51 protein-coding genes (1 of these 51 cut by a window edge) are annotated in these 56,806 nt (G+C 73.2%); 37 read left to right on the top strand and 14 right to left on the bottom strand.

All coding sequences use genetic code 11. The features are described from left to right. Both IE182_RS23465 and IE182_RS23460 read left to right on the top strand, forming a co-directional pair. Positions 1-868, top strand: partial view of a sensor histidine kinase gene (locus IE182_RS23465; RefSeq protein ID WP_190111892.1) — the 3' portion only. It extends 371 nt beyond the left edge of the window; 868 of the gene's 1,239 nt are visible here — the last part of the coding sequence; its start codon lies off the left edge, out of view; it ends in the stop codon at positions 866-868. A gap of 37 nt (positions 869-905) precedes the next feature. After that, a complete protein-coding gene (locus tag IE182_RS23460) occupies positions 906-1,421 on the top strand; it encodes a DUF1269 domain-containing protein (RefSeq protein ID WP_190111891.1) in 516 nt (171 codons plus the stop codon). A 16-nt stretch (positions 1,422-1,437) separates the two neighbouring features. Here IE182_RS23460 and IE182_RS23455 read toward each other — a convergent pair whose 3' ends face one another. After that, positions 1,438-1,911 (bottom strand): GNAT family N-acetyltransferase, encoded by a 474-nt coding sequence (locus IE182_RS23455; protein WP_190111890.1) that lies wholly within the window; start codon positions 1,909-1,911, stop codon positions 1,438-1,440. Between the two features lie 67 nt (positions 1,912-1,978). Here IE182_RS23455 and IE182_RS23450 point away from each other — a divergent pair, with 67 nt between their 5' ends. Then, on the top strand, positions 1,979-2,770 hold the full coding sequence (locus IE182_RS23450) for an exodeoxyribonuclease III (RefSeq protein WP_190111889.1): 792 nt from the start codon (positions 1,979-1,981) through the stop codon (positions 2,768-2,770). Positions 2,771-2,833: 63 nt separating this feature from the next. Here IE182_RS23450 and IE182_RS23445 read toward each other — a convergent pair whose 3' ends face one another. After that, the gene (locus tag IE182_RS23445; protein ID WP_190111944.1) at positions 2,834-3,541 is read right to left on the bottom strand and encodes a MerR family transcriptional regulator; all 708 of its coding nucleotides are present in this window, start codon (positions 3,539-3,541) and stop codon (positions 2,834-2,836) included. A 203-nt stretch (positions 3,542-3,744) separates the two neighbouring features. Here IE182_RS23445 and IE182_RS23440 point away from each other — a divergent pair, with 203 nt between their 5' ends. The 3 genes from IE182_RS23440 (at position 3,745) to IE182_RS23430 (ending at position 6,456) form a co-directional block, all read left to right on the top strand. Then, positions 3,745-5,262, top strand: a complete 1,518-nt coding sequence (locus IE182_RS23440; protein ID WP_190111888.1) for a flavin-containing monooxygenase — start codon at positions 3,745-3,747, stop codon at positions 5,260-5,262. Next, on the top strand, positions 5,259-6,161 hold the full coding sequence (locus IE182_RS23435; RefSeq protein ID WP_190111887.1) for an SDR family oxidoreductase: 903 nt from the start codon (positions 5,259-5,261) through the stop codon (positions 6,159-6,161). Before IE182_RS23440 ends, IE182_RS23435 begins: the two co-directional genes overlap by 4 nt. Before the next feature lie 76 nt (positions 6,162-6,237). Then, entirely contained in the window at positions 6,238-6,456 is a 219-nt protein-coding gene (locus tag IE182_RS23430; RefSeq protein WP_190111886.1) for a hypothetical protein, read from the top strand. A 60-nt stretch (positions 6,457-6,516) separates the two neighbouring features. On the opposite strand, the gene IE182_RS23425 is transcribed toward IE182_RS23430, so the two are convergent. Further along, complete coding sequence (locus tag IE182_RS23425) at positions 6,517-9,783, bottom strand: S41 family peptidase (protein ID WP_444544992.1); 3,267 nt, start codon at positions 9,781-9,783, stop codon at positions 6,517-6,519. 163 nt (positions 9,784-9,946) lie between these two features. Here IE182_RS23425 and IE182_RS23420 point away from each other — a divergent pair, with 163 nt between their 5' ends. From IE182_RS23420 to IE182_RS23410, 3 genes are all read left to right on the top strand, one after another. After that, positions 9,947-10,546 (top strand): TetR/AcrR family transcriptional regulator, encoded by a 600-nt coding sequence (locus IE182_RS23420; RefSeq protein ID WP_190111884.1) that lies wholly within the window; start codon positions 9,947-9,949, stop codon positions 10,544-10,546. A 116-nt stretch (positions 10,547-10,662) separates the two neighbouring features. Beyond that, complete coding sequence (locus IE182_RS23415) at positions 10,663-12,879, top strand: MMPL family transporter (protein ID WP_190111883.1); 2,217 nt, start codon at positions 10,663-10,665, stop codon at positions 12,877-12,879. Positions 12,880-13,033: 154 nt separating this feature from the next. Further along, positions 13,034-14,230 carry a MarP family serine protease gene (locus IE182_RS23410; RefSeq protein WP_190111882.1) on the top strand — a complete coding sequence of 399 codons (1,197 nt, stop codon included), beginning with the start codon at positions 13,034-13,036 and terminating at the stop codon, positions 14,228-14,230. Between the two features lie 28 nt (positions 14,231-14,258). Here the strand turns inward: IE182_RS23410 and IE182_RS23405 are convergent, their stop codons facing one another. Together IE182_RS23405 and IE182_RS23400 are read right to left on the bottom strand one after the other, a co-directional pair. Then, positions 14,259-15,803 carry a GmrSD restriction endonuclease domain-containing protein gene (locus IE182_RS23405; protein WP_190111881.1) on the bottom strand — a complete coding sequence of 515 codons (1,545 nt, stop codon included), beginning with the start codon at positions 15,801-15,803 and terminating at the stop codon, positions 14,259-14,261. A 120-nt stretch (positions 15,804-15,923) separates the two neighbouring features. After that, complete coding sequence (locus tag IE182_RS23400; RefSeq protein ID WP_190111880.1) at positions 15,924-17,960, bottom strand: MDR family MFS transporter; 2,037 nt, start codon at positions 17,958-17,960, stop codon at positions 15,924-15,926. 201 nt (positions 17,961-18,161) lie between these two features. Between IE182_RS23400 and IE182_RS23395 the strand changes: the two genes are divergently transcribed. The 6 genes from IE182_RS23395 (at position 18,162) to IE182_RS32525 (ending at position 23,190) form a co-directional block, all read left to right on the top strand. Then, on the top strand, positions 18,162-19,235 hold the full coding sequence (locus IE182_RS23395) for an energy-coupling factor ABC transporter permease (RefSeq protein ID WP_190111879.1): 1,074 nt from the start codon (positions 18,162-18,164) through the stop codon (positions 19,233-19,235). 1 nt (position 19,236) lies between these two features. Then, on the top strand, positions 19,237-20,001 hold the full coding sequence (gene cbiQ, locus IE182_RS23390) for a cobalt ECF transporter T component CbiQ (RefSeq protein WP_190111878.1): 765 nt from the start codon (positions 19,237-19,239) through the stop codon (positions 19,999-20,001). Further along, positions 19,998-20,774 (top strand): energy-coupling factor ABC transporter ATP-binding protein, encoded by a 777-nt coding sequence (locus IE182_RS23385; protein ID WP_190111877.1) that lies wholly within the window; start codon positions 19,998-20,000, stop codon positions 20,772-20,774. Before cbiQ ends, IE182_RS23385 begins: the two co-directional genes overlap by 4 nt. Before the next feature lie 83 nt (positions 20,775-20,857). After that, positions 20,858-22,033 carry a serine hydrolase domain-containing protein gene (locus tag IE182_RS23380; RefSeq protein WP_190111876.1) on the top strand — a complete coding sequence of 392 codons (1,176 nt, stop codon included), beginning with the start codon at positions 20,858-20,860 and terminating at the stop codon, positions 22,031-22,033. Between the two features lie 10 nt (positions 22,034-22,043). After that, positions 22,044-22,826, top strand: a complete 783-nt coding sequence (locus tag IE182_RS23375) for an SDR family NAD(P)-dependent oxidoreductase (RefSeq protein WP_190111875.1) — start codon at positions 22,044-22,046, stop codon at positions 22,824-22,826. 229 nt (positions 22,827-23,055) lie between these two features. Continuing rightward, positions 23,056-23,190, top strand: coding sequence for a hypothetical protein (locus IE182_RS32525; RefSeq protein WP_268249634.1), 135 nt, complete (start codon positions 23,056-23,058; stop codon positions 23,188-23,190). A 161-nt stretch (positions 23,191-23,351) separates the two neighbouring features. On the opposite strand, the gene IE182_RS23370 is transcribed toward IE182_RS32525, so the two are convergent. After that, positions 23,352-24,248, bottom strand: a complete 897-nt coding sequence (locus tag IE182_RS23370; RefSeq protein ID WP_190111874.1) for a hypothetical protein — start codon at positions 24,246-24,248, stop codon at positions 23,352-23,354. A gap of 191 nt (positions 24,249-24,439) precedes the next feature. Here IE182_RS23370 and IE182_RS23365 point away from each other — a divergent pair, with 191 nt between their 5' ends. Then, positions 24,440-24,691 carry a hypothetical protein gene (locus tag IE182_RS23365; RefSeq protein WP_190111873.1) on the top strand — a complete coding sequence of 84 codons (252 nt, stop codon included), beginning with the start codon at positions 24,440-24,442 and terminating at the stop codon, positions 24,689-24,691. Here the strand turns inward: IE182_RS23365 and IE182_RS23360 are convergent. The 3 genes from IE182_RS23360 to IE182_RS23350 are packed head-to-tail and all read right to left on the bottom strand — an operon-like array spanning position 24,651 to position 26,278. Further along, complete coding sequence (locus IE182_RS23360; protein ID WP_190111872.1) at positions 24,651-25,514, bottom strand: helix-turn-helix domain-containing protein; 864 nt, start codon at positions 25,512-25,514, stop codon at positions 24,651-24,653. The genes IE182_RS23365 and IE182_RS23360 overlap by 41 nt on opposite strands. Positions 25,515-25,539: 25 nt before the next feature. After that, complete coding sequence (locus tag IE182_RS23355; RefSeq protein WP_190111871.1) at positions 25,540-26,064, bottom strand: DUF6879 family protein; 525 nt, start codon at positions 26,062-26,064, stop codon at positions 25,540-25,542. After that, positions 26,039-26,278 (bottom strand): hypothetical protein, encoded by a 240-nt coding sequence (locus tag IE182_RS23350; protein WP_190111870.1) that lies wholly within the window; start codon positions 26,276-26,278, stop codon positions 26,039-26,041. The genes IE182_RS23355 and IE182_RS23350 overlap by 26 nt, the downstream gene beginning before the upstream one ends. A 152-nt stretch (positions 26,279-26,430) precedes the next feature. On the opposite strand from IE182_RS23350, the gene IE182_RS23345 reads away from it, so the two are divergent. From IE182_RS23345 to IE182_RS23335, 3 genes are all read left to right on the top strand, one after another. Beyond that, on the top strand, positions 26,431-26,967 hold the full coding sequence (locus tag IE182_RS23345) for a DUF6415 family natural product biosynthesis protein (protein ID WP_190111869.1): 537 nt from the start codon (positions 26,431-26,433) through the stop codon (positions 26,965-26,967). A gap of 57 nt (positions 26,968-27,024) precedes the next feature. After that, a complete protein-coding gene (locus IE182_RS23340) occupies positions 27,025-28,794 on the top strand; it encodes a dolichyl-phosphate-mannose--protein mannosyltransferase (RefSeq protein WP_190111868.1) in 1,770 nt (589 codons plus the stop codon). A gap of 181 nt (positions 28,795-28,975) precedes the next feature. Continuing rightward, positions 28,976-30,598 carry a penicillin-binding transpeptidase domain-containing protein gene (locus IE182_RS23335; RefSeq protein ID WP_190111867.1) on the top strand — a complete coding sequence of 541 codons (1,623 nt, stop codon included), beginning with the start codon at positions 28,976-28,978 and terminating at the stop codon, positions 30,596-30,598. Positions 30,599-30,873: 275 nt separating this feature from the next. On the opposite strand, the gene IE182_RS32520 is transcribed toward IE182_RS23335, so the two are convergent. Continuing rightward, positions 30,874-31,008: a hypothetical protein gene (locus IE182_RS32520; protein ID WP_268249633.1), complete on the bottom strand. Its 135-nt coding sequence runs from the start codon at positions 31,006-31,008 to the stop codon at positions 30,874-30,876. A 362-nt stretch (positions 31,009-31,370) separates the two neighbouring features. Here IE182_RS32520 and IE182_RS23330 point away from each other — a divergent pair, with 362 nt between their 5' ends. The 8 genes from IE182_RS23330 to IE182_RS23295 all read left to right on the top strand — a co-directional run bounded on the left by IE182_RS23330 (position 31,371) and on the right by IE182_RS23295 (position 39,135). After that, positions 31,371-32,222, top strand: coding sequence for a DMT family transporter (locus tag IE182_RS23330; protein ID WP_190111866.1), 852 nt, complete (start codon positions 31,371-31,373; stop codon positions 32,220-32,222). A 427-nt stretch (positions 32,223-32,649) separates the two neighbouring features. Then, on the top strand, positions 32,650-33,123 hold the full coding sequence (locus IE182_RS23325; protein ID WP_190111865.1) for a DUF6299 family protein: 474 nt from the start codon (positions 32,650-32,652) through the stop codon (positions 33,121-33,123). A 59-nt stretch (positions 33,124-33,182) separates the two neighbouring features. Continuing rightward, positions 33,183-34,037, top strand: a complete 855-nt coding sequence (gene rsmI / locus IE182_RS23320; protein WP_190111864.1) for a 16S rRNA (cytidine(1402)-2'-O)-methyltransferase — start codon at positions 33,183-33,185, stop codon at positions 34,035-34,037. A gap of 186 nt (positions 34,038-34,223) precedes the next feature. Continuing rightward, the gene (locus IE182_RS23315; protein WP_373303602.1) at positions 34,224-34,742 is read left to right on the top strand and encodes a hypothetical protein; all 519 of its coding nucleotides are present in this window, start codon (positions 34,224-34,226) and stop codon (positions 34,740-34,742) included. Between the two features lie 33 nt (positions 34,743-34,775). After that, positions 34,776-35,744 (top strand): TatD family hydrolase, encoded by a 969-nt coding sequence (locus tag IE182_RS23310; RefSeq protein WP_190111863.1) that lies wholly within the window; start codon positions 34,776-34,778, stop codon positions 35,742-35,744. 135 nt (positions 35,745-35,879) lie between these two features. Continuing rightward, positions 35,880-37,334: a resuscitation-promoting factor gene (locus IE182_RS23305; RefSeq protein WP_308432152.1), complete on the top strand. Its 1,455-nt coding sequence runs from the start codon at positions 35,880-35,882 to the stop codon at positions 37,332-37,334. Continuing rightward, positions 37,331-38,212: a 16S rRNA (adenine(1518)-N(6)/adenine(1519)-N(6))-dimethyltransferase RsmA gene (gene rsmA, locus IE182_RS23300; RefSeq protein WP_190111861.1), complete on the top strand. Its 882-nt coding sequence runs from the start codon at positions 37,331-37,333 to the stop codon at positions 38,210-38,212. The genes IE182_RS23305 and rsmA overlap by 4 nt, the downstream gene beginning before the upstream one ends. After that, positions 38,209-39,135, top strand: coding sequence for a 4-(cytidine 5'-diphospho)-2-C-methyl-D-erythritol kinase (locus IE182_RS23295; protein WP_190111860.1), 927 nt, complete (start codon positions 38,209-38,211; stop codon positions 39,133-39,135). Before rsmA ends, IE182_RS23295 begins: the two co-directional genes overlap by 4 nt. A 105-nt stretch (positions 39,136-39,240) precedes the next feature. Here IE182_RS23295 and IE182_RS23290 read toward each other — a convergent pair whose 3' ends face one another. Further along, positions 39,241-40,827 (bottom strand): FG-GAP-like repeat-containing protein, encoded by a 1,587-nt coding sequence (locus IE182_RS23290; RefSeq protein ID WP_190111859.1) that lies wholly within the window; start codon positions 40,825-40,827, stop codon positions 39,241-39,243. 331 nt (positions 40,828-41,158) lie between these two features. Here IE182_RS23290 and IE182_RS23285 point away from each other — a divergent pair, with 331 nt between their 5' ends. The 8 genes from IE182_RS23285 to IE182_RS23250 all read left to right on the top strand — a co-directional run bounded on the left by IE182_RS23285 (position 41,159) and on the right by IE182_RS23250 (position 52,457). After that, positions 41,159-42,775: an FG-GAP-like repeat-containing protein gene (locus tag IE182_RS23285; RefSeq protein ID WP_229845043.1), complete on the top strand. Its 1,617-nt coding sequence runs from the start codon at positions 41,159-41,161 to the stop codon at positions 42,773-42,775. Between the two features lie 127 nt (positions 42,776-42,902). Further along, complete coding sequence (locus tag IE182_RS23280) at positions 42,903-44,708, top strand: ABC-F family ATP-binding cassette domain-containing protein (protein ID WP_190111857.1); 1,806 nt, start codon at positions 42,903-42,905, stop codon at positions 44,706-44,708. A 194-nt stretch (positions 44,709-44,902) separates the two neighbouring features. Continuing rightward, entirely contained in the window at positions 44,903-46,816 is a 1,914-nt protein-coding gene (locus IE182_RS23275) for an outer membrane protein assembly factor BamB family protein (RefSeq protein ID WP_190111856.1), read from the top strand. Between the two features lie 237 nt (positions 46,817-47,053). Continuing rightward, positions 47,054-47,758, top strand: a complete 705-nt coding sequence (locus IE182_RS23270) for a response regulator transcription factor (protein ID WP_190111855.1) — start codon at positions 47,054-47,056, stop codon at positions 47,756-47,758. A gap of 324 nt (positions 47,759-48,082) precedes the next feature. Further along, positions 48,083-49,129 (top strand): galactose-1-phosphate uridylyltransferase, encoded by a 1,047-nt coding sequence (galT, locus tag IE182_RS23265; RefSeq protein ID WP_190111854.1) that lies wholly within the window; start codon positions 48,083-48,085, stop codon positions 49,127-49,129. Then, positions 49,126-50,103, top strand: a complete 978-nt coding sequence (gene galE / locus IE182_RS23260; RefSeq protein WP_190111853.1) for a UDP-glucose 4-epimerase GalE — start codon at positions 49,126-49,128, stop codon at positions 50,101-50,103. Before galT ends, galE begins: the two co-directional genes overlap by 4 nt. Continuing rightward, complete coding sequence (gene galK / locus IE182_RS23255) at positions 50,100-51,263, top strand: galactokinase (protein ID WP_190111852.1); 1,164 nt, start codon at positions 50,100-50,102, stop codon at positions 51,261-51,263. Before galE ends, galK begins: the two co-directional genes overlap by 4 nt. A 405-nt stretch (positions 51,264-51,668) precedes the next feature. Next, on the top strand, positions 51,669-52,457 hold the full coding sequence (locus IE182_RS23250) for a response regulator transcription factor (RefSeq protein ID WP_190111851.1): 789 nt from the start codon (positions 51,669-51,671) through the stop codon (positions 52,455-52,457). On the opposite strand, the gene IE182_RS23245 is transcribed toward IE182_RS23250, so the two are convergent. Next, entirely contained in the window at positions 52,416-52,913 is a 498-nt protein-coding gene (locus IE182_RS23245) for a MarR family winged helix-turn-helix transcriptional regulator (RefSeq protein WP_190111850.1), read from the bottom strand. The genes IE182_RS23250 and IE182_RS23245 overlap by 42 nt on opposite strands. Before the next feature lie 100 nt (positions 52,914-53,013). Here IE182_RS23245 and IE182_RS23240 point away from each other — a divergent pair, with 100 nt between their 5' ends. Further along, complete coding sequence (locus tag IE182_RS23240; RefSeq protein WP_190111849.1) at positions 53,014-53,880, top strand: trans-aconitate 2-methyltransferase; 867 nt, start codon at positions 53,014-53,016, stop codon at positions 53,878-53,880. A 42-nt stretch (positions 53,881-53,922) separates the two neighbouring features. On the opposite strand, the gene IE182_RS23235 is transcribed toward IE182_RS23240, so the two are convergent. Together IE182_RS23235 and IE182_RS23230 are read right to left on the bottom strand one after the other, a co-directional pair. Beyond that, complete coding sequence (locus IE182_RS23235) at positions 53,923-54,609, bottom strand: TetR/AcrR family transcriptional regulator (RefSeq protein ID WP_190111848.1); 687 nt, start codon at positions 54,607-54,609, stop codon at positions 53,923-53,925. A 62-nt stretch (positions 54,610-54,671) separates the two neighbouring features. Continuing rightward, a complete protein-coding gene (locus IE182_RS23230; RefSeq protein WP_190111847.1) occupies positions 54,672-55,640 on the bottom strand; it encodes an acyl-CoA desaturase in 969 nt (322 codons plus the stop codon). Between the two features lie 193 nt (positions 55,641-55,833). Here IE182_RS23230 and IE182_RS23225 point away from each other — a divergent pair. After that, on the top strand, positions 55,834-56,806 hold a 973-nt coding region (locus IE182_RS23225; protein ID WP_190111846.1), incomplete at its 3' end, for a phosphoenolpyruvate carboxylase.

Here is a 56,806-nt window from a genome sequence, read left to right as displayed (position 1 = left end):
GGACCTGTGGCTGGCCGGAGGGGCGGGCACGGTCCTGGCCGGCATCGTCGGGGTGGGCCTGGCGACCGTCGTCGGCCGCCGTCTGAACGCCTCCGCGCGGACCGCCGAGCGCATCGCGGACGGCGACGCCGGGGCCCGGCTGCGGCCGCGGGGCGGCAAGGACGAGATCGCCCGGCTGATCCACGCCGTCAACACCATGGCCGACGCGCTGGCCGCGCGGCTGCAGGCCGAGCGCGAGGTCACCGCCAACATCGCCCACGAACTGCGCACCCCCGTCGCGGGCCTGGTGGCCGCCGCCGAGCTGCTGCCGCCGGGCCGGCCCGCGGAGATGGTCCGCGAGCGGGCGCAGCGGGTGCGCTCGCTGATGGAGGACGTCCTGGAGGTGGCCCGGCTCGACGGCGACGCCGAGCGCGCCGACACGGACGTACGGGCGCTGGGCGAGCTGACCCGGCGGGCGGTGCGGGGGGCGGCGGGGCCCGGGCAGGAGGCGGCGGAGGTGCGGATCGTGCACGACTGCCTGGTCGAGACGGACGCCCGCCGGGTGGAGCGGATACTCACCAACCTCGTCACCAACGCCTTCCGGCACGGGAACGCTCCGGTGGTCGCGGAGGTCGACGGCGGGCTCGTACGCGTGCGGGACGGCGGGCCCGGCTTTCCGGCGCAGCTGCTGGCCAGCGGGCCGCAGCGGTTCCGCACGGGCTCGGGCGCGGGGCTCGGCCTGGGGCTGACGATCGCGGTGGGCCAGGCGAAGGTGCTGGGGGCGGGGCTGGCCTTCGCCAACCCGGCGGGCGGCGGGGCCGAGGCGACGCTGGACCTGACGGATGCGGTGCGGGCGGCGGAGGAGGCGGGCCCGGAGGGCGGCGACTGAGGTGCGGGGGAGGGGAACAGGCCCAACAGTGGAAGCTGTGAACGACAACGTCCTGTTCCTCAACGCCGACAGCCCGCGCAAGGGCCACCGGGCGCTGGACGCCCTGCGCCAGGCGCACGCCGAAGGCGACATCACGCTGCGCGAGGGTGCGGTGATCGCACGGGACGCGGAGGGTGCCCTGGACTTCCCCGACGCGGCCGACAACACCGGTACGGCCCCCGCGTTCGCCCTGGGCGGTCTGCTCGGCGGCCTGCTGGGCATCCTCGGCGGGCCGCTCGGCGTCCTCGTCGGCTTCGGGGCGGGCGGCCTGATCGGCGGCGTCCACGACGCCCGTGCGGCCACCGCCTCCTCCGCGGCGCTGGAGATGCTGGCGGCGGAGGTGCCGCCGGGCAGCACGGTCCTGATGGCCGAGGTCCGCGAGGAGAGTCCGGAGACGACCGACCGGGTGCTCGCGCCGTTCGGCGAGGTCCGGCGGTACCCGGCGGAGCGGGTGCGGGCGGAGGTGGAGGCGGCGATCGCGGCGGGCCACGACGGAGGCGGGCGGCCGGCCTAGGGCGGCCCCCGGCCGGTCAGAGCGGTTTGCTGAAGCAGCGGCTGCTGTCGTAGGAGCGGTAGAGGCCGAACTTCGGCACGGCGGGGACGTACCCGCTGGAGGTGTAGAGGGCTATGGCCTCCGGCTGCCGGTTGCCCGTCTCCAGCACCATGCGCAGCCGTCCCGCCTGCCGTGCGCTGTCCTCCAGGACGGCCAGGATGCGGCGTGCCAGGCCCCGGCCGCGGGCCCCGGGCACCACGTACATGCGCTTGAGCTCGGCGTCGCCGTCCGCGTAGCCCTCGGCGTTGCGCTCCATGGCGCGCCAGCCGCCGGTGGCGAGGGGGGTGCCGTCGTCGTAGGCGATGAGATACAGGCCACGTGGCGGGGCGAACTGTGCGGGGTCCAGGGGGGTGAGATCGCCGTCGCCGTACCGCTCGGCGTACTCCAATTGCACCTGGTCATTGAGCTTCAGGGCGTCGGGGTGGTCGTAGGCGACGGGCATGATCTCCATGCCGGCGATGGTACGGGCGGACGGCCGCCGGTCGGCAGGGGTTTCCGGGAGTCGGTATCGTGCCCGGATGCTCACCGTTACCACCGCAAATGTGAACGGACTGCGCGCCGCCGCGAAGAAGGGCTTCGTCGAGTGGCTGGCGCAGACCGAGGCCGACGTGGTCTGCCTCCAGGAAGTGCGCGCCGAGGCCCACCAGCTCCCGGACGAGGTGCGCGACCCCGACGGCTGGCACGTCGTGCACGCCCCGGCGGCGGCCAAGGGCCGGGCGGGCGTCTCGCTCTACTCCCGGCGTGAGCCGGACGCGGTGCGGATCGGCTTCGGCTCGGCGGAGTTCGACGGCAGCGGCCGCTACGCCGAGATCGACCTGCCGGGCGTGACGGTGGCCAGCCTCTACCTGCCCTCGGGCGAGGTGGGCACGGAGCGGCAGGACGAGAAGGAACGCTTCATGGCGGAGTTCCTGCCGTACCTGGTGGCCCTGAAGGCCCGGGCGGCGGCGGACGGCCGCGAGGTCGTGGTCTGCGGCGACTGGAACATCGCCCACACGGAGGCCGACCTCAAGAACTGGAAGGCCAACCGCAAGAGCGCAGGCTTCCTCCCCGAGGAGCGGGAGTGGCTGACCAAGGTCTTCGCGGAGTACGTGGACGTCGTCCGCGCCCTCCACCCGGGCGTCGAGGGTCCCTACTCGTGGTGGTCCTACCGCGGCCGCGCCTTCGACAACGACTCGGGCTGGCGCATCGACTACCAGGTCGCCACCCCCGGTCTCGCGGACCGCGCCCTGAAGGCCCGCGTGGAGCGCGCCGCCAGCCATGCCGAGCGGTGGAGCGACCACGCGCCGGTGACCGTCGCGTACGGAGCCTGAGCAAGCCCGGGCGACCTGAGCAAGCCCGGGGTACCTGAGCAAGCCCGGGAGAAGCGGTAGGACCTAAGGGAAGCGGTGGGCCCCGCCCGGGGGCTGCCGCTTCTCCGCGTTCGGCGTCAGCTCCCTGCGGAGGCGGCGGTCCATGGCTAGGGAGAGCTCGGCGTCGACGACCGTGCGGGCGATGGGGCGCAGGCGCTCCAGGGATGCGGGGACGTCCGGGGACTGCGCCAGGACGTGGGTGCGGACGAGCGCGGTGAACGTCTCGGCCAGGGCGTCCGCGTGGGCGCGCACCTCGTGGGCGGCGGTGAGGACGGCGGAGAGCGGGACGCCCTGGCGGACGAGGTCGGTCGAGGCGTCGAGGAGGCGGCGGCTGATGTGGACGATCTCGTCGCCGTCCGCCGCGAGGTAGCCGAGCTCCAGTGCGGCGGTGAGGTTCTCCGGGGTGATCTGGCCCGCGAAGCGGTCGGCGAGCTCCTCGGGGGTGAGGCGGATCGCCGCCTCCTCCGACCAGGGGGTGGTGATGGCCGCCTCCGCCAGGCCCAGGAGTTCGCCCACGTCGCGTCCGCACTCGAAGGCCGTCAGCAGTTCGGCGATGCCGCCGAGGGTGTGGCCGCGTTCCAGCAGGGCGGCGATGGTGCGCAGCCGGGCGAGGTGGTGTTCGCCGTACCAGGCGATGCGGCCCTCGCGGCGCGGCGGCGGGATGAGCTTGCGCTCGCGGTAGAAGCGCAGCGTGCGGACGGTGATGCCGGCCTTGTCCGCCAGCTCCGCCATGCGGTATTCGCGCTCGCCACCGCCACCGCCACCGCCGCTGCCGCCCAAGGCCCTCTCGTCGTTCGCCACGCCGGAAGCCTACGTGCGAACGGCCGGGAGCCCGCCGCCTCGTGCCTCTATCGCCCCGGCCGACACCTGCCTTACGCTCCCACTGCGCCAGTGATTACTGGCGCAGTCGGGCAGGCAGGCTCTCGGGAGGCGGCATGGTCGAGCACGTACGGCGGCACGTACGGGTGGCGGTGATCGGTTCGGGGTTCGGCGGGCTGGGCGCGGCGGTACGGCTGCGTCGCGAGGGCATCACCGACTTCGTCGTCCTGGAGCGCGCCGACGCCGTCGGCGGCACCTGGCGGGACAACACCTACCCCGGCTGCGCCTGCGACGTCCCCTCCCACCTGTACTCCTTCTCCTTCGCCCCGAACCCCGCCTGGCCGCGCAACTTCTCCGGCCAGCCGCACATCCGCGCCTACCTGGAGCGGGTCACCGACACCTTCGGCCTCCGCCCGCACCTGCGGCTCAACGCCGAGGTGCACAGCATCCGTTGGGACGCCGACGGGCTGCGGTGGGAGCTCGGGACGGCGGACGGCCCCTACAGCGCCGACGTCGTCGTCTCCGCCACCGGGCCGCTGTCCGATCCCAAGGTGCCCGGCGTGACGGGGCTGGACTCCTTCCCCGGCGCCGTCTTCCACTCCGCCCGCTGGGACCACGGCTTCGAGCTGCGCGGCAAGCGCGTCGCGATGATCGGCACCGGGGCCTCCGCCATCCAGATCGTCCCCAGCATCCAGCCGGACGTCGAGCGCCTGACCCTCTTCCAGCGCACCCCGGCCTGGGTCCTGCCGCGCGCCGACCGCCGGATCACCGGTGCCGAGCGGTGGCTGCACGAACGGGTCCCGGCCACCCGGGCGCTGCGCCGCGGACTGCTGTGGAGCGCACGGGAGTTGCAGGTGGGCCTGTTCACCAAGCATCCCGACCGGCTCGGGTTCATAGAGCGACTGGCCGTCTCCCACCTGCGCAAGGGCGTCAAGGACCCGGCGCTGCGCGCCAAGCTCCTGCCGGACTACCGCATCGGCTGCAAGCGCATCCTGCTGTCCAACGACTACTACCCCGCCCTCGCCCGCCCCAACGTCGACGTCGTCGCCTCCGGCCTCGCCGAGGTGCGCGGCTCCACGCTCGTCGCCGCCGACGGCACCGAGGCCGAGGCCGACGCGATCGTCTTCGGCACCGGCTTCCGCATCACCGACATGCCGATCGCCCAGCGGGTCACCGGCGCGGGCGGCACCACCCTCGCCGAGGAGTGGAAGGACGGCATGGCGGCCCTGCGCGGCACCAGCGCCGCCGGCTTCCCCAACTTCCTCACCATCATCGGCCCCAACACCGGCCTCGGGAACAGCTCGATGATCCTCATGATCGAGGCCCAGCTGAACTACATGGCCGACTACCTGCGCCAGCTCGACGCCCTCGGCGGCCGGGCCGCCCTCGACGCCCGCCCCTCCGCCGTCCGCGCCTGGAACCACATGCTCCAGCAGCGCATGACGCGCACCGTCTGGAACACCGGCTGCGACAGCTGGTATCTGGACGCGGGCGGCCGCAACACCACGGTCTGGCCCGGCACCACCGCCGAGTTCCGCAGGGTCACCCGGCGCATCGACTTCAGCGAGTACCACGTCCTGCGCGCCCCCGGCCACGCCCGCCGCGCGCCCGCCCGGACGGAGGCCGCGCGATGAGGGCCGGTACGCACCTCGACGGCCGGGTCGCCGTCGTCACCGGTGCCGCCCGCGGGGTGGGGGAGTCGCTGGCCCGCAAGCTCGCCGGGCGCGGGGCGCGCGTGGCCCTCGTCGGGCTGGAGCCCGACGGGCTGCGCCGCCTCGCCGAGTCGCTGCCGGCCGGCGCCGCCGCCCACTGGCACGCCGACGTCACCGACCAGGCGGCGATGACCCGGGTGGCGGCCGAGGTGAAGGACCGTTTTGGCAGGGTGGACGTCGTCGTCGCCAACGCCGGGGTGGCCACGGGCGGGCCCCTGGCCGGCTCGGACCCCGCCGCCTGGCGCCGCGTCGTCGAGGTGAACCTCGTCGGCAGCGCGGTCACGGGCCGCGCCTTCCTGCCGCACCTCACCGAGAGCCGCGGCTACCTCCTGCAGATCGCCTCCCTCGCCGCGATCGTCCCGGCACCGCTGATGAGCGCCTACTGCGCGTCCAAGGCGGGCGTGGAGGCGTACGCGCACTGCCTGCGCGCCGAAGTGGGCCACACCGGCGTCCGCGTCGGCGTCGCCTACCTGAGCTGGACCGACACCGACATGGTGCGCGGCGCCGACGAGAACGAGGCGATGCGCGCCCTGCGCGCCCGGCTGCCCTGGCCCGCGAACCGCACCTACCCCCTCGGCCCGGCCGTCGACCGGCTGGTGGACGGCATCGAGCGCCGCTCGGCGCACGTCTACGCACAGCCGTGGCTGCGCGCCGTGCAGCCGCTGCGGGGCGTGCTGCCGGGCCTGCTCGCCCTGGGCGGCGCCCGGGAGATGCGGCGCGCCGGGCCACGCCTGGCCGGCGTGCGGATGGGCCTGGTGGGTGCGGGTGGCGCGGCGGACGCCGAGGAGACCGCCCGGCGCCCGGGCACACAGCGTCACTGATCGAAATGCGGCGTATGTCCGGGCGTGTGAGGCTGGTCTCGCCCACTTCCCCGACCTCCCCTAGGAGTGAACACGCATGGGCATCAAGGACGAGATGCAGAACAAGGCGCAACAGGCCAAGCAGAAGGCCCAGGGCGGCAAGCAGCAGGCGCAGCAGAAGGGTCAGCAGGCGCAGCAGAAGGGCCAGCAGGCGCAGGACAAGGTGCGCGAGCGCAAGCAGGGACAGCAGTCGCAGCAGGAGGGTCGTCAGCAGTCCTTCGACGACATCCGGGATGATCTGGACGACCGCCTGTAGGTCCTGACCGCGGATCAGGGGCGCACCCGGGACGCCGGGTGCGCCCCTGACGCGTGCCCTTCACTCACCCGCGCGGGGCGGCAGCTTCGGCCGGCGCAGGTCCGGCACGCCGGAGTAGTCGGGGGGCTCGGCGGCGCCGTGCTGCTCCAGCAGGTCGAGCGCGAGCCGCACCGCGTCGTCCAGCTGCTTGTGGCGGCCCTCGGCCCAGTCGAGGGGGGTGCGGTCGATCTCGATGTCCGGCTCCACGCCGTGGTTCTCCACGCCCCAGCCGTAGGCGTCGAACCACGCGGCGTTCATCGGCACGGTGATCGACGTGCCGTCGACGAGGCGGTGCCGGCCGGTCATGCCGACGACGCCGCCCCAGGTGCGCAGGCCGACCACCGGGCCGATGCCCTGCAGCTTGAACGCCGCGGTGATCATGTCGCCGTCGGAGGACGTCATCTCGTCGGCGATGGCGACGACCGGGCCGCGCGGGGCGTTGCTCGCGTACGACACCGGCTGGGCGTCGCGCGTGAGGTCCCAGCCGATGATGGTGCGGGTGAGCTTCTCGACGACGAGCTCGCTGATGTTGCCGCCGGCGTTGCCGCGGACGTCGACGATCAGGGCCGGGCGGGACATCTCCATCCGCAGGTCGCGGTTGAACTGCGCCCAGCCGGAGCCGCCCATGTCGGGGATGTGCAGGTAGCCGCACTTGCCGTCGCTCAGCTCGTGGACGACCGCGCGGCGCTTGGTCACCCAGTCCTGGTAGCGCAGCGGCCGCTCGTCGACCAGCGGCACGACGGCCACCCGGCGCGCGTGCTCCTCGCCCTCGGGCGGCCGGAAGGTGAGCTCCACGGTCGTCCCGCCCGCCGCCGACAGCAGCGGGTAGGGGCCGGTGACGGGGTCCACCGGGCGCCCGTCGACGTGGGTGAGCGCCCAGCCCTCGCGGATGCCGGAACCGGCCAGCGGCGAACGGGCCTTGGAGTCGGAGGACTCGCCGGGCAGGACGCGCCGGACGGTCCAGGAGCCGTCCTTCTGGTGGGTCAGGTTGGCCCCGAGCAGGCCGATCGCGCGCTGGTAGTGCGGCGGGCCCTCGTTGCGGCGGGCGGGCGTGACGTAGGCGTGCGAGGTGCCGAGCTCGCCGAGGACCTCGCGCAGCAGGTCGGCGAACTCGTCGGGCGAGGCGACCCGTTCGACCAGCGGACGGTACTGCTCCAGCACCCCGTCCCAGTCGACGCCGCACATGCCCGGCTCCCAGAAGTACGCCCGGACGATGCGGCCGGCCTCGGCGTACGCCTGGCGCCACTCGGCGGCGGGGTCGACCTCGTGGAGGATGCGCCGCATGTCGACGTAGACGGTCGAGTCGGAGTCCCCGGGGTCGGTGGCCGGCACGACGCGCAGGTCGCCCTCGTCGTTGACGACGAGCCGGGTGCCGTCGCCGCTGACCGAGAACCAGTCCAGGGAGGCGGTGAGTTCGGTGCGCTTGGCCTTCGTCAGGTCGAAGTGCTCCAGCGTGGGGCGCCCGGTGGTGTCGGCCGGGTTGGCGAAGGTCTCGCCGAGCGCGCCCGAGATCGGCCAGCGCAGCCACACCAGCCCGCCGCCGCTGACCGGGTGGAGGGCGGAGTACTTCGAGGCCGCGACCGGGAACGGCGTCACCCGGCTCTCCAGGCCCTCCGCCTCCACCAGGACCGAGCCCTCGTTGTCCCCCGCGTCGTCCAGGTCGAGCCCGCCGCCCGCCGGGCGGCCCTCCGCGGTCAGGGCGAACGGTGACGGCGTGGCGGACGACAGCGGGACGAGGTAGGGGCGGCAGCCCAGCGGGAAGGACAGGTCGCCGGTGTGCACGTCGTAGACCGGGTCGAAGCCGCGCCAGGAGAGGAAGGCCAGGTAGCGGCCGTCGCGGGTGAAGACCGGCTGCTCGTCCTCGAAGCGGCCGTTGGTGACGTCCACGACCGTCCGGTCGGCCAGTTTGGCGATCTTGATCTGGCGCAGCGAGCGCCCGACGCCGGGGTGCGACCACGTCAGCCAGGCCGAGTCGGGGGAGAAGGCCAGGTCCCGTACGGGCCCGTTGGCGGAGCGGACCAGCTCGGTGACGTCGCCGTCGCCGTCGGCCGAGGCGTCCACCAGCAGCAGCCGCCCGTCGTGCGCGGCCACGGCCAGCCGTCCGCCGTCCGGCGAGGCGAGCAGCTCCTGCACCCGGCCGATGGCGCCCGCCGCCAGCCGCCGCGGCACGGAGGGGCCCGCGGCCCGCGGCAGCTGGGCGATCTCGATGGCGTCCTCGCCCTCCGCGTCCGTGACGTAGGCGACCCGGCCGGTCGGACCCAGCATCTCCGGGTACCGCACCCGCACCCCCCGGGTGTCGACGAGGGCGCGGGCCGGGCCGTCGCGGTGGGTCAGCCAGTACAGGCTGCCGCGCACCTGCACCGCGCTGGCCCGGCCCGTTCGGTCCACGCTCAGCGACTCCACGTTCCGGGCGGCCTGCACCTGGTACGTGCGCCGGCCTGCGCGCGGCCCGCCGAGCCGCAGGTCCAGCCGGCGCGGCCGGCCGCCGGGGCCGAAGTCCTCGGCCAGCCAGACGGCGCCCCCGCACTGGTAGACCACGCGCGTGCCGTCGGTGGCGGCGTGCCGGGCGTAGAAGTCCTCGTGGTCGGTGTGGCGGCGCAGGTCCGAGCCGTCGGGGCGGCAGGAGTAGAGGTTGCCGACGCCCTCGTGGTCGGAGAGGAAGGCGATGCGGTCGCCGACGAACATCACCGAGTCCAGGTGGCCGCCGAGCTCCGGCAGCAGCCGGGTGCACTGCAGCCACAGCCGGCCCGTGGCGCCGCCCCGGTAGCGCTTCCAGGAGGCCGGCTCGTGCGGCGGCTTGCCGGTGAGGATGAGCGTTCTGTGCTCGCCGCCGGCGTCCGCGACCGCGATGTCGGAGACCGGGCCCCAGGGCAGCTGCCCGCCGGGGCCGCCGTCGGTGGGCACCTTGTAGGCCCAGGAGAAGTACGAGAAGGGCTGGCCGTGCGAGCTGACCGCCAGGATGTGGGAGACGCCGTCCTCCGGCGGCGTCCAGCCGCAGACCCGGGTGTCGGTGCTGCCCCAGAAGGTGAGCCGGCGGGCGGGGCCGCCGTCGACGGGGGCCAGGTGGATCTCGGGGTCGAGACTGCGCCAGCTGGTGAACGCGATGTGCCGCCCGTCGGGCGAGAAGCGCGGGTGCCCGACCCGGGTGCGGTCGACGGTCAGCCGCCACGCCCGTCCCGCCCCCGCGCCCGGACCCGGCAGCGGGGCCAGCCAGAGGTCGTCCTCCGCCGCGAAGCAGACCAGATCGCCGTGGAGATGGGGGAAGCGGATGTAGGCGTCGTCGCTCACGCAGTCCATGGTTTCGGGCCCGCTGGCCCCCGGCAACTCGGTCCGTGACGCAGAACACCATCGAAACGAAGTCGTTTCGCTCCCGGTGGCGAAGACTCCGCCTTACCCTCGTGGTGTACGAAACCGTTTCGTACGGACCTCGTGTGAAGGGGAGGTGCGCGGCATGCCTGCGGAAACACCCAAGCCGACCGGACGCCGCACCCGGCTGACCCCCGAGCGCGAGGCCGAGCTCTACGAGGCGGTGCTCGCACTCCTGCGCGAGGTCGGCTACGACGCCCTGACGATGGACGCCGTGGCCGCGCGGACGCACTCCAGCAAGGCGACCCTCTACCGCCAGTGGAAGGGCAAGCCGGAGCTGGTGGCGAAGGCCCTGCGGCACAACAAGCCGGTCTCCCTGGCGGACATCGACACCGGCACGCTGCGCGGTGACCTCCAGGCCATGGTCTGCCGGGCCGACACGGAGCAGATGGCGAAGGACACCGCCCTCATGCGAGGGCTCGGGCACGCGGTGCACAGCAACCCGGAACTCCACCGGGCGCTGCGCGACGTGCTGGTCGAGCCCGAGATGGCGGCGCTGGACGCGATGCTCCGGCGCGCGGTCGAGCGCGGCGAGCTGGCGGCGGACAACCCCGCCGTCCCGTTCGTCGCCCACATGATGATCGGCGGCTTCTGCGCCCGCCCGCTCATCGAGGACCGGGCGCCCGACGCCGACTACCTCTCGCACTACATCGACGCCGTGATCCTCCCCGCCCTCGGCGTATGACCGGCAGCACTCCCCACTTACACCCCCACCGAGGCTCCACCTGACGCACCGCTCTCGTCGGGCTGGTTCCCCATATCCAGTTCCTCACGATTCCGACCGACGGGAGCACCACGCACGTGGCCACGTTCCTCTACAGACTCGGCAGGCTGTCCTACCGCCGCCGCTGGTACTTCGCCCTCATATGGGTGGTGCTGCTGGTCCTGGCCGGCACGGGCGCCGCCACCGCGTCCAAGTCCACCAACAACGACTTCTCGATACCCGGCACGGAGGCGCAGCAGGCGTTCGACCTGCTGGAGAAGCGTTTCCCCGGTAACAACGAGCAGAACGCGAGCGCCCGCGTCGTCTTCAAGGCGCCCGACGGCCAGAAGCTCACCGACGCCAAGAACAAGGCGGCCGTCGAGAAGGTCATCGGCGAGCTCCGCAAGAGCTCCCAGGTGGCCGTGGCGGCCGACCCGTTCGAGGGCAAGTCCGTCAACCAGGACGAGACCATCGGCTACGCCTCCGCCGCGTACAAGGTCAAGTCCACCGACCTCACCGAGTCCTCGCGCGACGAGCTCAAGGACGCCGCCCAGCACGGGCGCGACGCCGGCCTGACCGTCGAGGTCGGCGGCAGCGTCCTGCAGGAGATGCCCGAGGGCGGCTCGGAGATCATCGGCATCGCGGTGTCGGCGGTCGTCCTGCTGATCACCTTCGGCTCGCTGGTCGCCGCCGGCCTGCCGCTGCTGACCGCCATCATCGGCGTGGGCATCGGCGTCTCCTCGATCGCCGCGCTGGCGCCCGTCCTGGACCTGTCCACCAACACCTCGACGCTGGCCATGATGATCGGCCTCGCGGTCGGCATCGACTACGCCCTCTTCATCGTCTCCCGCTACCGCGCCGAGCTCGCCGAGGGCCGCGAGCGCGAGGAGGCCGCGGGCCGGGCCGTCGGCACGGCCGGCTCCGCGGTGGTCTTCGCGGGCCTCACGGTCGTCATCGCGCTGGCCGGCCTCGCGGTCGTCAACATCCCCATGCTGACGAAGATGGGCATGGCCGCGGCCGGCACGGTCACCATCGCCGTGCTCATCGCGCTCTCCCTGATCCCCGCGCTGCTGGGCTTCGCGGGCAAGCAGGTGCTGGCCCGCAAGGTCCGCAAGGCCGCCCCCGGCGAGAGTCCCGCGGAGAAGCCCAACATGGGCACCCGCTGGGCCCGGATGGTGCTGCGCCGGCCGGTGCTGGTGCTGGCGGCCGGTGTGCTGGGCCTCGGCGCGATCGCCGTGCCCGCCGCCTCCCTGGAGCTCGGCCTGCCCGACGACGGCGCGGCCTCCAAGAACACCACCCAGCGCAAGGCGTACGACCTGCTCTCCGAGGGCTTCGGCCCGGGCTTCAACGGCCCGCTGATGACGGTCGCCGACCTGTCCTCGGCCAAGGACCCCAAGGGCGCGGCCCAGAAGGTCCAGGACACCCTGACCAAGCTGGACAACGTCGCCACGGTGACGCCGGCGCAGTTCAACGAGGCCGGTGACGCGGCCACCCTGCTGGTCGTGCCGAAGTCCAAGCCGACCAGCACGGAGACCGAGGACCTCGTCCACGCCATCCGCGGCAAGAGCTCCTCGCTGAAGGCCGACACGGGCGCCAAGGTGCTGGTCACCGGCGCGACGGCGATGAACATCGACGTCTCGCAGAAGCTGAACGACGCGCTGCTGCCCTACCTGGCGCTCGTCGTGGGCCTCGCCTTCCTGCTGCTGATGGTCGTCTTCCGGTCGGTCCTGGTGCCGCTGAAGGCCGCGCTCGGCTTCCTGCTGTCGGTGGTCGCCGCCCTCGGCGCCGTCGTCGCGGTCTTCCAGTGGGGCTGGCTCGGCGGGCTCTTCGGCGTCGAGGAGACCGGGCCGATCATGAGCATGATGCCGATCTTCATGGTGGGCGTCGTCTTCGGCCTCGCGATGGACTACGAGGTCTTCCTCGTCACCCGCATGCGCGAGGCGTACGTCCACGGGGAGCGCCCGGGCGAGGCCATCGTGACCGGCTTCCGGCACGGTGCGCGCGTCGTCACGGCCGCCGCCGTCATCATGATCAGCGTCTTCGCGGGCTTCATCGGCTCCTCCGAGCAGATGATCAAGATGATCGGCTTCGGCCTCGCCATCGCCGTCTTCTTCGACGCGTTCGTCGTCCGCATGGCCATCGTGCCGGCCGTCCTCGCGCTGCTCGGCAAGAGCGCCTGGTGGCTGCCGGGCTGGCTGGCGAAGGTGCTGCCCAACGTCGACGTCGAGGGCGAGGGCCTGCAGAAGACCCTGAAGGCCCCGGCCGCCGACGCCGGGGCCGACGGGGCCGGGGAGCGCGAGCCCGCCCGCGTCTGACGCGCCCGCGCACGGGCCGGGGCGGAACCCCGGTTAGGTGGCGTACGCCATGAATTCGGCATGAATGGGAACCGCCGGCCTTCGGGCCGGCGTTTTTCCTATCCCACACCTGTGGGCGCGGTCGGGGGGCGCGTGCGAAGGAAAGGGCTCCGCGTTGAACCTGCTCGATCTGCTCCTGATGCTGGTCGTCCTCGGCTACGCCGTGAACGGCTACCGCCGCGGCCTGGTGGCCAGTGCCGTGCTGCTCGCCGGCTTCCTCGGCGGGGCCGTGCTGGGCGTGTGGGCGCTGCCGTACGCCCTGGAGCCCTTCGAGGCCGGCACGGCCACGGCCGCGGTCGTCGCGGTGCTCGTCGTCCTCATACCCGCCGCCGTCGGGCACGCCCTGGCGGGGCGGCTCGCCTGGCGGCTGCGGTCCCGGCTGACGTGGGCACCCGTGCGCGGCCTGGACGGCGCCGGCGGCGCCGCGGTCAACGCGCTGGCCGTGCTGCTGGTGGGCTGGGTGGCCGCCAGCGTGCTGGTCTCGGCGAACTCCACCCTCCTCACCCGTCAGATCAAGGAGTCGGGCCTGCTGGGCGCGGTGCAGCGGGCCATGCCGGAACAGGCGCCCACCTGGTTCAGCCGCACCACGGACGCACTGTCGGGCGCCGGCTTCCCGCAGGTCTTCAACCCCTTCGAGAGCGAACCCGCCACCGGCGTCGCCAAGCCGTCCGGCGACGCCGTCACCCCCGCCGCCACGCGGGCCGCCCGCGCGAGCGTCGTCAAGGTCGAGGGCGTGGCGGACGTCGGCGGCGGCCGCCGCGGCCAGGAGGGCAGCGGCTTCGTCTACGCCCACGAGCACGTGATGACCAACGCCCACGTGGTGGCCGGCGTCGGCGAGCCGACCGTCAAGGTCGGCGGCGTCGGCCGGGCCCACCGGGCGAAGGTCGTCCTCTTCGACCCGAGGGCCGACATCGCCGTGCTGGACGTGCCGGGCCTGGCCGCGCCCGTGCTGCCCTTCGACAAGAGCGCCAAGCGGGGCGACGCGGCGGTCGTCGCGGGCTACCCCGAGAACGGCGGTCTCGACCTGCGGGCCGCCACGGTCGCCAACGAGCTGCGGGCGAAGGGCCAGGACATCTACGGCGACGGCATCACCACCCGCGAGGTCTACTCGGTGCGCTCCACGGTCCGCCCCGGCAACTCCGGCGGCCCCCTGCTGACGCCCACCGGGAAGGTCTACGGCGTCGTCTTCGCCCGGTCGACGGCCGACGCCGAGACCGGCTACGTGCTGACCGCCGACCAGGTCGCGGACGCCGCGCAGCGCGCCGCCGGGGCGACGACGCCGGTGGGCACGGGAAGCCGGGCGGCGCTGTAGCGCCCGCTGTGGCGCCGCCCGGCCCGGGTCAGTTCCGGCAGCCGGCGAGGACCTGCTCCAGCTTGGCCTTCTCCGCCAGCGTGACGCTCAGGCCGTAGTAGTCCTTCACCGCGATCCACGCCCGGCTGTAGGTGCACTCACCGCCCTGCGGCAGCCACTTGTCCGGTCCCTTGTCGCCCTTGCGGCGGTTGCTCCAGGTGGACACCGCGATCAGCTGCGGCGTGGCCGTCATGTCGTTGGCGAACTCCTGGCGCTTCCGCGGCGTCCACGAGCTCGCCCCGGAACCCCATGCGTTCCGCAGCGGCACGATGTGGTCCACGTCGATGTGCGTCGGATCGGCCATGTCCCTGTTGTCGTACTCGCTGCGCCACTTGCCGCCGACGACCCGGCAGAGTCCGTCGAGCGTCGCGGGGACGACGGACTGGAGCTTGAGGACGAGCTCACGGGTGGTGCACCGGTTGATGCCGTGCCGGACCCAGCAGGCGCCGCCGAAGTGCCGGCGGTCGTAGCCCTTGCTGCTGAACGGCTGCACGTCCAGCTCGTCCAGCATGCGCGCGGCATCGTCGCGGTCCGGAATGTTCCGGGGCCAGTTCATCGGGAGGGCGCGGTGGGTCGCCGGGGCCTCCTTGGCCGGTGCGTCCTTCGGGGCCGCGGAGGGTGCCGCTTCGGGGGCCTTGGGGTGGGTGCCTTCCGCTGTCTTGGGCTGGGTCCCTTCGGCCGTCCTGGCGTGCTCGCCGTCCGGGGCCTTGGGGGGCATCCCCTCGGGGGCCTTGGCGTGCGTGCCTTCGGCCGTCTTGGGGTGCTGCCCCTCCTGGGCCTTGGCCGGCATGTCCTTCGGGGCCGTGGAGGGTGCCGCTTCGGGGGCCTTGGGGTGGGTGCCCTCGGCCGTCTTGGGGTGGGTGCCCTCGGCCGTCTTGGCCGGTGCGTCCTTCGGGGCCGTGGAGGGTGCGCCCTCAGGGGCCTTGGGGTGCGTCCCCTCCTGGGGCTTGGCGTGCGTGCCCTCCGGGGTCTTGCTGTGCGTGCCCTCGGCCGTCTTGGGGTGCGCGCCTTCCGCTGTCTTGGCCGGTGCGTCCTTCGGGGCTGTGGAGGGTGCTGCCTCGGGGGCCTTGGCGTGCGTGCCTTCGGTCGTCTTGGGGTGTGTCCCCTCCTGGGCCTTGGCCGGTGCGTCCTTCGGGGCCGTGGAGGGTGCGCCCTCAGGGGCCTTGGGGTGGGTCCCCTCCTGGGGCTTGGTGTGCGTGCCCTCCTGGGTCTTCGCGTGCGTCCCCTCCGAGGGCTTCGGGTGCGTGCCCTCGGGGCCCTTCGGGTGGGTTCCTTCGGGGGGCTTGGTGGTCGAGGTCCTGGGGGGTTGGGAGTAGACGTCCCCCTCGTCCGCCGACGGGCCCTCGCAGCTGGCCTCCTCGTAGTCCATCGGGCTTGCTCCGCCCCGTTGATAGGCCGGGGCCTGCCCGGTCCGTGGCGCGGCGTCCGCGGCCGTGCCCGGCAGGGCCGTACCACTGAACACCAGTCCCATCGTGATGACGGACGGCAGGGTCAGACGCCGGTACCACGGCATGAATATCTCCTCCGGTCGCATGGAACCTCCTTGGCGTCACGTCCACTCCGACGTGACCCTCATGGAGTTGACCGAATATGTGACGACATGCATGCGTTTACGGCGATTCACCCCATTGGGCTTGCGGGGCCCGGGCCGGGCTCACGCGCCCGCCATCTCCTGCGCGTGCTCGTCCTCCTCCAGCAGCCGCTCCGCCAGGCTGTCCAGGGCCCGGTCCAGGCGGGCGCGGTCCGCGGGATCGCCGACCTCCCAGTCGTCCAGACGGGCGGCCAGCCAGGAGCGCCAGGCGGTGCCCAGCCGGTCGATCTCCGCCTCGCCCGCCGGGGTCAGCGACAGGTGGTCGCCGTCCACGCGCGCGTACCCGGCCCCCGCCGCCCGGGCGAAGGCCGGGGCCAGCACCTCCGGCGGCATCCGGTGGGCGGCCGCGATGGCGGACAGCCGGGCGTCGCCCCGGACGCGCAGCCGCCAGTGGATCTGGCCGAGGGTCCACGCCTCGACCGGGTCGAGGCGGCTGCCGGACGCGAGCAGGACCTGACGGCTGACGGGCCGGCCCTTCGTCATGCGCATCACGCCGGCCACCGCCCGTTCCAGCTGCCGGTCCGCCTCCGCGGAGTCCGGCGCCGCGAAGCCCTCGCCCATGTCGGAGGCCCCGGCCCGCGCGCTGTCGCGCAGCGGCACCTCCTTCAGGAACCACGCCACGACGAACCCGGCCAGCGCGACGGGCACCACCCAGAAGAAGACGTAGTTCACCGTCCGGGCGTACGCGTCGACGACGAGCCGGACCCGCTCCTCGGGCAGGCTGCCGAGCACCTGCGGGCTCTGCACGGCGGCCAGGGGCACCCCGGGCGAACGCGCCAGCGCCTCCGTGAGGTTGGGGACGAGCTGGGCGGTGTAGAGCGTGCCGAAGATGGCCGTGCCGAAGGCGCTGCCGAGCGTGCGGAAGAACGTCACGCCCGACGTCGCCGTGCCCAGCTCGTGGTACGGCACGGTGTTCTGCACCGCGATCGTCAGCACCTGCATGGCCAGCCCCAGTCCGACCCCGAAGACGAACATGTACAGCGACTCCAGCCAGACGCCCGTCGTCCTGCCCATCGTCGACATCAGGTACAGGCCCAACGCCATCACGGCCATACCGGCGAGGGGGAAGACGCGGTAGCGGCCGGTCCGGCTGACGACGACGCCGGAGAGCATGGACGCCCCCAGCACGCCGGCCACCATCGGCAGCGCCCGCACCCCCGACATGGTGGCCGACACCCCGTCCACGTACTGCAGATACGTCGGCAGGTACGTCAGGGAGCCCAGCATCGCGAAGCCCACGATGAAGCTGAGCACCGAGCAGACGGTGAAGACGGGGGTGCGGAAGAGGTGCATGGGCAGCATGGGCTCCGCGGCCCGGAGCTCCACGAGGACGAACGCCGCCAGCAGCACCACCGCCCCCGTGAAGAGGCCGACGATCACCGCCGAGCTCCACGCGTAGGTGCTGCCGCCCCACTCCAGGCCGAGGACCAGCGCCGAGGAGCCCAGCGCCACCAGGGCGATGCCCAGGTAGTCGATGACCGGCCGGACCGCCGGCCGGACCACCGGGACGGTGCGCGCCGCCATGGCCACCATCACGATGGCGACCGGCACGTTGACGTAGAAGCACCAGCGCCACGTCGCCTGGTCGGTGAAGATCCCGCCGAGCGTCGGCCCGACGACGGTGGTGACCCCGAAGACCGCGCCGAGCGCGCCCTGGTACTTGCCGCGCTCGCGCAGCGGGATGACGTCCGCGATCAGCGCCATGGCCGTCACCATCAGCCCGCCGCCGCCGACGCCCTGGACGGCGCGGGCGGCGATCAGCATCGGCATGGACGTCGCGGCGCCCGCGAAGACCGAGCCGGCGGTGAAGACGACCGCACTCAGCTGGAAGACCACCTTCCGGCCGAAGAGGTCGCCGAACCGTCCCACCAGGACCGTCGAGACCGTCTCGGCCAGCAGGTACGCCGTCACCACCCACGCCATGTGCCCGCCGCCGCCCAGATCGGCGACGATCGTCGGCAGCGCCGTCGAGACGATCGTCTGGTCGAGGGCGGCGAGGAGCATGCCGAGCACGATCGTGACGAACACCAGATTGGTGCGGCGACGGCTCAGCACGGGCGGAGCCGGGGCCTGTGGGGCGGGCGCGGCGGTGGTGGCCATGGTGACGTACCTCCCGTGCCCAGCATTTGGGGAGATGTCCCGGCTCGCCACCTCTGGCGGGCGTGGGGCGGCCGGGCGAGGGGCGCGCAGTCGCGGGGTGCACGCTCTTGCGACCTTTTCGCAGTGCGCCCCTATCATCGAGCGGTTCACGAATGAACAACATGCGCCCGAGCAGCTCGATCGAACGGACGGAGCGCCGTCATGCACGTACCCGACGGTTTCATCAACGCCCCGGTCTCCCTGGCGACGGGAGCCGTGGCCGCGGCAGCCGTCGCCGTCGCCCTGCGCGGCGCGCGGCGGGAGCTCGGCGGCTCCGTCGACGGCTCCGGGCACGGAGGGGAGCGGACGGCCCCGCTGGCCGGCCTCGTGGCCGCCTTCGTCTTCGCCGTCCAGATGCTGAACTTCCCGGTGGCGGCCGGTACGAGCGGCCACCTCCTGGGCGGGGCACTGGCGGCGATCCTCGTCGGCCCCTGCACCGGCATGCTCTGCATATCCGTGGTGCTGCTCATGCAGAGCGTGCTGTTCGCGGACGGCGGGCTCACCGCCCTCGGCGTGAACATCACCGACATGGCCGTCGTCACCACGATCGTCTCCTACGGCCTCTTCCGGCTGCTGGTGACCGTGCTGCCGCGGCGCCGCCCGTCCGTGACCGCGGCCGCCTTCGTGGCCGCCCTGGTGTCCGTGCCGGCCGCCGCCGTCGCCTTCACCGGCCTCTACGCGCTCGGCGGCACCACCGACGTGCCGCTCGGCAAGGTCTTCACGGCGATGGTCGGCGTGCACGTCCTCATCGGCATCGGCGAGGCCGTCATCACCGCACTGACGGTCGGCGCCGTGATCGCCGTACGGCCCGACCTGGTGTACGGCGCCCGGGGGCTGCGCCGGCCCCTGGAGCTGCGGACGCCGGACGGCACCGTCACCGTCCCCCAGGCCGCGCCGGCCCCGTCCCGCTCGGCGCGTCCCGTCGCCGTCGCCGGCCTCGTCGCCGCCCTCGCCCTCGCCGGGTTCGTCAGCTACTACGCCTCCACCAGCCCCGACGGCCTGGAGAAGGTCGCCCACGACAAGGGCCTGGACAGCAAGGAGGAGGAGCACGCCGCCAAGGACTCGCCCCTCGCCGACTACCAGGTCAAGGACGTCGGCGACGAGCGCATCTCCGGCGGCCTCGCCGGCGTGATCGGCGTCGGGGCGACGCTCGCCGCGGGGACGGGCGTCTTCGTGGTCGTCCGCAAGCGCCGCTCCCGCACCGCGGCCGCCCCGGCCGGGACCGAGGCCCTCTGACATGGGCGCAGGCCACGCACACAAGCTCTACCGGCACGCCCGCTCGCCGGTCCACGCCCTGCCCCCGCACTGCAAGATCGCGGCGGTCTTCTGCTTCGTCCTCGTCGTGGTCTCCACGCCGCGCGAGGCGGTCTGGGCCTTCGGCCTGTACGCGCTGCTGCTGGCGGCCGTCGCGGGCGCGGCCCGGGTGCCGGCGTCCTTCCTGCTGCGGCGGCTGCTGATCGAGGTGCCGTTCGTGGCCTTCGCGGTGCTCATGCCGTTCGTGGCCGGGGGAGAGCGGGTGCACGTGCTGGGCCTCGCACTCAGCCAGTCCGGCCTCTGGGGCGCCTGGAACATCCTCGCCAAGGGGACGCTGGGCGTCGCCGCCTCCGTCCTGCTCGCCGCCACGACCGAGCTGCGCGCGCTGCTGCTCGGCCTGCAGCGGCTGCGGATGCCCCCGCTGCTCGTCCAGATCGCCTCCTTCATGATCCGCTACGGGGACGTCGTCACCGACGAGATGCGGCGCATGCGCATCGCCCGCGAATCGCGCGGCTTCACCGCGCGCGGCGTGCGCCACTGGGGGGTGCTGGCCAGGTCCGCGGGGGCGCTGTTCATCCGCTCGTACGAGCGCGGCGAACGCGTCCACCTGGCCATGGTCAGCCGGGGGTACGCGGGCACGATGCCCGTGATCGACGAGCTGAACGCCTCGCGCGCGCAGTGGACGCACGCGGCCGCGCTGCCGCTGGCCGCGCTGGCGGTCTGCCTGACGGGATGGATGCTGACATGACTTCTGCCGTGCCCTGTACCTCTGCCGTGCCCTCGCTGGAGGTCTCCGGCCTCGCCTTCGCCTACCCGGACGGCCACCAGGCCCTCTTCGGCGTGGACCTGACCGTCGGGCGCGGCGAGCGCGTCGCCCTGCTGGGGCCCAACGGCGCCGGCAAGACCACGCTCGTCCTCCACCTCAACGGCATCCTCGACGGCGGCGCCGGCTCCGTGCGCGTGGCCGGGCTGCCGGTGGACAAGCGCAACCTCGCCGAGATCCGGCGCCGCGTCGGCATCGTCTTCCAGGACCCCGACGACCAGCTGTTCATGCCCACCGTCCGCGAGGACGTCGCCTTCGGCCCGGCGGCCGCCGGGCTGCGCGGCGCCGAGCTGGAGCGCTGCGTGGACAAGGCCCTCGCGCAGGTCGGCATGGCCGCCTTCGCGGACCGCCCCCCGCACCACCTCTCCTTCGGGCAGCGGCGGCGGGTGGCCGTGGCGACCGTCCTGGCCATGGAGCCGGAGATCCTCGTCCTCGACGAGCCGTCCTCCAACCTCGACCCCGCCTCCCGCCGCGAGCTCGCCGACATCCTGCGCTCGCTGGACGTCACTGTGCTGATGGTCACGCACGACCTGCCCTACGCGCTGGAGCTGTGCGAGCGGTCGGTGGTCCTCAGCGGCGGCGTCATCGCCGAAGACGGGCCCACGCGGGAGCTGCTGTGCGACGAGGAGCTCATGCGGGCCCACCGGCTGGAGCTGCCGTTCGGCTTCGATCCGAGGTCGGTGGCCGTGCCGCGGTGACCCCCCTGGTCCGGAGCACCTGCGATCACGTTGCACCATGGTGGATGGATTTGTAGCGATCGGCACGGTGGGAGCGGAAGACAGTGGTGGACGTCCAGGGCACGGTGGCGGACGGTTTCGAACCGGTCCGGGACGCCTTCGCGGACAACTTCGCGCGGCGCGGTGAACGCGGCGCCGCCGTCGCCGTCCACCGCGACGGCCGCAAGGTCGTCGACCTGTGGGCCGGCACGAAGGACGCGGACGGCGGCGGCGAGCCCTGGCGGCGCGGCACCGCGCAGATCGTCCGTTCCGCCACCAAGGGCGTTGCCGCCGCAGTGCCGCTGCTCCTGCACCAGCGCGGCCAGGTCGACCTGGACGCGCCCGTGGGCACGTACTGGCCGGAGTTCAAGGCGAACGGCAAGGAGCGGGTGCTCGTCCGGCACCTGCTCTCGCACCGTGCCGGCCTGCCCGTCCTCGACACCCCGCTCACCCCCGCCGAGGCCATCGACGGCGTCAGCGGCCCGCGGGCGGTCGCCGCGCAGGCGCCCGCCTGGGAGCCCGGCACGGACCACGGCTACCACGCGCAGACCTACAGCTGGCTGATCGGCGAGCTGGTGCGGCGGGTGACCGGCCGGACGCTGGGGACCTGGGTCGCCGAGGAGATATCCGGGCCGCTGGGCCTGGACCTGTGGGTCGGCCTGCCGGAGGCCGAGCAGGGCCGGGCGGGCCGCGTGGCCGACATCGAGGCGCCCGCCGCGCCCGCCTCCGCCGGGCTGCGGGTGCGCGCCAAGGCATCGGTCGCCGATGCCTACGCCGACCCCTCCTCGCTGACCCGCCGCGCCTTCGCCGCGATCACCCCGCTCGCCGACGAGAACGACCCGGCCTACCGCGCCGCCGAGCTGCCCGCGTCGGCGGGCATCGCCACCGCGGACGCGCTGGCCCGCTTCTACGGCTCCCTCATCGGCGTCGTCGACGGCGGCCGCCGCCTGTTCGCCCCCGCGACGCTGACCATGGCCCGCACGGAGGAGTCGGCGGGCCCGGACCGCGTCCTGGTCGTGAACACCCGCTTCGGCCTCGGCTACATGCTGCACGGCCCGGCCTCTCCGCTGCTGGCCCCCGGCTCCTTCGGCCACCCGGGCCGCGGCGGCTCCCTGGCCTTCGCCGACCCCGAGTCGGGCGTCTCCTTCGGCTACGTGACCAACGGCCTGCAGAAGAACGTCACCGCCGATCCGCGGGCCCAGGCGCTGGTCCGGGCGGTTGCGAAGTCCCTGGCGGGGTAATGCTGCCCGCATGCGCTTCGAGGGCTATGCGGTACTGATCACCGGCGCCGGCCGGGGCATCGGCGCGGCCACCGCGCGCCGCCTGGCCTCCGAGGGCGCGCGGGTGCTCCTGACCGACGCCGACGGCCAGCGGGCCGCGCAGGCGGCGGCCGCGCTGCGGGCGGACGGCCTGACGGCCGAGTCGGCGCCGTGCGACGTGGCCGACCGCGCGGCGGCCGAGGCCGCGGTCGCCCGTGCGGTGGACCGCTTCGGCGGCCTTGACGTCCTGGTCAACAACGCCTTCTCCTGCCACCCCGACCCGCCGCGGGTCGAGGAGTACGCGGACGAGGCGTGGGCCCGCGACCTGGACGTCACGCTGACCGGCGCCCTGCGGTGCGTCCGCGCGGCGATGCCCGCACTGGCCGCCGCCGACGGCCGCGGCGCGGTCGTCAACATCGGCTCCGTCAACGGCGAGCAGGACTTCGGCAACCACGCCTACAGCGCCGCCAAAGCGGGCCTCGCGAGCCTCACCCGCACCCTCGCCGGCGAATGCGCCCCGCGCGGCGTGCGCGTCAACCTCATCGCCCCGGGCACGGTCGACACCCCCAACTGGCACGGCCGCGAATCCGTCCTGGAACGGGCGGCGGCCCACTACCCGCTGGGCCGCGTGGGACGCCCGGAGGACATCGCGGCGGCGGTCGCGTTCCTCGCGTCGACGGACGCGGGATGGATCACGGGGGTGACCCTCCCGGTGGACGGGGGGATCCTGACGGCGAACACGGGGCTGCGCCGGGCGATGCGGGGGAGCGCTTAGACAGCTGTTCGATCTGCCCAAATTCCCGCGAAACGCGTCGGGTTGGAGAGTGGAGGGCTAGAGTCTCCCGCGTGGCGTGACAGAAGTACCTGCTGACCCTCGGGTCGGCTCGCCCGCGTTCGGGACTCCATCCAGGGGCCTCGGGTGCGGGGGCCGGTGGTCGCCGTGTCCGAGGCTCCCTCGTGGAGTCTCGCAGTAGGCGGGCCTCCGACCTGAGGAAAGGTGCTCTATGGCGCGCCATGGCAAGCCGAAGCCGCTGATCGACTGGAATCGGGTGAGGCGGTGGGTGAAGACAGCCACCCCCTGGGTGGAACTGTTCGTCGCCCTGACCGCCCTGGCCCTGATCTTGATCGGCAAGGCGTGACCGGCGGGGCCTATCTCCATTAGGCCCCGTACGGCCAACCTCTTCGGTACGCCCGTCACGGTCCCGGTTCCAGCCGCCCGTGGCGGGCTTTTCTGTGCAACGAGCCTCACGATAGCGCGGATGACGCTCAAGGGCAGCGTTATCGCCTTTGCCGCGTCGGCTCACGGCATCGAACCGGCAGCGGGCAGAGGGCGGGCGCACAGCGCGGCGCGGACGGCGGCCATGCCGCGTTGCGTTGCGGCCGTCGCGCCCGAGGTGTCGTACGCGGCTGCCACCGCCCCGTCCATCCGGCAGTCGCGGCACGCCGTCTCGTCCGCGACCGGCCGGATCATGCGGCCGCAGCCGCCCGTGCAGGCGCGCAGCGGCTGGGGGCGGGGCCCCGGCTCGGGGGCGGGGTCCGGCATTTTCCTGGTCAGGCGGTTGCGGGTGATGCCCGCGGGGGAGTGGACGGTGTCCGGCAGGCCGGACGTCAGCGCCTCCCGGAGGTCGGCGAGCGTGGCGCCGCGCGTGAGCCACTCCGCGGCGAGCGGGGCCAGGGCCCGCACGTCCCTGCCCGAGAGGCGCAGCCTGCGCTCCCCTCGTGTCACCGCCGTCAGCGCATGCGCGCCGCGCTCGGCGAGCGGGTGGGGAGGGTGGGGAGTGTCCCCCTCAGTGTTCTTCTGGGAACGGCCGACGGCCCGAGGGGTCGTCTGACCGACGGCCGGTTCGACGGCACTCGGCGGGACCGCTCCGTCGCCGTCCCGCACGGCCAGCGCCTCCTCCGGCGTCAGCGGCACGTTCGAGATGAGCTGCGTCGTCCGCCAGCGTCCTGCGACGCCCTGGCGGCGCCACTCGTGGAGGAACCCCTCGTCGATCAGTTGCCGCTTCGCGCGGATGAACGCCGTCTTCTTGATCCCGGCTTGTCTCGCCGTCTCCGACAGCGGCTGGTGCGCCTCCGCGGGCAGGGACAGCTGCCACTGCAGAAGACGGACGGCGTCCGACGACAGGCGCGGGTGCCGGATGATCTCGTTCGGCACCTGGGTGAAGAAACGGGCGGGGGCGATAGCATGCCGGAGCATCCAGGGAGTCGCTTTCCCTCGTGGTGTAGACCCCCCTCGCCGGTTGCCGCCGGCGTCGGGGGTCGCTTCTTGCGCGCAACGTAGCGCATTTCGCAGGGTGTTCACCGCCTCTCCCCAAAGCTCGACACCTCCGGCGACCGCGCCGACGGGTTCACCCCGCACGGCCGATCCACGAGTGGCAGGATGGCGCCATGAGCGCTCAGCCCGTTTCCTCCGCCGGTGAGATTCCCATGCCGCCGCTGACGCCCGAAGGTCTGCGGGCGGCTGTTGCCCAGCTCGTACCTTCCCGGCTGGAGCAGCTGAACGAGCACCTGGTGTACGCGGCCACCCAGGCGCAGGAGCTGAACAGCCTCCAGCCGCTCCGGTCGTTCACCGAGTTCGGTGCCCTCATCGACGCCGAAGCTACTCGTGGGCGTGATCGAGAGCCTCAATGGCCGAGGTGATCAGCGCTCGTGCGGCGGCGCCGTAGACCGCCATCCGTGAGAGTTCGGTGAACGCCTTCACGTACAGGCCCACTTCGCTGGGCTGCTGGACGGTGGCTCGCGCCGACAGCACCTCCACGGAGACGAGTTCGTCGTCGTACACGTGGAAGGTCTCCATGGGCCAGATCCCTCTCGACGTGCTCGTGAACGGGATCACGCCGAGGGAGACCGACGGCAGGGAGCCCACCGACAGGAGATGTCCCAGCTGGCCCGCCATTGTCTCCGCATCACCCATCCGATACCGCAGCACGGATTCCTCGACGAGCAGGGCGAACCGGTGATCCCCCTCGTGGAGAACCCGTGATCTGGCCAGTCGAGCCTTGACGGCGTCTTCCACGTCGTCGGGAATCCGGCGGAACTCCGTGATGGAGGAGAGCAGCGCGGTCGCGTATCCCTCCGTCTGCAGCAGACCGGGGACCAGGGTCGATGCGTAGACACGAAAGAGCCGTGTCTCGTGGAACAGGGCGGTGTACGACTCCTGCAGCCGACGCAGTCCGGTCCGCTGTCTGCGCCGCCATTCCACCCACATGGAGTGGGCGGCACGAGAGGCGGCGATGATGTCGGCCGCCTGATCGTCGGCTCCGCATGCGGCACACCACGCACGGATGTCCGCGTCGGAGGGAGGCGTCCTGGCGTTCTCGATCCGGGACGTCTTCGCCGGGTGCCATTGTCCGCGAGCGGACAGCTCGCGCCCGGTGAGACCCGCGTCGAGGCGGACCTCACGGAGCCGGGCGGCGACGGCCGCCCTCGCGGCCTGGGCGCTCGATGAAGGGGACGTGGTCATGGACCGGAAGTTCCGTAGCGGCCCCTTAAACGCAGAACTCTTCGTGCGGGGTGGCCCGCTCCCAGACCGCCTCGAACGCTGACGAGCAGAGCTTCACCACGGCTTGCTCCTCGCGCATTTCTCCACCGGCCGAGGCGCCGTCGCCCGTGAAGTGGTTGAACCGCACCAGCCGGTCGTCGAACAGCCAGAAGTCGTTGCCGGGCAGGCAAAGGTCCGACGCGCGCCGCCGTGGCAGCCACCGGACGGATTCACCGGCAGCGACGTTGGTGAAGGTGCTGTGGTGCTCGAACTCGATGTACTCGCTCACCGGCTCGGACACGATGCGGGCCCGTCGGATGATCACGCTACGGCCGACGGTCTCGGATACGAGGTCCAGCCACGGGCGCCACCACGATGCACGGTCGGCCGGGTCGTGCCGGTGGCCGGCCTTCCACGCCGCGAAGCCGGACTCCTCGTAGTCCACCGCGTACACGTCCCGTGTCTCCAGGTGGACCGCAGACCGCTCGCAGCCGCGGAGCAGCTCCTCAAAGCCGGGCACGTTCTGCGACATCACACGCCTCCCTGATCATCTGCGCCATGCGGGCGGGCAGCCGGACCACAGCCTCGCTCGGCGGGATGGGGCCGGTCTCCAGGCACGTGGCCCGCAGTTCCTCATCAGCCTTCCACCCTTGGAAGACGAACTCGTGCCTGTCCTTGTCGAACCACACCGTGGGGCACTCGCCGTCGACCGGGTTCGGGTCGGTTCCGATGAATCGTAGGGCCATGCGTGCCTCCCAAGGCGAATGGGGTGCGCTTGCTTGCACGAGCCTGTCCGACCAGCAGGGTGCGGTCAAGGGCGCCTCACTGGGCGGGAATTGGCGTGCAATTCCCTGCAACTTCACTGAGTGATCCGGACCTCTCTCCGTACGGTCGGTGCATGGCAACCATGCATGTGAAGGGCAAGGCCGTGGCCCACCAAACAACGCATCCCGCAGGGGACGCGGCGAGCGCGTCGGCGGGCCGTCCCACCGCCGCCGAGATGTCGCAGTACGTCGCCGAAGCCGTCCGCCGTGCGACCGCGCATCCGGCCGTGCTGCCGCGTCACGAAGAGGTCGTCGAGACCACCGCACGACTGCGCGCCTACCTCCTCGCGCTCCTGCCCGCCGCCGAAGCCCACGTCGGCTCCATGACGCGCGGCACCCCGGAGTGGGACCACGCACAGTCGGTCGTCGACGCGGCCCGCCACGAGCTCGCGGGCGGGCCCGGTCCGGGCCTGCGCTCGGCCGTTTTGCACATGCAGGACCTCGGGCGGGCGTGCCACCACCTGCGGGGCGTGCTGCCGGAGGAGCGCTGCGCCCAGTGCGCGTACCTCAAGGCCGACCGGCGCGCGGCCGAGCGGCGCGGCGACCCCGGCGCGATGCGCGACGCCGCCACCCGCATGGGTGTCCACCAGCGCGAGGCGCACGGGTCCTAAGACGGGGCCGCGAGGTGTCCCCAGGACTCGCACAGGGTCGTTCCCTACGATGGCGCGGTGACCAGTGACACCGCGACGCACGGCCGGCAGGGCCCGACGGCAGACGAGCAGCCGCCCCCGTGGCAGCGCAGACTCCGCCGCTTCGGCTACGTGGGCCCCACGGCGCAGCCCGACGTGCGGGAGCGGCTCGTGCCGCCGTTCCCCGAGCCCGGGACGCGGCTGTGGGCGGCGGCGGGGGCCGGGCCGAGAGCGGCCGACCGTCTCGCGCGGTCCATGGGGTGGGCCGGGCCGCTGCTCGTCGCGCTGGTCGCGGGCGTCATCCGCTTCTGGAACCTGGGCAGCCCCAAGGCGGTCATATTCGACGAGACGTACTACGCCAAGGACGCCTGGGGCCTGCTGAAGTACGGCTACGAGGTCGACTGGAACAGCGTCAAGGACGTCAACGACCGCATCATCGAGGGCTACCACGGCGCCCCCGACGCACCGGGGTACGTCGTGCACCCGCCCGTCGGCAAGTGGGTCATCGCGATCGGCGAGTGGATGTTCGGGCTCGATCCGTTCGGCTGGCGCTTCATGACGGCCGTGCTCGGCACGCTGTCGGTGCTGATGCTCTGCCGCATCGGGCGGCGGCTGTTCCGGTCGACATTCCTGGGCTGTCTGGCGGGGGCGTTGCTCGCCGTGGACGGGCTGCACTTCGTCATGAGCCGCACGGCGTTGCTCGACTCGGTGCTGATGTTCTTCGTGCTGGCCGCCTTCGGCTGCGTGCTCGTGGACCGGGACAAGGCGCGGGCGCGCCTGGCGGCCGCCCTGCCGCCGGGGCCGGACGGCACGGTGCTCCCGGACGCCCCGACCGGCGACCGGGCGCGGCTGGGGTGGCGCCCCTGGCGGATCGCGGCCGGCGTCTTCCTCGGGCTGGCCTTCGCCACGAAGTGGAACGGTGCCGTGTATCTGGCGGCGTTCGGGCTGCTGCTCGTCGTGTGGGACGCCGGAGCCCGGCGCACGGCGGGGGCCCGCCACCCGTGGCGGTCCGCGCTGCGGCGCGACGCGCCGTGGGCGTTCCTGTCGACGGTGCCCGTGGCGGTGGGCGTGTACGTCGCCTCCTGGACCGGCTGGTTCGCCGGCAGCGGCACCTACAGTCGCACGGAGGGCTGGCGGCACAGCGGCTTCAACCGCCACTACGCGGAGACCGAGGGCGGTTACGGCCCGGACGGCTTCCTCGCCGGGATCCTCAACCCGCTGCGCAGCCTGTGGCATTACGAGAAGCAGGTCTGGGAGTTCAACACCACGCTCTCGTCGCCCCACACCTACCAGTCCAATCCGTGGAGCTGGCTGGTGCAGTCCCGGCCGGTCTCGTACTTCTACGAGTCGCCGAAGGCGGGCCAGGACGGCTGCCCGATCGACGAGGCCGACAAGTGCGCCCGCGAGGTGCTCGCCCTGGGCACGCCGCTGCTGTGGTGGACGGCGTGCTGTGCGCTGGTGTACCTGCTCTACCGGTGGGCGCTGCGGCGCGACTGGCGGGCGGGGGCCGTGCTCTGTGCGGTCGCGGCGGGCTACCTGCCGTGGTTCATGTGGCAGGAACGGACCATTTTCGTCTTCTACGCGGTCGTCTTCGTGCCGTTCCTGTGTCTTGCGGTGGCCATGCTGATCGGGGCGATCCTCGGCGGGCCGCGGGCCTCGGAGCGGCGCCGGGTGGTGGGCGTGGTCGGGGCGGGCGTGCTCGTGCTGCTCATCGTCTGGAACTTCATCTACTTCTTCCCGCTCTACACGGGGCAGCCGATTCCCATGGACGCCTGGCGGAACCGGATGTGGTTCGACACCTGGATCTGACGACCTGCCGAGCGGACCGGACATCGGACCGGAGCGAACCGGACCGAAGTCGACGTGGATCCGACCGGAACCGGCCGCCTCTGTCCGTTGCCGTCCCTTCTGTCACTCCTCTCCCGTAGAGTGCCGACGAGGTTCTGATCAGCTGATCAGAACTGGTGGGGGTCACAAGGGGGCAGGGAGCATGCGCACTGGCGCGAAGATCGCTACGGGCGTGATCGGGGCGGCCATCGTGGGGGCGGCCGGACTGGGGGCCTACAACCTGGTCGACGCCGTCGCCGAGGGCACCTCCGGTGCGCACAGCGAGGCGGCGCCGGTACGGACCGGGCCGCTGACGCCCGAGGAGACCGAGAAGGCCGCCAGCGACTTCCTCGCCGCCTGGGCGGCGGGCAACACGCAGAAGGCCGGTGGCCTGACCGACAACGCCGAGGCCGCCACCGCCGCGCTGACCGGCTACCGCGAGGACGCCCACGTCGAGAAGGTGGCGTTCAAGCAGGGCACGGCCGACGGGGCCAAGGTGCCGTTCTCCGTCACCGCGGAGGTCTCCTACGCCAAGCAGCGCTCGACGTGGACGTACGCCTCCTCGCTCACCGTCGTCCGGGGCCGGTCGAGCGGCCGGCCGCTGGTGGGCTGGCAGGCCGGCGTCGTGCACCCCCGGCTCGCGGCGGGGCAGACCCTGAAGACGGACACCACCGGCACGCCGAAGGTGACCGTCGTCGACCGCGAGGGCAAGGAGCTGACCGCCGCCGACCACCCCTCGCTGGCGTTCGTCCTGCCCGAGCTGGCCAAGCGGTTCGGCGAGAAGGCCGGGGGCGAGCGGGGCGTGGAGGTCCGGGCCGTGGGCGGTGCGGTGGCGCCCGGCGCCGCGGCCGAGCCGCTGCACGTCGTCTCCCAGGGCAAGCCCGGCACGCTGCGCACCACGCTCAGCGCCGCCGTGCAGCGGGCCGCCGAGGCGGCCGTCTCCCGCCACGACGACGCGTCCGTCGTGGCCGTCAAACCCAGCACCGGCGAGATCCTGGCCGTCGCCAACGCCAAGAAGACCGAGTTCAACGCGGCCCTGTCCGGCCAGACCGCCCCCGGCTCCACGATGAAGGTCGTCACCTCCGCACTGCTGCTGGAGCAGGGCAAGGCGTCGCCGGGCAAGCCGCTGCCCTGCCCGAAGAACGCCACCTACGGCATGACGTTCCACAACGTCGAGCAGAGCGAGAACCCGCGCGCCACCTTCGCCCAGGACTTCGCGGCCTCCTGCAACACCGCCTTCATCTCCCTGGCCGGACAGCTCGCCGACGACGCCCTCGCCGCCGAGGCGCGGGACGTCTTCGGCCTCGGCCTGGACTGGAAGGCCGGCATCCCGACGTTCGACGGCAGGGTGCCCACCGACGGCGGCGCCGGCAAGGCGGCCGCCATGATCGGACAGGGCCGGGTGCAGATGAGCCCGCTCGCCATGGCCTCCGTGGCCGCGACCGTGCGCAACGGCTCGTTCCGCCAGCCCTACCTCGTCGACCCGGCCCTGGACGGCCGCACCCTGGCCCGAGCCCCCCGCGCCCTGTCGCCCGCGGCCGCCCGCGACCTGCGCTCGATGATGCGGCTCACCGCCACCTCGGGTACGGGAGCCAAGGCCATGTCGGGCCTCGGCGGCGACATCGGTGCCAAGACCGGCTCGGCGGAGGTCGACAACCAGACCGCCCCCAACGGCTGGTTCACCGCCTACCGCGACGACGTGGCCGCGGCCGCGGTCGTCCCGCGCGGCGGCCACGGCGGCGACTCGGCGGGCCCGGTCGTGGCGGCGGTGCTGCGGGCGGGCTGACCCGGGCGGCTCGACGTCCGGCAGCGTGCCGAGTTCCCCGACGAGCCTGCCGAGGGGCCTCGCCCGCGCTATCGTGGGCTCACTACGCAGGAAAGGCCCGCCACCGGGGAGGGCACCCCAGTGACGGGCTCGCCGAAAATCGGCCGTTCGGGGCCTAATGGTTGTAGGCCCCGCCGGTCACCATGCAGGAAAGGCCCGCCACCGGGGATGGTGCCCCAGTGACGGGCTCGCCGAAAATCGGCCGTTCGGGGCCTACTGGGTATAGGCCCCGCCGGTCACGACTTGCCGGTCAGGATGACGAGCAGGGCGGCCAGGGCGAGGAACAGGTCCACCCAGAGGGTGACTGTCTTCGCCCACCGCCTTGCTCGATCCCAGTCGACCGGCGTCTTCGGCTTCCTATGCCGGGGCATAGTGCACCTTTCCTTCAGGTCGGAGGCCCGCCTGATGCGAGACTCCACAAGGGAGCCTCGGACACGACGACCACCGGCCCCTGTGCCCGAGGCCCCTGGATGGAGTCCCGAACACGGGCGAGCCGACCCGAAGGTCAGCAGGTGCGATGACACGGCATGAAGGGGACTCTAGGCGCCCCCACCCCTCAAGCAGGCGCCGTTCACCGGAAGTTGGACGTCTCGAACGCATGTCGCCTGCGCGCCCGTCCGAACGTCCCGGGAGCGCGTGACCGATCCGACATCGCCCGCCCCCTCCAACCGGCGCTAGCGTCAAGGCCCATGAGCGCTCCCATATCGCCGATACCGCCGCGCGGGCGGTGCGCATGACGCCGGTCGTCGCCGGTGCCGTGCTCGTCGCCGCTGTCACGCACGCCAGTTGGAACGCCATCGCGCACGGCATCAAGGACCAGCTCCTCGCCTTCACGCTCGTGGGCGGCGGGGGCGCGGTCTGCGGGGCGGTGCTGCTGCCGTTCACGGACGTGCCGGCCGCCGGGGCGTGGCCGTACCTGGCGGCGTCGGCCGTGCTGCACGTCGTCTACCAGCTGCTGCTCATGCGGTCGTTCACGCTCGGCGACTTCGGGCAGATGTACCCGATCGCGCGGGGCACCGCGCCGCTGGCGGTGACGGTCCTCGCGGCGGTCTTCGCCGGGGAGTTCGCCGGCGGGTGGCAGCTGGCCGGCGTGGCGGTGGCGTCCGCGGGACTGGTCGGGCTCGCGCTGTGGGGCATCCGGGGGTCGGGCGCGCGGCCGCAGTGGGCCGCGATCGGGGCGGCCCTCGCCACGGGCCTGGCCATCGCCTCGTACACGGTCGTCGACGGCCTGGGCGTCCGGGCGTCCGGCACGCCGCTCGGCTACATCGCCTGGCTGATGATCCTGGAGGGGCTGGCGATACCGGCATGGGGGCTGACCGTCCGGCGGGGCCGATTCCTCGCCGAGCTCCGGCCGTTCGCGGTGCGTGGGCTGCTCGGCGGACTGCTGTCCGTCTTCGCCTACGGGCTCGTGCTGTGGGCCCAGACCCGGGCGGCCCTCGCCCCGATCGCGGCACTGCGCGAGTCGTCCATCCTCGTGGGGGCGGCGATCGGGGCGGTCATGATGAAGGAACGGTTCGGGGCGCCCCGCATGGCGGCGGCCGCGCTGATGGTGGCCGGCATCGGGCTGATGCTGCACGTCGGCTGAAGCGGACTCGCTGCCGCACGCCGGCTGAGCGAGGCCGCTGCCGCACGCCGGCTGAGCGGCGGTTGCGCGGCGCCCGCCGAGCGACTGGCCGATCGGCGCCCGCCGGGCGACCGGCCGAGTGTCGCCCACCGGGCGCCGGTCGAGCGCCGCCCGCCGGGCGCCCGAGTGACGTCGGCTGAGCGGCGCCCGCCGAGCGACCGCCTGAACGCCGCCCGCCGAGCGACTGCCCGATCGCCGCCCGCCGGGCGACCGGCCTAGTGACGCCGCCCGATCGGCGCCCGCCGGGCGACCGCCCGAGTGACGCCCGCCGGGCGGTGCCCGTCGGCGGACTCGCCCCCGCCCGGGTGACGTTCGGCCATCCCCGCCGCCGCTTCCGGTATCCCTGGCGCTCCATCATCTTCGGGGCTTTATGGAGGGATACCCACCCATGCGCATCCGTGAGGCGATCAGCATCGCCGTAGGCGCCCTCGGCACCACCGTCCTGACCGTGACCGCCCCCGCCGCCGCGCCCGGGGCGGCCGCCGTCCCGCCCCCGCCGCCACCCCGCAACCAGCTGACCATCGACGACACCGGCCGCATCGCTCCGGACGGCACCATCACCCTGACCGGCACCTACCGTTGCCGGCTCCCCGGCGGCCTGCCGGACGGCACCGTCCTCGTCGCCGCCAACGTCATCCAGGGCGGCCACGCCCAGGGCATCGGCGGTTCCCGGGCCACCTGCGACGGCAGGCGCCACCCGTGGCGGAACACGGCACGCCCCTACCGGCCGGCGTTCCGGCCGGGACCGGCCCGGGCCGACGGCACGCTGATGCAGTTCCGGAAGAACAAGAGCGGGCTCCTCCTCCCGCACTTCCTCGCCGTCGCCCCCGAGCACGACGTCGTGCTCGTCACCCGGCCGTAGGCGGCGCCCCACGGACCGGCCCGGGACCGCCCGCCCCGCGGTCCTGCGAGGATGGGGGCGTGACTGGAACGCTCGTACTCGCAGGAACTCCCATCGGCGACGTGGCCGACGCGCCCCCGCGGCTGGCCGCCGAGCTCGGCGCCGCCGAGGTGATCGCCGCCGAGGACACCCGCCGGCTGCGCCGCCTGACGCAGGCGCTGGGGGTGCACACCACCGGCCGCGTGGTCTCCTACTTCGAGGGCAACGAGTCGGCCCGCACGCCCGAGCTCGTCGAGGCGCTGCGGGGCGGCGCCCGGGTGCTGCTGGTCACGGACGCGGGCATGCCGTCCGTCTCCGACCCCGGGTACCGGCTGGTCGCGGCGGCCGTCGAGCACGGGATCAAGGTCACGGCCGTGCCGGGCCCGTCGGCGGTGCTGACCGCGCTGGCGGTCTCCGGCCTGCCCGTGGACCGGTTCTGCTTCGAGGGCTTCCTGCCGCGCAAGGCCGGCGAGCGGCTCGGTCGCCTCCGCGAGGTGGCCGACGAGCGGCGCACCCTCGTCTACTTCGAGGCCCCGCACCGGCTCGACGACACCCTCGCCGCGATGGCCGAGGTCTTCGGTGCGGACCGCCGGGCCGCGGTGTGCCGGGAGCTGACCAAGACCTACGAGGAGGTCCGGCGCGGCCCGCTCAAGGAGCTGGCCGCCTGGGCCGCCGAAGGCGTGCGCGGCGAGATCACGATCGTCGTCGAGGGCGCCGCCGAGCGCGGGCCCGAGGAACTGGACGCCGCCGAGCTGGTCCGCCGCGTCCGCGTCCGCGAGGAGGCGGGCGAGCGCCGCAAGGAGGCGATCGCGGCCGTGGCTGCGGAAGCAGGTCTACCCAAGCGCGAGGTGTTCGATGCGGTCGTAGCGGCAAAAAATGCCGCACAGCCGGACTGATCGTAAAGTAAAGGGCTAACCTGAAAAGCAAAGCTTGGGCATGGCAGCCGGTGCCTTAGGGCATGGAGCCGCCAAGTTTGCCCCAATTCGCGGGTCAGGCTGCTGCGCCGTCGCCGGGATGGGCGTTCCCTGGTTGTGGGACGTCCGGTCCCGGAGAGGCTTGTCCAGCGGACAAGAGGAGCTGCCATGAGCGAGACCGCAGGAGCTTCGAGCGGGGCCAGGCCCGCCACCCAGACGCGCGTGATGACCCAGGCCCCGTCGGCGGGGAAGGGCGAGGTGGCGCACGAGTCGTACGCCTTCGCGTGCATGCGGTGCGGACACGGCTGGGAGCAGTCGTACGAAATACGCCACTACACCGACGCCGAGGGCCGGCCCTTCGTCGTCTACTACGCGGACGGCGAGCGCGTGCCGTCCCCGCTGAGCCGTCCGACCTGCGTGAACTGCGGTGAGCACGTGGTGCGCATCATGCGGTCCGGGCAGGTGTCCGTGATCGCCGATGCCCTGCACCTGTCCGGACGCACGGTCGTGCCGGCGACCATGCAGGCGGCCGCCGGGCCGCTGCAGATCGGCGGCAGCTATCACGAACCGCGTGAGGCGAAGGCGCGGCACGGCCGGCGCGAAGCCGGCCGCGAGACCGACGGGTCCGAGCCGCGCGAGCGCCACTGGCACCTGTCCGACCTGTTCAAGCCCTTCCACCGGAAGTGAGTTCCGCCCCGCACGCTCCTTAGAATCGCGTGCATGGCGGCAACAGCAGCAGTACCGAACGGCGGCCCGGAAGACGGCGGGCGGAAGAACGAAGGCGAGGCCGGCAAGGCCGACAAGGCCAGCAAGGCCGGCAAGCCTGACAAGCAGGTCCCCCCGCCGCTCCCGGAGCCGCTGAACGTCCCCGTCGCCGACTCCCACACCCACCTCGACATGCAGGACGCCACGGTCGAGGAGTCCCTGGCCAAGGCCGCGTCCGTCGGGGTGACCACCGTCATCCAGGTGGGCTGCGACCTGGCCGGCTCCCGCTGGGCCGCCGAGACCGCCGCCGCCCACGACGCCGTGTGGGCCACGGTGGCCCTGCACCCCAACGAGGCCCCCCGCATCGTCCTCGGTGACCCCGACGGCTGGTCCCGGCAGGGCGCCCGCACGCCGGGTGGTGACGCCGCCCTCGACGCCGCGCTGGAGGAGATCGACCGCCTGGCCGCACTGCCGCAGGTGCGCGGCGTCGGCGAGACCGGCCTCGACTACTTCCGCACCGGCCCGGAGGGCAAGGCCGCGCAGGAACGCTCCTTCCGCCGCCACATCGACATCGCCAAGCGCCACGGCAAGGCCCTGGTCATCCACGACCGCGACGCCCACGAGGACGTCCTGCGGGTCCTGGAGGAGGAGGGCGCGCCCGAGCGCGTCGTCTTCCACTGCTACTCCGGCGACGCCGCCATGGCCAAGGTCTGCGCCGACGCCGGCTACTACATGTCCTTCGCCGGGAACGTCACCTTCAAGAACGCCCAGCACCTGCGCGACGCCCTCGCCGTCGCCCCCCTCGACCTGATCCTCGTCGAGACCGACGCACCCTTCCTGACCCCGGCGCCGTATCGCGGACGGCCCAACGCGCCCTACCTCATTCCGGTCACATTGCGCGCGATGGCCGGAGTGAAGGACATCGGCGAGGACGCCCTGGCCACGGCGGTAGCGGCGAATACCGCACGGGCGTTCGGCTACTGACCCCTGAATTCGCGACACCGTGTGACGATACGACTTTGGTGGGTGACGGTGGCTCCGCTACAGTCCCGGGCCTAGCCGGACCCATGGAGAGTCGTGAGTCATGCACAGGGCAGCCCCCACGCTGCACCCCGCGCCGTGACGGAAACGCCGCTGCCGTACGACCCGTACGCGCAGCCCGATCCGTACGGCTCGCACGACCCCTACGGCCCGTACGGGCCGTACGGGCCCCCTGAGCCGTACGAGTCCTACGAGCCCTACGAGACGTACGAGCCCTTCGGGCAGCCGCAGCTGCCCCGCCAGGCCGTCGCCCCGGTCCGCCTCGACGACCCGCACGGGACCGAGCACGGCGAGCCGCATGACGACGCCGGCACCGACACCGACGCCGGCACCGGTGCGCCCGGCGGCCCGGCCGTCCCCGGCGGCCGGGCCGCCGCCCGCCGCGCGGCGGCGGAACGCAAGGCCGGCGACCGCCGCAGGCGTCCCGGCTCCCGCGAGCGCACCGAGCCGCTGCGCCGGCTGCTGCCGCAGGCCCTCGTCGTCGCCTTCCTCGCCGGCGGCACCTCCGCCTTCGTCGCCAGCGACAAGTCCGTCCAGCTCAGCGTCGACGGCAGGCCCCGCACGCTGCACACCTTCGCCGGCGACGTCGAGGAGCTGCTGGCCGACGAGGGCATGACCGTCGGCGAGCACGACATCGTCGCCCCCGGCCCCCACCACGACCTGGCCTCCGGCGACCGCGTCATCATCCGCTACGGCCGTCCCGTCGCCCTGACCCTCGACGGCGAGCGCCGCCAGGTGTGGACCACCGCCCGCACCGTCGACGGCGCCCTGCGCCAGCTGGGCGTGCGCGCCGAGGGCGCCTACCTCTCCGCCTCCCGCTCCGCGCCCATCGGCCGGCAGGGCCTGGACCTGGACGTGCGCACCGAGCGCAGCGTCACCTTCATGGCCGACGGGCGCGAGCGCACCATCCGCACCAACGCCGCGACCATCCGCGAGGCCATCGAACAGGCCGGGATCAGCCTGCGCGGCCAGGACACCACCTCCGTCGACCCCGACAGCTTCCCGCGCGAGGGCCAGACCGTCTCCGTCATGCGCATCACGGGCAGCCGCGAGGTCCGCGAGGAGCCCATCGCCTTCACCACCGAGCGGCGCGAGGACCCCGCCCTCTACAAGGGCACCGAGGTCGTCGCGCAGCGCGGCGAGAAGGGCGTCGAGCGCGTCACCTACGAGCTGCGGACCGTCAACGGGGTGAAGCAGAAGCCCCGGCGGATCTCCTCGGAGACCGTGAAGCAGCCCCACACGGAGATCGTCAGCGTGGGCACCAAGGCCCGCCCGACCTCGGTGCAGGGCGCGGACGGCCTGAACTGGTCCGGCCTCGCCCAGTGCGAGGCGGGCGGCCGGCCCAACGCGGTCGACCCCTCGGGCACGTACGGCGGGCTGTACCAGTTCGACGTGCACACCTGGCACTCCCTCGGCGGCAGCGGCCGGCCCCAGGACGCGTCGGCCCAGGAACAGACCCTGCGGGCCAAGAAGCTGTACGTCAGCCGGGGGGCGAGCCCGTGGCCCGTGTGCGGCCGTAAACTTCACGGGTGAGCTCCAGCCCCAGCACAGACGATTCCGGCGCCCTGCTCGGCCCGGCCGACATCCGCGAACTGGCCGCCGCCCTCGGGGTCCGCCCCACCAAGCAGCGCGGCCAGAACTTCGTGATCGACGCCAACACCGTCCGGCGCATCGTCCGTACCGCCGAGGTACGGCCCGACGACGTCGTCGTGGAGGTCGGGCCGGGGCTCGGGTCGCTGACCCTCGCCCTGTTGGAGGCCGCCGACCGGGTCGTCGCCGTCGAGATCGACGACGTTCTCGCGGCCGCCCTGCCCTCGACCATCGCCGCGCGCATGCCCGCCCGCGCCGACCGCTTCGCGCTCGTGCACAGCGACGCCATGCACGTCCAGGAGCTGCCGGGCCCGGCGCCCACCGCGCTCGTGGCCAACCTGCCCTACAACGTCGCCGTGCCCGTCCTGCTGCACATGCTGGAGCGCTTCCCCAGCATCGAGCGCACGCTGGTCATGGTCCAGTCCGAGGTCGCCGACCGGCTCGCCGCCCGGCCCGGCAACAAGGTCTACGGCGTGCCCTCGGTCAAGGCCAACTGGTACGCCGAGGTCAAGCGCGCCGGCGCGATCGGCCGCAACGTCTTCTGGCCCGCCCCGAACGTCGACTCCGGCCTGGTCTCCCTGATCCGCCGCGACAAGCCGATCGAGACCACCGCCACGCGCGAGGAGGTCTTCGCCGTCGTGGACGCGGCCTTCGCCCAGCGCCGCAAGACGCTGCGCGCCGCGCTGGCCGGCTGGGCCGGCTCCGCCGCGGCCGCCGAGGCCGCGCTGGTGGCCGCGGGCGTCTCGCCGCAGGCGCGGGGCGAGGCCCTGACCGTGCACGAGTTCATCGCCATCGCCGAGCAGAAGGGCGCCGCGCAGTGACCGCTCCCGTCACCGTCCGGGTACCCGCCAAGGTCAACGTCCAGCTGGCGGTGGGCGGGCTGCGGCCCGACGGCTTCCACGACCTGGCCAACGTCTTCCTCGCCGTGGGCCTGTACGACGAGGTCACGGTCGCCCCGGCGGAAGAGCTGCGCATCACCTGCTCCGGGCCGGACGCCGCCCAGGTGCCGCTGGACCGCACCAACCTGGCCGCGCGCGCCGCGCTCGCCCTCGCCGAACGGCACGGCCGTGACGCGAACGTCCACATCCACATCGCCAAGGACATCCCGGTCGCGGGCGGCATGGCCGGCGGCAGCGCCGACGGCGCGGGCGCGCTCGTGGCGTGCGACGCCCTGTGGGGCACGGGCGCGTCCCGCGAGGAACTGCTGGAGATCTGCGCGGAGCTGGGCAGCGACGTCCCCTTCAGCCTCGTGGGCGGCGCCGCGCTCGGGCGCGGGCGGGGCGAGCTGCTGACGCCGCTCGACGTCGGCGGCACCTTCCACTGGGTCTTCGCCGTCGCCGACGGCGGCCTGTCCACGCCCGCCGTGTACGCGGAGTGCGACCGTCTGCGCGAGGCGTCGGGCACGGGCGCGAGCGTCACCGACGTGCCGGAGCCGGAGGCGTCGGCGGCCCTGCTGGACGCCCTGCGCACCGGCGACGCGGCGGCCCTGGCCGCCGCCGTCGCCAACGACCTCCAGGCCGCTGCCGTCTCCCTGCGCCCGTCGCTGGCCGCGACGCTGGCGGCGGGGACGGACGCGGGGGCGCTGGCCGCGCTGGTCTCCGGCTCCGGGCCGACCACGGCGTTCCTGGTGGCGGGCGAGGCCGAGGCGGAGAAGGTGGCCGACGCGCTGCGCGCCTCCGGCACCTGCCGCGCGGTGCGCGTGACGTCGGGACCCGCCGCGGGTGCGACGGTGCTCACGGCGTAAGGCCGCAAGGGGCCGCAGAGGCCGTCAGAGCGAACGGGAAGCGGCGCAGGTGCCCTCGGGCACCTGCGCCGCTTCGCTGTGTTTCCCGTGCGCGCCCCCGGAGGGTCAGATGCGGACGGTGTAGCCGTATCCGGCGCCCTCGGCGATGCGGCCCAAGCCGGTCCAGCCGCCGCGCCCGTCGCCGCCGTTGTTGAGCCAGACGCGGACGGCACCGTTGTCGTCCACCACGGTGTAGTCGGCCTTGCCGTCGCCGTTGATGTCGGCGAGGCGCACCTTGTCGGCGGTCACACCGACGCCGGCCGCGATCATGCCCCAGTCGTTCCAGCCGCCGCGGCCGTCGCCGCCGTTGTTGATCCAGGCGTGCAGGCCGCCCTTGTCGTCGACGGCGATGTAGTCGGCCTTGCGGTCACCGTTGACGTCGGCGAGGCGCACCTTGTCGGCGCTCACGCCCACACCGGACGCTATCTGGCCGTACTCGCTCCAGCCGCCGCGGCCGTCACCACCGTTGTTGAGCCAGACGCGCAGGCCGCCCTTGTCGTCGACGGCGATGTAGTCGGCCTTGCCGTCGCCGTTGATGTCGGCGAGGCGCACCTTGTCGGCGGTCACACCGACGCCGGCCGCGATCATGCCCCAGTCGTTCCAGCCGCCGCGGCCGTCGCCGCCGTTGTTGATCCAGGCGTGCAGGCCGCCCTTGTCGTCGACGGCGATGTAGTCGGCCTTGCGGTCACCGTTGACGTCGGCGAAGCGCACCTTGTCGCCGGTGACACCGACGCCCTCGGCCACCCGGCCCCACTCGTTCCAGCCGCCGCGGCCGTCTCCGCCGTTGTTGACCCACACGGTGACGGCGCTGTTGTCGTCGACGACGACGTAGTCGGCCTTGCCGTCACCGTTGAAGTCGACCCGGTAGTCGCCCAGCGGCGTACGGCGACGGCTCTCGACGGTCTGCCGCGCCCAGTCGGCCAGGTCGTCGGTACGGGTGTCGACGGCGCCCGTGCGGGTCTCCTTGGCGTCGGTGCCCAGGCAGCCGCCGCGCCACGCCCGGCTGTTGACGCCCACCAGCTCGATGCGGCCCCCGGCCTCCCGGAACGCCGGGCCGCCGCCGTCGCCCTGGCACACGGCCGCGCCGGCGGACTTGCCGGCGAGGCCGAGGGACGTGGCGTTCACCGTGCCGACGGTGAAGGCCGCCGTGTGCAGGGTGTTGGGCACCCACTCGTCCTTGGTGCGCCCGTAGCCGGTCTTGCGCAGCTCCTCGCCCGGCGCCGGGGCGGTGGTGGCGAGGGCGACGGGGGTGACGCCGGTGACCGGGCGGGCCAGCTTGGCCATCACCAGGTCGCGGTCCTCGCGCGGCACGAGCTCGACCACGTCCACCACGCTGCCGGTGCCCTGCGAGAGGTCCGTGCGGCCGATGGTGGCCGTCGTCCTCAGCGCGGGGGCCCCTGCGGCGATCTTCGCGTCCCGGGCGGCGGGCTCGGCGAAGCAGCTGGCGGAGGTGATCAGCCACTGCCGCTCCACCAGGGCGGCCGAGCAGCTGCGCTTACCGCCGATGTCCAGCTTCGCGGTGAACGCGTAGGAGTCCTTGGCGGCCGTCTCCCCGACGATCGCGTTCGCGGGGGAGGCGGTCAGCAGGCCCGCCGTGACCGCGGTCGCGAGGAGCCCGGTCACCCACGCGGCGCGCGGACGTCCAGCAGTCATGTGGCTTTTTCTTTCTGCTCGGGAATTCACTGCACGATCAAAGCCCCGGGAGAGGGAACGACGAAATGGCGCCCGGAGGAGCGCATGATCGACTTCGGGGTGCAGCGAGAACGTATCACCTGGTCGGCCGATGGTGCCGACGATGGGACGACGGAATGCGGAATGCGGAATTCCGGCTTCCGTAAAATGGGTGGGAGGCGAACACCACGCCGGGAAGGCGGGCTCGCATTGATCAAAGTAAGTGACAATGAGCGCCTCTGTGACACGACAAAGCCACAGAGCCGGAATGGCAGCCGCAAAGGCAGCCCTGACACAGAGTCACGGAACAAAGATGCGCGCAACCCCCTCCCGCCGCGGTATCGCCGCCCGCCTGGCCGTGCCCGTCATGGCGACCGCCCTCATGACGGTCCCCGCGACCGCCGCGACGGCCGTCGTCGCCGCTCCGGCCGCGTACGCCGCGGGCGCCACCCCCGCCGACCAGCAGAACTGGAAGGTGCCGCGGCTCGCGGTGATGCCGCTGGGTGACTCCATCACCCTCGGCGCCGGCAGCTCCACCGGCAACGGCTACCGCGCCGAGCTCCGCAACCGGCTCGTCCCGCACGCCGGAAACCTGCAATTCGTGGGTTCCGTACGGTCCCAGGGCGCGGATCACGAAGGGCATTCCGGCTGGCAGATCGGCGAGCTGTCCGAGAACATCGAACGGTGGCTCCCCGCCGCCAATCCCAACGTGGTGCTGCTGAATATCGGCACCAACGATATGGACCGGAACACCGATGCCGAGGCGGCCCCCGCCCGGCTCGGCGCACTCGTCGACCGGATCACTTCCGCGGCCCCCCACATGACCGTCCTCGTCTCTTCGCTGGTGCCCACTCGCGACGCCGCGGGACAAAAGCGCGTCGAGAAGTTCAATGCCGCCGTGCCCCGGCTGGTCGCCGAGCGACGCGAAAAGGGCCTGAACGTCGGCTTCGTCGACATGGCGGCGGTCACCGCCGGGGACCTCACCGACAAGCTCCACCCCAATGACGCCGGCTTCACGAAAATGGCCGACGCCTTCTACGGGGGCATCGCCCGGGCCGCCGCCGACGGCTGGATCCGCGAGCACGTCGACATCAGGCCCGCCCCGCCCCGCAGCGTCACCCTGGGTGACTACCGGGTCGACGTCGACGGCGACGGCAAGGCCGACTACCTGGTGGTGGACGAGGGCGGCGCCGTCCGGGCCTGGGTGAACAAGGGCGGTGACGGCCGCGGCGGCTGGGGCGAGTACGGCCGGATCGCCGCCGGTGTCGGGGTGGGCGGTGACAAGGTGCGCTTCGCCGACGTCAACGGCGACGGCAGGGCCGACTACCTCGCGCTCGACGAGAACGGCGGCGTCCGGGCGTGGATCAACGAGGGCGGTGACGGTCGCGGCGGCTGGACGAGCTGGGGCCGCATCGCCGGGGGTGTCGGCGCCCCCGCCTCCCAGGTGCGCTTCGCCGACGTCGACGGCGACGGCAAGGCCGACTACACCGTCGTGGATGAGAGCGGCGCCGTCCGGGCCTGGGTGAACAAGGGCGGTGACGGCCGCGGCGGCTGGGGCGAGTACGGCCGGATCGCCGCCGGTGTCGGGGTGGGCGGCGACAAGGTGCGCTTCGCCGACGTCAACGGCGACGGCAGGGCCGACTACCTCGCGCTCGACGAGAACGGCGGCGTCCGCGTCTGGATCAACGACGGTGGTGACGGTCGCGGCGGCTGGACCGGCTGGGGCCGCATCGCCGGGGGTGTCGGCGCCCCCGCCTCCCAGGTGCGCTTCGCCGACGTCAACGGCGACGGCAAGGCCGACTACACCGTCGTCGACGAGAGCGGCGCCGTCCGCGTCTGGATCAACGACGGCGGTGACGGCCGCGGCGGCTGGACGAGCTGGGGCCGCATCGCCGAGGGCGCGGGACGCGGCTCCGCCGTCCGCATCTGACTCCCACCGCCGGGCCGCCTCCGCCGGGCCGCCCTGCGGGCCCGCCCGGTGGAGGCGGCCCGGGCCTGAGTCCGGGCCCCCGCCCGGGCGTGGGATCCTGGAAGCAGTCCCACGAGCAAGGAGCGGCATGGCAGCCAACCTGGTCAATCTGGAAGCCGTCGAGAAGGTGTACGGCACGCGTGCGCTGCTCGACGGCATCTCCCTCGGCGTGAACGAGGGCGACCGGATCGGCGTGGTCGGCCGCAACGGTGACGGCAAGACCACCCTCATCCGCATCCTCGCCAAGCTGGAGGAGGCCGACAAGGGCCGCGTCACCCACGCCGGCCACGTGCGGCTCGGCGTGCTCACCCAGCACGACTCCCTCGACCCGGCCGCCACCGTGCGGCACGAGGTCATCGGGGACATGGCCGACCACGAGTGGGCGGGCAACGCCAAGATCCGCGACGTGCTGACCGGGCTGTTCGGCGGGCTCGACCTGCCGGCCTTCCCGCAGGGCCTGGACACCGTCATCGGCCCGCTCTCCGGCGGCGAGCGCCGCCGCATCGCGCTCGCCAAGCTGCTGATCGCCGACCAGGACATGATCGTCCTGGACGAGCCCACCAACCACCTCGACGTGGAGGGCATCTCCTGGCTGGCGGGCCACCTGCAGGCCCGCCGTTCGGCGCTGGTGTGCGTCACCCACGACCGGTGGTTCCTCGACCAGGTCTGCACCCGCATGTGGGACGTGCAGCGCGGAGCGGTCCACGAGTACGAGGGCGGCTACAGCGACTACGTCTTCGCGCGCGCCGAACGGGAGCGGATCGCCGCGACCGAGGAGGCCAAGCGCCAGAACCTGATGCGCAAGGAGCTCGCCTGGCTGCGCCGCGGTGCCCCGGCCCGCACCAGCAAGCCCCGCTTCCGCATCGAGGCGGCCAACGAGCTCATCGCGGACGTCCCGCCGCCGCGCGACAGCTCCGAGCTGATGAAGTTCGCCAGCTCCCGCCTGGGCCGCACGGTCTTCGAGCTGGAGAACGTCACCGTCCAGGCCGGCCCCAAGGCGCTCATCGAGCACCTGACGTGGCAGCTGGGCCCCGGCGACCGCATCGGCCTCGTCGGCGTCAACGGCGCGGGCAAGACCTCGCTGCTGCGCACCCTCGCCGAGGCGGCCCGCACCCAGGGCGAGAAGCAGCCCGCGGCGGGCAAGGTCGTCGTCGGCAAGACCGTCAAACTGGCCTACCTCTCGCAGGAGGTCGCCGAGCTCGACCCCACCAAGCGCGTCCTGGAGGCCGTGCAGCAGGTGCGCGACCGCGTGGACCTCGGCAAGGGCCGGGAGATGACGGCGGGGCAGCTGTGCGAGAAGTTCGGTTTCACCAAGGAGAAGCAGTGGACGCCGGTCGGCGACCTCTCCGGCGGTGAGCGGCGACGCCTGCAGATCCTGCGGCTGCTGATGGACGAGCCCAACGTCCTCTTCCTCGACGAGCCGACGAACGACCTCGACATCGAGACGCTGACGCAGCTGGAGGACCTCCTCGACGGCTGGCCCGGCTCGATGGTCGTCATCAGCCACGACCGGTACTTCGTCGAGCGCACCACCGACCGCGTCTTCGCGCTGCTCGGCGACCGCGCCCTGCGGATGCTGCCGCGCGGCCTGGACGAGTACCTGGAGCGCCGTCAGCGCGTCATCGAGGCAGCCGCCCCGGCCGCCCCCGCCGCGGCCCCGGCCGCCGCCAAGGCGAAGCCGGCCGCGGACGCCCGGGCCGCGAAGAAGGAGCTGCAGAAGATCGAGCGCCGCCTCGACCGCATCAGCGAGCAGGAGGCCAAGCTGCACGCGCGCATCGCCGAGCAGGCCACCGACTTCGAGGCCGTCGCCAAGCTGGACGCCGAGCTGCGCGAACTGGCCGCCGAGCGCGAGGAGCTGGAGATGCGCTGGCTGGAACTGGCCGAAGACGCCTGACGAATCGTCAGGTCGCCCCAGGGCGCAACAGTCTCGTCACGGGCCGGTCTCAGGTGGTGGATACCTCTGAGATCGGCCCGTGGGCTGTCGGCGACGGGTGGTACAAAGAACACCCGCTCGCCTGCCGCACAGTGGCCGGATTTATGCGGTTCAAGCCCTTTCAAGCCCTGGACCCGCGCGTAAAGAGGAAAGCGATGTCACAGCCGCCCCAGCCACCCCAGCCGCCGCAGGGCCCGCCGGCCCAGCCGGGCGGAGGCTTCGGCGCGCCACAGGACCCGCCCCCCGGCTTCGGCGCACCGCCGCCCGCCCAGCCCCCCGCCGGGCCCGCGGGCGCCCCGGCCTACGGCTACCCCCAGGCCCCGCCCCCGCCCGGCCCGCCCGCGGCCGGCGCGGCGTACGGCTACCCGCAGACCCCGCCGCCCGTCGGCGCCCCCCAGACCCCGCCGCCCCCACCGGGAGCTCCGCAGAGCCCGCCGCCCCCGCCGGGAGCTCCGCAGAGCCCGCCGCCGGCCGGCTACGGCTACCCGGGAGCGCCCGCGCCGGGCAACGCCGCACAGTCGTACATGCCCACCCAGGCGTTCGGCGCCGTTCAGCCTCCGCAGCCCGGCATGTACCCGCCGCCTCCCGGCCAGTTCCCCGGCGGTGCGCCCGCCGGTGGCCCCGGCGGCCCCGGTGGACCCGGCGGCGGCAAGGCCAAGCAGCGCATGATGGCCATCATCGGCGGCGCCGTGGCAGCGGTGCTCGTGATCGGCGGCGGCGTCTGGTTCGCCACCAAGGACGACGGCAAGAGCGACGACAAGGGCAACGCCGCCAGCGGCCAGGACACCGGCAAGCAGGGCGGCGCCGAGGGCGGCAAGCCGGCGCCCCAGCCCGTCGACGCCAAGCTGCTGTTCAGCGTCGACCAGCCCAAGGTCGACGACCTCGTCAGCGTCAAGGGCCTGTGGACCACCGACCAGGTCTTCGCCAAGGTCGACGTGTACAAGATCGTCGGCTACGGCCTGTCCGGCGGCCAGAAGTGGGAGATCCCGCTCGACGGCGAGATCTGCTGGGCCTCCCCGCACGTGACGGCGGACGGCAAGACCGCCGTGCTCGTCAAGGACGGCAAGCCCAGCGCCGACAAGAAGTACGGCGGCCCCTGCAGCCAGGTCGTCGCCCTCGACCTCAACAAGGGCGAGAAGCTCTGGCAGAAGTCCGCCAAGGCCGGTGACCAGGACGTCCGCTTCAACTCGGTCACCGTCGGCGGCGGCACCGTCGCCGCGGGCGGCACCAGCGGCGGTGCCGCGTGGGCGATCGCCGACGGCAAGGAGCTGTGGAAGCCCAAGCCCGGCGAGGACTGCCGGGACGACGGCTACGGCGGCGGCACCAAGCTCGTCGCCGTGCGCCGCTGCGGCGACTACTCGCGGCCCCAGATGCAGGTGCAGACCCTCAATCCGGAGACGGGCGCGGTCAAGTCGGTCTTCAAGGTGCCGGCCGGTCTCAAGTGGGTGCACGTGGCCTCCACCGACCCGCTGGTGATCGCGCTGGACGCCGGCGACAACACGGGCAGCTCCGCCTCCGACTTCATGGCGGTCGACGACAGCGGCAAGGAAGGCAAGCTGCTCTCCAAGATCTCCACGGGCAACGGCAAGTTCCAGCCGAAGTGTCCGTCCACGGACGTCGAGGGCTGCACGAAACTGGCCATCACCAAGGACACGCTCTACCTCCCCTCGGAGGAGCACGCGAGCGGCAACGCCCAGCAGGTGGGCCGCGTCAACGAGATCGTCGGCTTCGACCTGGCCACCGGCGAGTCCAAGGGGAAGGCCGAGGGCGTCCCCGGTTCCTCGCTGCTCCCGCTGGGCGTCGACAAGGACGGCTACCCCATCGCCTACCAGGAGCCCACCTACAAGGCGGGTGGCAAGGTGGTACGGATCGATCCCAAGTCGTTCAAGACCGATGTACTGCTGAAGAATCCGGCCAACACGGCCGACAGCGAGCGCAGGCTCACGCCCGGCCTTCACCGGGCCCTGTGGTCCCAGGGCCGGCTGTACATGGGCAGCAGCTACGCCAACAAGCCCAGCTCGGTGAGCTTCGGCAAGGAGTACGCGGTCATGATCTTCGGCGGCAGCTGATAGTGATCATTTGAGGAGCGCTCCGGCCGTATCCCTGTCCATCACGCGTGCATGCCTGAACGATCCGTTTCAGTCTCGAAGTACACGTGATTGACAGGGATTTCGGCATTCCGGGGGACTTCTCACCGGTAAGGGGCGCGGAACGTCGAACAAGCGTGTAGCTTCCCGGGCAAGAGGGTGCCGGGGACGACCTGCGCGGGCGGCAGAGGGCGGCAGCGGGCGACAGGGGGGTAGCGCATGGGCGTGCGGCTCATGGTGGTCGACGACCATCGACTGCTGGCCGAGGCCCTTGCCTCGGCACTGAAGTTGCGCGGCCACCGCGTACTGGCCGCGGCCGCGCCGAGTGCGGGGGCGGCCGAGCTGGTCATCAGCCGCGCCCCCGAGGTGTGCCTGCTGGGCACGGCGACCCCGGCCGAGCCGGGAGCCTTCGACCCCGTCGTCCGGATCAAGCGGGACCGCCCGCAGGTGGCGGTCGTCGTGCTGGGGCCGGTGCCGAGCCCGCTGGGCATCGCGGCTGCGTTCGCCGCCGGCGCCTCGGGCTACGTCCGCCACAACGAACGGATCGAGGGCGTCGAGCGCGCCATGATGAAGGCCCGTGCGGGCGAGGCCGCGGTGGACCCGCAGCTGCTGCAGGGCGCCTTCGCCGAGCTGCTCAACCCGGCGGCCCAGCCCGACGACGAGGGCGCCCGGCTGCTGCAGCTGCTGACCCCGCGGGAGGTCGAGGTCCTGGTCCGGGTCGCCGAGGGCGAGGACACTCGGCTGATCGCGGCCGGCATGGGGATAGCGCCCAGCACGGCCCGCACGCACGTCCAGCGCGTCCTGATGAAGCTCGGGGTCGGCTCGCGCCTGGAGGCGGCAGCCCTCGCAGCCCGCACGGGCCTCCTGGACCGCGCCACGGGCAACACCCCCGTGCCCCCCCAACCGGGCCCACCCCGCCCGTAGCCCACCGGGCCCTGCCGGCGGCCCGGACCGGGGGCGGAGACCGCCCGGCCGCGCCGACCCGTCGGGGCGCCGCCCCACCGGCCGGCGGGCCCCGCGGCCTGCGGCCCCGGCCGCCCGGGGTACCGTTCCGGGCCCCGCTCGCTGCCCCGCACGGCGGCCCCCGCCGCGGTTCGGCGAGGGGCGAGGCGGAGAAAGCCCCGGCTCCCGAGCTTTGTCCCCCGGCCCGGCCCTGCGGGAGTCGGTCCGGGCCCCGTACGGCGGCCCCGCACCGCGCCGCGGTCCCGCCGCGGTTCGGCCACGGGCGAGGCGGGGAAAGATCCGCCCGTGAAGAAGACGGTGACCCGTCTCGCGGACGGCCGCGAGTTGTTCTACTACGACGCGCGGGACGACGCCGTGCGCGGCGCCCCCGACCTGCGGCCCCTGCAGCAGGGCGAGCCCGTCAGCGAGATCCGTCACGACCGGCTCCTCGGTGACGACGTCGTCATCGCCTCCCACCGCCAGTCCCGCACGTACCACCCGCCGCCCGGCCAGTGCCCGCTGTGCCCCTCCCGCGGCGGCCGGCTCACCGAGGTTCCGGCGGCGGACTACGAGGTCGTCGTCTTCGAGAATCGTTTCCCCTCGCTCAGCGGCGACCGCGGCCGCTGCGAGGTCGTCTGCTTCACCGACGACCACGACGCCTCCTTCGCCGGCCTCGACCCCGGCCGTGCCGCCCTCGTCCTCGCCGCCTGGACCGACCGGACCGCCGAGCTGGCCGCCCTGCCCGGCGTCGAGCAGGTGTTCTGCTTCGAGAACCGCGGCCCCGAGACAGGCGTCACGCTCGGCCACCCGCACGGCCAGATCTACGCCTACCCCTTCGTCACCCCGCGCACCGAGCGCATGCTCGCCTCCGTCGCCGCCCACCGCACGCGCACGCACGGCCGGAACCTCTTCGACGACCTCGTGGCCGACGAGCGGGCCGACGGCCGCCGGATCGTCCTGGAGAGCGCGCACTGGACCGCCTTCGTGCCCTACGCGGCCCGCTGGCCGTACGAGGTCCACCTCCACCCCCGGCGGCGGGTGCCCGACCTGCCCGCCCTCGACGACGCCGCCCGCACAGACTTCCCACAGGTCTATCTGGAACTCTTGCGGCGGTTCGACAGGATCTTCGGCCCCGGTGAGCCGCCCACGCCCTACATCTCCGCCTGGCACCAGGCACCCGCCCGCCACCCCCTCAGAGGTGAATTCGCCCTGCACCTCGAACTCTTCACCATCCGCCGCACTGCAGGAAAGTTGAAGTACCTCGCCGGTTCGGAATCCAGCATGAAGGTGTTCATCAACGACGTGCCGCCCGAGACCGCGGCGATGCGATTGCGAGAGGTGGCCAGTTCATGAGCAGCAGCACCGGCAGGTTCCTGGTCACGGGCGGCGCCGGATACATCGGGAGTGTCGTCACCGCGCACCTGCTGGCCGCCGGCCACGAGGTGAGAGTCCTCGACGACCTGTCGACCGGACACCGCGACGCCGTCCCCGACGGCGCCCGCTTCATCGAGGGCCGCGTCCAGGAAGCCGCCCGGTGGCTCGACGACCGGTACGACGCCGTCCTGCACTTCGCCGCGTTCTCGCAGGTGGGCCAGTCGGTCGAGGACCCCGACAGCTACTGGCGCAACAACGTCGGCGGCACCGTGGAACTGCTCGCCGCCATGCGGGACGCCGGCGTGCGCACCCTCGTCTTCTCGTCCACCGCCGCCACCTACGGCGAGCCCGCCACCGTCCCCATCACCGAGGACGCCCCGACCGCGCCCACCAACCCCTACGGCGCCACCAAGCTGGCCGTCGACCACATGATCGCGGGCGAGTGCGCGGCCCACGGCCTGGCCGCCGTCTCGCTGCGCTACTTCAACGTCGCCGGGGCGTACGGACGGTACGGCGAACGGCACACGCACGAGACGCACCTGATCCCGCTGGTGCTGCAGGTCGCGCTCGGCGAGCGCGAAGCGATCAACGTCTACGGCGACGACTACCCGACCCCCGACGGCACGTGCGTCCGCGACTACCTCCACGTCGCCGACCTCGCCGACGCCCACCTGCTCGCCCTGGGCGCCGCCCGCCCCGGCGAGCACCTGATCTGCAACCTCGGCAACGGCAACGGCTTCTCCGTCCGCGAGGTCGTCGAGACCGCCCGCAAGGTCACCGGACACGCGATCCCCGAGGTGTCCGCAGCCCGCCGCCCCGGCGACCCGGCCGTGCTCGTCGCCTCCGCCGCCCGCGCCGGGGAGCTGCTCGGCTGGCAGCCGCACCGCTGCGACCTGGCCGGGATCATCGAGGACGCCTGGGCGTTCGCCCGTCGGGGCCGGACGGACGGGTGAGCGCCGCGCGGGCCGCACGGGCCTTCCGTGCGGCCCATGCAGCGACCTGCGACGGGGTCTGGGCGGCGCCCGGCCGCGTCAACCTCATCGGTGAGTACACCGACGTCAACGAGGGCTTCGTGATGCCGTTCGCGCTGCCCCACCGGACCTGGGTGGCGGCCCGCGCCCGCACCGACGGGCGGCTGCGCCTGCACTCCGCCGGGGCGCCGGGCGGCGTCGTCGAGGTGCGGCCGGACGACCTCGTGCCGGGCGGGGTGCGGGGCTGGGCCGCCTACCCCGCCGGGGTCCTGTGGGCCCTGCGCGAGGCGGGCCACGACGTACCGGGCGCCGACCTGCACGTGGAGAGCGACGTTCCGGCGGGCGCCGGCCTCTCGTCGTCCGCCGCGCTGGAGGTCGCCACGGCCCTGGCGCTCGACGGCCTCTGCGGCGCGGGGCTCTCCCGCCCCGCCCTGGCCCGGCTGGCGCAGCGGGCGGAGAACGTCTTCGCCGGCGTCCCCTGCGGGCTGATGGACCAGACCGCGTCCGCCTGCTGCAGGGACGGCCACGTCCTGCACCTGGACACCCGGCACCTCACGCAGCGGCAGGTCCCCTTCGACCCGGCGGCGCACGGCCTTCGCCTCCTGGTGGTCGACACACGGGTCCGGCACGAGGTGGGAGCGGGCGCGTATGCGCAGCGGCGCGCGGGCTGCGAGTCGGCCGCGCGTGCACTCGGGGTGCGCGCCCTGCGCGACGTCGCGCACGCGCAATTGCCCGGGGCCCTTGAGGAGTTGGCGGCCGACCCGCGGACGGCCGGGCTGCGGGGGCTGGTGCGGCACGTCGTCACGGAGAACCACCGCGTCGAGGAGGTGGCCGCGCTCCTGGAGGCGGGCGCGGCGCGGGCCACGGGCGCGGTGCTGACGGCCGGGCACGCCTCGCTCCGCGACGACTTCGGCGTCTCCTGCCCGGAGCTCGACCTGGTGGTCGCGGCGGCGACCGGGGCGGGAGCCCTCGGCGCCCGCATGACGGGCGCGGGCTTCGGCGGCTCGGCCGTGGTGCTCGCCGAGGCGGCGGCGGAGGAGACGGTGCGCGCGGCGGTGGCCGGCGCCTTCGCGGCCGCCGGCCACCGCGCGCCGCGCATCGTCGCGGTGACCCCCGCGCAGGGCGCGGGCCGGGTGGCCTAGGCCGGACCCTGCCGTACGACCGGACCCTGCGGTACGGCCGGACCTTGCGGTACGGCCGGACCTTGCGGTGCGGCCGGACCCTGCGGTGCGGCCGGCCGGTCCTCGGTCAGGGCGGCGTCCACATCGCGTCGTTCCGAGTCGTTCACCGCCTCAATACTGAACAGAAAGCTCACGATAAACACCCGGGTCAGGCAGTTTTGCCAATCGGCTTCCGTTGCCGGACCCCGCCCGTACGCTGATGCACAGCGCCGGTGGGGGCCGACGCTGATCAGGGGGCGAGACAGGCAGGTACGACGCCCGGGGCGGGGTTGGTTGTCAGTGCACGGCGGCGGCCGTGCGCGCGTGGCGGCCCCGGGTCGGGCGCCGTACCCGTACTGCCTTGCCTACCGGGACATGGGGGTGGTTGTGGCACGTATTCGGGTATTGGTGGTCGATGACCATCGCATCTTCGCCGAGTCGCTCGCCGCCGCCCTCGCGGCCGAGCAGGACGTGGACGTCTCGGCGGCCGGCAGCGGGCCGGCGGCGCTGCGCGCACTGGAGCGCGCGGCGGGTGAGGGGCGGCGCTTCGACGTGCTGCTGATCGACGCCGACCTCGGCGCGGTGGGTCCGGACGTCCCTCAGGTGCCGGGACAGCTCCGGGGCTCCGGGCAGGACGGCTCGGGTCCGGGCGAGGGCACGGTGGACGGCATCTCGCTGGTGGCGAGGGTGCGCTCGGGTCATCCGGGCGTGCGGACGGTGGTGCTGGCCGAGCGCGACGACCCGCGGCGGGCCGCGGCGGCGCTGCAGGCGGGCGCCGGCGGCTGGGTGGCCAAGGATTGCTCGCTCTCGCGCCTGCTGGCGGTCATACGGGGTGTCCTGCGGGACGAGACGCACCTGCCACCCGCGCTGCTGACCGGCGTCCTGCGGGAGCTGACGGCCGCGCGCAAGCACCGCACGGAGAGCGAGCGGCTGGTGGAGTCGCTCACCCCCCGCGAGCGCGAGGTGCTGCGCTGCATGGTGGCCGGGCTGGGGCGCAAGGCCGTCGCCGAGCGCCTCTACCTCTCCCCGCACACGGTCCGCACGCACATGCAGAACGTCCTGGGCAAGCTCGGCGTGCACTCCACGCTGGCCGCCGTGGCGCTGGCGCGCCGTGCCGGGGTGGGTCCGGTGGACCTAGCCGGGGACGTTATCGAACGGGGCGGTCAACTGGCGTAGCAACCCGGCCAGTTCGCCGCGCTGAGTGGGGGAGAGCTCGGCGAGGATGGCGCGCTCCTGCGCCAGCAGTCCGGCCAGCGCCTGGTCGGCGCGGTCCCGGCCCTCGGCGGTCAGCCGGACGAGCACGCCGCGCCGGTCGCTGGGGTCGGGCTCCCGCTGGACGAGGCCCTTCTTGGTGAGCCGGTCGATGCGGTTGGTCATGGTGCCCGAGGTGACCAGGGTCTGCGTCAGCAGCTGCCCCGGTGAGAGCTGGTAGGGCGCCCCGGCGCGGCGCAGCGCGGTGAGGACGTCGAACTCCCACGGCTCCAGCTCGTGCTCGGCGAAGGCGATCCGCCGGGCACGGTCGAGGTGCCGGGCGAGCCTGCTGACCCGGCTGAGCACCTCCAGCGGCTCCACGTCGAGGTCGGGGCGCTCGCGGCGCCATGCTGCGACCAGTCGATCGACCTCGTCCTCCATGACGATCAGTGTAGAGGGTGTGTCGACATGAAGTCTCTTGACGTCAAGATAATCGTGTGGAGATCCTGAGGGTGACGCACGCCCGCAGGGAGGCCCGGCCATGCACGACACAGGGACGCACGACACAGGGACGACGCACGACGCAGGCAAGCCCACCGGTCCCGTCTGGGACCCGCAGCAGTACCTCCGCCACTCCGGCCCCCGCACCCGCCCCTTCCACGACCTGCTCGCCCGCATCCCCGAGCCGCCCGCCCGGGGCCGCCCCGTGCGCATCGCCGACCTCGGCTGCGGTGCGGGCAACGCCACCAAGCTGCTCGCCGGGCGCTGGCCCGACGCCCGCATCACCGGCTACGACAATTCCCCCGCCATGCTGCGGGCGGCCCGCACGCACCTGGCCAAGGAGCCCTACGGCGGACACGTCGACTTCGTCCACGCCGACATCGCCGACTGGACCCCCGGCGAGCCCTTCGACCTGATCGTCTCCAACGCCGCCCTGCAGTGGGTCCCCGGCCACGCCCGTCTCTTCCCCTCCTGGGTGCGGGCCCTCACTCCCGGCGGCAGCCTCGCCGTGCAGGTCCCCGGCAACGGCGACGCCCCCAGCCATGTGCTGCTGCGCGAGCTGTGCGCCTCGGCCCGCTGGCGCGATCGCCTCCACGAGGCGGGGCGCCGCACGGTCGACGTCCTGCAGCCGGGCGAGTACCTCGAACGGCTGATGGACCTCGGCTGCACGGTGGACGCCTGGGAGACGACGTACGTCCACGTCCTGACCGGCGAGGACCCCGTCCTCGACTGGATCAGGGGCACGGGCCTGCGCCCGGTCCTGACGGCCCTGGCCGGCGACCCGGCCGCGGAGGCCGCATTCCTCGACGCCTACCGCGCCCTGCTCCGCGAGGCGTACCCCCCGCGCCCGGACGGGACGCTCTTCCCCTTCCGGCGCGTGTTCGCGGTGGCCCGCACGGCCGGCTGAGCGGGCCCGGCGGTGGCGGGGCCGGAGGCCGCCGCTGCGCCGTCAGGCGCGGCGGTGCCCCACCAGCCGGGGCTTCGGCTCCAGGCCGTCCAGGCCGTGCCAGGCCAGGTTCACCAGGTGCGCCGCCACCTCGGCCTTCTTCGGCTTGCGGACGTCCAGCCACCACTGGCCCGTCAGCGCCACCATGCCGACCAGGGCCTGGGCGTAGAGCGGGGCCAGCTTGGGATCGAAGCCGCGGGCCTTGAACTCCAGCCCCAGGATGTCCTCGACCTGGGTGGCGATGTCGCTGATCAGCGAGGCGAACGTCCCCGTCGACTGGGCGACGGGGGAGTCGCGGACGAGGATGCGGAAGCCGTCCGTGGACTTCTCGATGTAGTCCAGCAGGGCGAACGCCGCCTGTTCGAGGAGCTCGCGCGGGTGACCGGCGGTCAGGGCGCCCGTCACCATGTCCAGCAGCTGCCGCATCTCGCGGTCCACGACCACCGCGTACAGCCCCTCCTTGCCGCCGAAGTGCTCGTAGACCACCGGCTTGGACACCCCGGCCTTCGCCGCGATCTCCTCCACCGAGGTGCCCTCGAACCCCCGCTCGGCGAAGAGCGTGCGACCGATGTCCAGCAGCTGCTCACGGCGCTCGGCGCCGGTCATCCGCACCCGGCGGGGCCGCGAGCGCCTGCCCCCCGAGCTAGGGGGCAGGTCCTTGTCACCGGTGGTATTGCTATCGATCGCCACCTGTCAATCATGCCTCCCCCGGCCACCGCCGAGGGCACCCCCGGGCGGCACCGGCCTCATCCTCACGCCCGGTCCTGCCGCCGGGACGCGATGCGGGCCGCGTTCGGCCAGCGCACGTCGTACGCCCAGCCCGCCTTCTCGAACCAGCGGATGAGCCGGGCGCTGGAATCCAGCTGCCCCTTGAGCACGCCGTGCCGCGCCGACGTCGGATCGGCGTGGTGGAGGTTGTGCCACGACTCACCGCACGAGAGCACCGCCAGCCACCACACGTTGCCCGAACGGTCGCGCGACTTGAACGGGCGCTTGCCGACGGCGTGGCAGATCGAATTGATCGACCACGTCACGTGGTGCAGCAGCGCCACCCGAACCAGCGAACCCCAGAAGAACGCCGTCACGGCCCCCTGCCACGACCACGTCGCCAGCCCGCCGACCAGCGGCGGCACCAGCAGCGACACCGTCGTCCACAGCACGAACTGGCGCGAGATCCGGCGGATGTCCGGGTCCTTGATCAGGTCCGGCGCGTACTTCTGCTGCGGCGTCTGCTCCTCGTCGAACATCCAGCCCACATGGGCCCACCACAGGCCCTTCAGCAGCGCGGGCACGCTCTCGCCGTACCGCCACGGCGAGTGCGGGTCGCCCTCGGCGTCCGAGAACTTGTGGTGCTTGCGGTGGTCCGCCACCCAGCGCACCAGCGGCCCCTCCACCGCCAGCGAGCCCATGACCGCCAGGGCGATCCGCAGGGGCCGCTTCGCCTTGAACGCACCGTGCGTGAAGTAGCGGTGGAAGCCGATCGTGATGCCGTGGCAGCCGATGTAGTACATCGCCACCAGCAGTCCCAGATCCAGCCAGCTCACGCCCCAGCCCCAGGCCAGCGGGACCGCCGCGAGCAACGCGATGAACGGAACGATGATGAAGAGCAGCAGCGTGATCTGCTCGATCGAACGCTTGCTGTCACTGCCCAGCGTGCCGGCGGGCAGCGGGGTCTCCTGGGCCTTCGGCGCGTCTTCGATCACGTCGGGGCTTGCAGTCATGGGTTCCCTCATGGGGCTCGGAGCATGGCTACGGTTCCGTAACCTACGGCTTCGTAAGTATGGCAGGGCGCCGGGGCTCGGCAAGAGGCCGTGGACAACCGCGCGTCGTGCGGCGACCTATGCTGGGGGCGTCGGACAGCGCGGTCCGCCACCCCTCCAGACGTGCTCGGAAACACCGCAAGGAGCCGCACCTGTGAGCAGTGCCGACAACACCAACGCCGCCCTGCGCGCCGACATCCGCCGACTCGGTGATCTCCTCGGCGAGACGCTGGTCCGCCAGGAGGGGGAAGAGCTCCTCGATCTGGTGGAACGGGTGCGGGCGCTGACCCGTACGGACGGCGAGGCCGCCGCCGAGCTGCTGGCCGCCACCGACCCGGAGACCGCCGCCAAGCTCGTCCGGGCCTTCTCGACCTACTTCCACCTCGCCAACGTCACCGAGCAGGTGCACCGCGGCCGCGAGCTGCGCGCCCGCCGCGACGCCGAGGGCTCGATCCTCGCCCGCACCGCCGACGAGCTGAAGGACGCCGACCCGGAGCACCTGCGGCAGACCGTCGAGCACCTGGGCGTGCGCCCGGTCTTCACCGCGCACCCCACCGAGGCGGCCCGGCGCAGCGTCCTCAACAAGCTCCGCCGCATCGCCGAGCTCCTGGACACCATCGCCACCGGCAGCGGCGACAAGCGCCGCACCGACGTCCGGCTGGCGGAGAACATCGACCTGCTCTGGCAGACCGACGAGCTGCGCGTGGCCCGCCCCGAGCCGACCGACGAGGCCCGCAACGCGATCTACTACCTCGACGAGCTGCACGCGAACGCCGTCGGCGACGTCCTGGAGGACCTCGCCGCCGAGCTCGACCGCGTCGGCGTCCCGCTGCCCGCCGCCACCCGCCCGCTGACCTTCGGCACCTGGATCGGCGGCGACCGCGACGGCAACCCCAACGTCACCCCCCAGGTCACCTGGGACGTGCTGATACTGCAGCACGAGCACGGCATCACCGACGCCCTCGAACTCGTCGACGTGCTGCGCGGCGCCCTGTCCAACTCCATCCGCAACAGCGGGGCGACCGAGGAGCTCCTGACCTCCCTGCAGCGGGACCTGGAGCTGTTGCCGGAGATCAGTCCGCGGTACAAGCGGCTGAACGCGGAGGAGCCGTACCGGCTGAAGGCGA

It is taken from the genome of Streptomyces cinnamoneus (genome assembly GCF_014650495.1).
GTDB classification, from domain to species: Bacteria; Actinomycetota; Actinomycetes; order Streptomycetales; family Streptomycetaceae; genus Streptomyces; species Streptomyces cinnamoneus.
Note: the sequence above shows the minus strand (reverse complement) of the source record. Positions and strands in the feature narration are given on the sequence as shown.

Bases quoted from the DNA above. Each gene is read 5' to 3' on its own strand.
- IE182_RS23455 (WP_190111890.1), bottom strand. From the start codon at position 1,911: ATGGAGATCATGCCCGTCGCCTACGACCACCCCGACGCCCTGAAGCTC.
- IE182_RS23450 (WP_190111889.1), top strand. From the start codon at position 1,979: ATGCTCACCGTTACCACCGCAAATGTGAACGGACTGCGCGCCGCCGCG.
- IE182_RS23445 (WP_190111944.1), bottom strand. From the start codon at position 3,541: ATGGCGGAGCTGGCGGACAAGGCCGGCATCACCGTCCGCACGCTGCGC.
- IE182_RS23440 (WP_190111888.1), top strand. From the start codon at position 3,745: ATGGTCGAGCACGTACGGCGGCACGTACGGGTGGCGGTGATCGGTTCG.
- IE182_RS23435 (WP_190111887.1), top strand. From the start codon at position 5,259: ATGAGGGCCGGTACGCACCTCGACGGCCGGGTCGCCGTCGTCACCGGT.
- IE182_RS23430 (WP_190111886.1), top strand. From the start codon at position 6,238: ATGGGCATCAAGGACGAGATGCAGAACAAGGCGCAACAGGCCAAGCAG.
- IE182_RS23420 (WP_190111884.1), top strand. From the start codon at position 9,947: ATGCCTGCGGAAACACCCAAGCCGACCGGACGCCGCACCCGGCTGACC.
- IE182_RS23405 (WP_190111881.1), bottom strand. From the start codon at position 15,803: ATGCGACCGGAGGAGATATTCATGCCGTGGTACCGGCGTCTGACCCTG.
- IE182_RS23400 (WP_190111880.1), bottom strand. From the start codon at position 17,960: ATGGCCACCACCGCCGCGCCCGCCCCACAGGCCCCGGCTCCGCCCGTG.
- IE182_RS23395 (WP_190111879.1), top strand. From the start codon at position 18,162: ATGCACGTACCCGACGGTTTCATCAACGCCCCGGTCTCCCTGGCGACG.
- cbiQ (WP_190111878.1), top strand. From the start codon at position 19,237: ATGGGCGCAGGCCACGCACACAAGCTCTACCGGCACGCCCGCTCGCCG.
- IE182_RS23385 (WP_190111877.1), top strand. From the start codon at position 19,998: ATGACTTCTGCCGTGCCCTGTACCTCTGCCGTGCCCTCGCTGGAGGTC.
- IE182_RS23375 (WP_190111875.1), top strand. From the start codon at position 22,044: ATGCGCTTCGAGGGCTATGCGGTACTGATCACCGGCGCCGGCCGGGGC.
- IE182_RS32525 (WP_268249634.1), top strand. From the start codon at position 23,056: ATGGCGCGCCATGGCAAGCCGAAGCCGCTGATCGACTGGAATCGGGTG.
- IE182_RS23370 (WP_190111874.1), bottom strand. From the start codon at position 24,248: ATGCTCCGGCATGCTATCGCCCCCGCCCGTTTCTTCACCCAGGTGCCG.
- IE182_RS23365 (WP_190111873.1), top strand. From the start codon at position 24,440: ATGAGCGCTCAGCCCGTTTCCTCCGCCGGTGAGATTCCCATGCCGCCG.
- IE182_RS23360 (WP_190111872.1), bottom strand. From the start codon at position 25,514: ATGACCACGTCCCCTTCATCGAGCGCCCAGGCCGCGAGGGCGGCCGTC.
- IE182_RS23355 (WP_190111871.1), bottom strand. From the start codon at position 26,064: ATGTCGCAGAACGTGCCCGGCTTTGAGGAGCTGCTCCGCGGCTGCGAG.
- IE182_RS23350 (WP_190111870.1), bottom strand. From the start codon at position 26,278: ATGGCCCTACGATTCATCGGAACCGACCCGAACCCGGTCGACGGCGAG.
- IE182_RS23345 (WP_190111869.1), top strand. From the start codon at position 26,431: ATGGCAACCATGCATGTGAAGGGCAAGGCCGTGGCCCACCAAACAACG.
- IE182_RS23335 (WP_190111867.1), top strand. From the start codon at position 28,976: ATGCGCACTGGCGCGAAGATCGCTACGGGCGTGATCGGGGCGGCCATC.
- IE182_RS32520 (WP_268249633.1), bottom strand. From the start codon at position 31,008: ATGCCCCGGCATAGGAAGCCGAAGACGCCGGTCGACTGGGATCGAGCA.
- IE182_RS23330 (WP_190111866.1), top strand. From the start codon at position 31,371: ATGACGCCGGTCGTCGCCGGTGCCGTGCTCGTCGCCGCTGTCACGCAC.
- IE182_RS23325 (WP_190111865.1), top strand. From the start codon at position 32,650: ATGCGCATCCGTGAGGCGATCAGCATCGCCGTAGGCGCCCTCGGCACC.
- IE182_RS23315 (WP_373303602.1), top strand. From the start codon at position 34,224: ATGAGCGAGACCGCAGGAGCTTCGAGCGGGGCCAGGCCCGCCACCCAG.
- IE182_RS23310 (WP_190111863.1), top strand. From the start codon at position 34,776: ATGGCGGCAACAGCAGCAGTACCGAACGGCGGCCCGGAAGACGGCGGG.
- IE182_RS23290 (WP_190111859.1), bottom strand. From the start codon at position 40,827: ATGACTGCTGGACGTCCGCGCGCCGCGTGGGTGACCGGGCTCCTCGCG.
- IE182_RS23285 (WP_229845043.1), top strand. From the start codon at position 41,159: ATGCGCGCAACCCCCTCCCGCCGCGGTATCGCCGCCCGCCTGGCCGTG.
- IE182_RS23280 (WP_190111857.1), top strand. From the start codon at position 42,903: ATGGCAGCCAACCTGGTCAATCTGGAAGCCGTCGAGAAGGTGTACGGC.
- IE182_RS23275 (WP_190111856.1), top strand. From the start codon at position 44,903: ATGTCACAGCCGCCCCAGCCACCCCAGCCGCCGCAGGGCCCGCCGGCC.
- IE182_RS23270 (WP_190111855.1), top strand. From the start codon at position 47,054: ATGGGCGTGCGGCTCATGGTGGTCGACGACCATCGACTGCTGGCCGAG.
- galE (WP_190111853.1), top strand. From the start codon at position 49,126: ATGAGCAGCAGCACCGGCAGGTTCCTGGTCACGGGCGGCGCCGGATAC.
- IE182_RS23245 (WP_190111850.1), bottom strand. From the start codon at position 52,913: ATGGAGGACGAGGTCGATCGACTGGTCGCAGCATGGCGCCGCGAGCGC.
- IE182_RS23240 (WP_190111849.1), top strand. From the start codon at position 53,014: ATGCACGACACAGGGACGCACGACACAGGGACGACGCACGACGCAGGC.
- IE182_RS23230 (WP_190111847.1), bottom strand. From the start codon at position 55,640: ATGACTGCAAGCCCCGACGTGATCGAAGACGCGCCGAAGGCCCAGGAG.